Genomic DNA, 56538 nt, shown 5'->3' with positions numbered 1-56538 from the left:
CGGTGACACATCCAGCCCGGTATCACGGATTTTGTGATACGCCTCGTTAAGATTGTTGACGTAAAAGTTCATCGACAGCAGCGGATTACAGCGGTTGTAGATCACCTGCAGCACATATTCAAAATTGCCGTCGCGCTTGTTGAACATGTGAAACTTGTAATCGATCGGCGCGGTTTTGCCATCGCCGATGTACTTCTCCACCAGAATGCGCGGCTTAATATAGCGATAGTGAATCTCGCGCGCCTCGTTGGCGAAGTCGGTCTTCAGCCAGCGCTGGCAGTCGCTGATAATTTGCTGTTTTTTCAGCGCATCCGGTTCTTCCAGCAGGATCTCAACCATGTTGGAGCCGTGATTCGGCTTGATAACCGTGTTCTTCCAGCTCGGCAGCGTATGCAGTGAGTGCGGATCGCTGGTCTCATAAACCAGCGGAATCAGATACTCACTGCCCACCTTTTCGGCAATGTACTCACGCACCGAAAACTTGTCCGACAGGCGGCCATAGCACTGGTAGTCGCCGTAGACGAATTTGCGATACAGCACTTTCTCATTGAACACCTTCGGCTGACGCAGGTTCGGCAGCTTACGGAATTTGTGAAAGTAGTAGATGCGATCCTGGTAAGCCCAGGGCATCTTTTTGATGAAATACTGTACGCTTCTTCTGAGTTCGTCTTTCAACCTGATCATATCTGACCTCATTTGTAGGTTTTGTAGTTGAGTGAGGAAACCTGAATTTTTTGGATGACGCCGTTTTTGAAGAAGTAATTCATTACGGTCAGGGACAGTAACTCCGTGATGAAGACGCTCCAGGCGGCACCCATGATGCCGTAGCCCTGGATCAGCCACCACGACAGCGGCAGGCTGATGACCATCAGACAAATGATCTTCTTCAACAGATAGTTAAACCCGCCCTCTTTCACCATGTAGCGATAAGCGACGGTCCCCATTGCCGAAAAGCAGGTTGCTAACGACAGTAACGTAATGAGACTTCCGGACTGTGTGTACTCGTGACCATATAAAGCGATGATGATTTTTTCGCCGTACAAGGCGATCACCGCTAATAACAGCAATGAAACTCCCATGACATAGCCGTTCAGCCGCGCGGTGAGCTTGATCGCGGCTGCTCCACGCTCGCGGAAAATCTCCGAGAAGCAGGAAGTGATGATGGCAACCGGGATAAAAATCCAGGAAGCCGAAATGGTATTCGCAGCGGCGAACAGGCCAAGGTCGCGCGCTGAGGCGATGCCCGCGAGGAACATCTGTGCGGCCTTCACCTGCACCGAGATAAAGATGCTGGAGATGGCCAGCGGCAGGCCGGCATACATCAGGTAGCGCAGGTAGGTGGTGCGCTTATCCTGCGGCGGCGCCAGATCCTGATGTTCGCGATAGAAATTGACGCGCTTGATGGCATACGGCACCAGCGTGACGGCCACAATCGAGGCGGTGAGCCACAGTGGATTGAGGTGCAGCCAGGCGATGGTGAAGCTCATGGCAAAGCCCAGCAGCAAGCCGGCCGAGTTGGCAATGGTATTGAGCCGCGACGCCAGCCGCGCATTGTTATAAACGCTGAACGTGTCCTGGGTGACAAACACCGACGAGATAAACGAGGCCAGTGCAAACGCAAGGAAGTTTTCCTGCATGTTGTACCAGACCCAAATCAACACCGGGATTGATGTCAGCAACAGCAGCACCAGGCGCATGGTCCGCGCCACGGCCATTAACCGCAGGCCTTTCGGCGCACTTTTGCTGATGCGCTTGAACAGGATGGTTTCGGTACCAAAAATCGCCACGGTTTGCACCATGGAGAACAGCGAGGTCGAAAACGCCATTTGACCAAACACCGTTGGGCCAAAGGATTTTGCCACGTAGGAGGTCACAAATATGACGCCGAATACCGAGACGATCTTCTCAGACATCATCCAGGCGGCATTAGACATTACGCTCAATTTCATTGACTGGTCCTTAGTATTACGTACAGCAACTGCTTTTCGGTACAACGTCCTTGAAATGAATTAACAAGCGCTCAGTGGGCCTGACACAATTTAATAACTTCAAACCAGGCTGGTCCGAAAAATGAGACTCGCGTCAGAGTTTAGCGATTAAATTCAGGAAAATTCCGATTAAACCTGGTGCGAAGCCCGATGGATGTAAACGATTTCAACCCGAATTCAGGACAAAAGTTCACAGGCATATCCTGAGTTTTTTGCAAGCAGGCTATGCCGAATTTCCAATGATTGTCGTATTTTTCTGCATTTGGGATGGAATGAATCTATATCAAAAACCCAGCACCAGGAAGGCGTTCAATGGCATTCAGAATAAAATAAGATTTATCCCATGATGATATTTATTCTAAATAACTTAATTTAACCCTCGCAATTCTAATCGCGCACTTTAATACTGCATTAATACCGTTTTTGCAGTACCAGATATTAATACAGTAATTCTCATCCACTAATTGATAAGAAAGGTAAGAGCATTTATGAGAAAGTCACGATATAGCGAAGAGCAAATCACAAATGCCATTAAAGCTTCTGAAACGGGAGTGAAAGTCAGGGAGATTTGTGAGGAGCTGGGCATTTCCGAGGCCACCTTCTATAGCTGGAAGAAGAAGTTCTCCGGGCTTTCTTCAGAGGAGGGTCGAAAAATCAAGGAGTTGGAGGATAAACTGCAGAACCTTACGCGCGAGCTGCAGACCCTGAGCTCCGACAAGGAGATGCTGCAAAGCGTGCTGAAAAACTTCTTCACTACGAATGAAAAGCGTCAGGCGGTCAACTTCCTGCAAACCACTTTCGACATCGGTACCCGTCGCAGCTGTCGTTTACTGGATATTAGCCGTAGCGTTTATCATTACCCTTCCGGTTCCGATAATCGCTAATACCATTGAGGCCGATGTTATATGACTTAATGCTGAGATTTGTTCTTACCAGAAGAGATGAAGATCATTAAATTCGGCATTCGCTACATAACAATTCGAACCACTTTTTCCTGATGAATGCCATCACGGAATCACTTCCTTTTTTGCGGTAAAATTGATTCACACCAGCAAAAGCCTCGCGTTTCAAGCCATTTAGACTTAGCCCAATCTCATTTTGGTGAGATTGGTGCTTAGTCTATTACTTCACGATTACTAATAATCAGACCTGATCACAGACAATTCTGTTAAGCGTTAATGAACAACATGGTGTAACCGCTCACACATTGGCTCAGTTTTAAACTGGATCTGGCCGCTGCGTTTATGATCGCTTTGGCGATCAGCGCTAGTCGGCTAACTCTTAAACCACACCAGGAATACTCCGGTTCAAAAACGTTATGATGTTTAAACTATAAAGCCGAAAAACGGTTATCCACGGTAAATACTGCGCTTAAATCCATCGTCATCTTTAATCTTTTTTTCTGGCAGGTGTTGGGAATCATTCTTAACAATACCGGTCACGCTTAAGGCTAAGGTGGCTTCTTACGCTGGAATTTCAGTGCCACAGCCGGGTAAAAATCCGACTGGCGAAGCGTTTTTTACGCGCTAAACCGGCGAATTGTTGCCCGATATGCGCTTTTTTTATCCCTCCGGAACGCTAAAAGGCAGCGAAAGTCGGCCTTTTACCGTACTGACGGCAGGGAGTTTTATAGCGGAAGAGAATGAAAACCGGGCGGCCGTAGCGCTGGTCGGTTATATAGCGTGCGCGTGGCGGCCAGCATCAGGTCACTGAGGCGGGATTATCGGCTGGTCAAATTCCTAAAATATCAGGGGAAAGCGCTGCTGAGTGGATCACTCAGCAGCGAGGCAGGGTTAAGGAAGTGCGGTCAGCCGCTGCGGTTTAATGCGCATGGCATAGATCACGCCAACGATCAGACAGCCGATACCGATGCTGGTGAGCAGCGGTGGCCAGCTCTGGCGGTAAATAAAGGTCCACAGCAGGCCAGAGAGCGTTTCGAATACGATGAGCGGCCCCATCACCACCGTTGGCAAACGCTGACTGGCGGCATTCCAGCACAGCGCCGCCAGCCATGAGCAGAACAAACCAATCGCCAGCATCAGCCAGATAAAACGCGCCGGCTGCGGGCCGAACGGCAAAGCGAAATCGGGCTGCTGCCAGTGAATCTGCAGGCTCACCAGCCCATAGAACACCAGCGCCAGCGGCAATGTCACAAGCCCCTGCGCGGTGGCCCAGCTCGACGGTTTGTGCTGAGGATGTTCGCGCAGCCAGCGCGCATTGCGCAGCGGATACCAGGTCCAGCACACCACTGCCAGCACCGCCAGCAGCAGGCCACTCAAATAGCCCCAGAGATCAAATGCCGGCCCCTGCCCGTGCAGTTCCGCCGCGTTAACGCAGCCCAGACCGGCAGCAATGATGACCAGTGCGGGCATCAGCCGGCGCCATGGCAGGCGCCCTTCGAGATGGCCGTAACAGAGGTTAGCGGTGACGGTGATCACCACCGGCAGCGTGCCGATGATCATGGTTGATACCGGTGCGCCGGTGCGCTGAATCGCGCTGGCGAGGCAGGCGTAATAGAGCAGATTGCCCACCAGCGACAGCTTCACCGCCTCCGTCCAGTCCGGACGCGTCAGCTGTTTTAGCCGGCGCCGGCTAAGCCACGCCAGCGGCAGCACCACCAGACCAAAGGCAACATAGCGACCCGCCGATTGCAACGTGCCCGGATAATCGGGTATCAGCAGCGGCCCGACAAAAATCATGCCCCACATCAGCCCCGCCGCGAGGGCAAACACTATTCCTGCAAACATACACCTTTCCTTTATCTTTAGTCCGCCACAGTGTGGCGCAGGAAAAGGTGAAAGGCTTGTAGCAGATTGCGGTTAACGTCCGCTGAACACCTGCTTTTGGTAGCGTCCCGGCGTGATGCCGTAGCGATGGGCAAACGCCCGCGTCAGATGCGCCTGGTCGGTGAGGCCAACCGCCGCCGCCACACTGGCGGCGCTCTCGCCCTGCGCCAGCCGCTGTTTGGCCTCGAACAGGCGGAAGGCCATCAGCATTTGATGGGGAGTGACGTGAAAGTGTTGTTTGAAACTGCGCAGAAAATGCCACGGCGACAGCGATACCAGCGCCGCCAGCTCCTCCAGCCGCACCGGCTCTGCCAGGTTATCGCGCAGCCAGGCTTTTACCACATCAAAGCGGTGGGCGCCTTCGCGCGGCCGCGCGACGCCCTGCTGCGCCAGCGGACGCAGCCACTCCAGCAGATCCAGCAGCGCGCCCTGCCGCTCCAGCGCACTTTGCGCCTGCCACATCTGTGCCAGCGCGTGAGAGAAAGGTTGTGCCAGACGCGCATCGGTGCGCAGCGCATCGCTGAACCACCAGTTGCGATCGCCGGTCAGCCGATCCATCTCCGCCGGATCGATATAGATCATGCGATAACGCCAGCCTTCAGCGCAGGCCGATTCACCGGTATGCAGTTCATCGGGATTCATCATCACCAGCGAATGCACCGGCGCGACATAATTGGTGCCGCGGTAGCGAAAGCGCTGCGCGCCGGATTCAATGGTGCCAATCCCGAAGGCTTCGTGGGTATGGGGCTCAAAAGCATAGCGGGAGATGTGCGCCTGATAAAGCTCAATGCCCGGCAGCTCAGCAAAGTGCTGAAACTGCGCACGATCCTGCTCACAGGGAAAGACTTCGAGAACCACCGTCACCACACACCTCCATACGCTATCAGGCAGTAAGCATGCGCGGCGCGCACCAAAAAAGCAAAGCCCAATCGCTTTACGCGCCTCCCCCTTAGCGCGACACTGGGGCCTGACCTATAAAGGAGGCGACAATGGCACAACGGGTGGTAATGGTAGTGGATATGCAAAATGGCGTGCTGGCAACGCCGCGTTACGACCGCGCCGGACGCTGCGCGCGCATTAATCAGCTGATGGCCGCCGCCGATCAGGTCATTTTTATTCAGCATAGCGGGCCGGATTTAGCCGCTGACTCCGCAGACTGGCACATAGTCGCCGAACTGGAACAACCCGCCGGCGCGCTTTACATCACCAAAACCGCCTGCGACAGCTTCTGGCAAACCGGGCTCGCGGCGCAGCTTGAACAGCATCAGATTGAAAGCTTTGTCATTTGCGGCTGCGCCACCGATTATTGCGTCGATACCACCATCAAAGTCGGGGCCAGCCTTGGCTATCACATCACCGTGGCGGCCGACGCCCACACTACCGCCGATCGCACTTATGTGTCGGCGCAGCAACTTATTAATCAGCACAACGAAGTGTGGGCGGATTTGATCATGCCGGGCAATCCGGTGCGGGTTAAAACCACGGAAGAATTACTACGGGAGTGGCGCGCGCATTAAGGGTTGCGCTATTGAAATAATCTGACAAGTGTCAATAATAGAGCATGACACTTGTCTGTATGGAGTTTTTCACATGCGAGCTTATATTCCTCAGCCTGGAGCCAATGACAACGCGCTGTGGCGGGTTGCAGGCCTGCCTCCACGTGGTATTGAGTTAACGCGTATGCTGGAAGCCGGTTTGCCGGTGGCCGTCATTGATGATATCCGTCACTGGTCGGCCATGACGCGCGCCGAAATCATGAAGGTCACAGGGATTAATGAACGCAACATTGCCCGTCGTAAAAGCACGGGTAAAAGTCTGTCACCCGACGAGAGTGAACGTGTCGCCCGCTTCGTCCGCGTGATGGATGCCGCCGTTCAGCTTTTTGCTGGTAATAAAGAAGAGGCCACCCAGTGGCTGAGCCGACCGGTGAAAGGGTTAGGCAATGTAGCCCCCATCACCTTACTGACGACGGAGAGCGGTGCGCTGGATGTGCTCGATCTGATCGGCCGTCTGGAGCACGGTGTTTTCTCGTGATTTTTTATCGGCTGACGAAGAGCCAGTATGCGGCTGAAGCCTGGTCCGGTTATGGGGCAAAACAGTATGGTGGACGCTGGAATCATAAAGGCTATCCCACCGTTTATGTTGCCACGTCGGTGTCACTGGCGGCACTGGAAGTGCTGGTCCATATCGGAAGAGAGTCGGTACTGGATGAGTACACCTTATTCAGTATCGACATCCCCGATGCTGAAGTTGCCTATCTTGCTGAAGCATTTTTACCGCCGGACTGGCGTCATGATCCAGCGCCACTGTCGACAATGGATCTCGGCACCGGCTGGCTGCAATCCGCTGAAGGTGCCGCGCTGATGCTACCTTCCACGATTATCCCGATGGAAAACAACGCCATCCTGAACCCTCTCCATCCTGCCTTTAGTGACTATCTGACGGGCGTGAAAGCATTACCGTTTATGTTTGATCGCCGCCTTATCAGGACATAAAAAAACCCTCGCAGAAGCGAGGGCTGGATGACGCGTTGATCGGTACGCCAATCAGAACGGGATATCGTCGTCGAAATCCATTGGTGGTTCGTTGTTCGCCGGTGCGCTCTGCTGCTGTGGACGCTGCTGCGCGCCGCCGCTGAACTGGTTGCCCCCACCCTGTGGCTGCTGCGGCTGGCCCCAGCCGTTATTGTTGCCGCCGCCCTGGCCGCCCATCGGTGCGCCACCGCCGCTGCCGCCCTGCTGACGACCACCCAGCATCTGCATGGTGCCGCCCACGTTCACCACCACTTCGGTGGTGTATTTGTCCTGGCCGCTCTGGTCCTGCCATTTACGGGTGCGCAGCTGGCCTTCAATGTAGACCTGCGAACCTTTACGCAGATATTCGCCGGCGACTTCAGCCAGCTTGCCGAACAGCACGACGCGGTGCCACTCGGTGATCTCTTTGTTTTCACCGGTTTGCTTGTCGCGCCAGCTCTCTGACGTGGCCAGCGTAATGTTGGCTACCGCGCCACCATTCGGCATGTAGCGCACTTCCGGATCCTGACCCAGATTCCCGACAAGAATCACTTTGTTTACGCCACGACTGGCCATGTTGCTGTCTCCCGATGAGTTGATGCTAAAAGTCTAAGCGAAAAATTGTATCACGTCACAATGACGCTTCCCACTTTCGAGCGGGATTCCAGTTTTTCGACCGTGACAGGATAGCAAAAACACTGGATATTTATTCAGTTTATTTTTTGTGCCATAATGATGCGTTTCTGCTGGTCGTGCTGGCAAGGCATGGCGAGCGTTGCCTAATCCGGGAAAGGTGAATGGATAAGATTGAAGTCCGCGGTGCTCGCACCCATAATTTGAAGAATATCAACCTGATCATCCCACGCGACAAGCTCATTGTAGTGACCGGTCTGTCGGGTTCCGGTAAGTCTTCGCTGGCATTTGATACGCTGTATGCCGAAGGCCAGCGCCGCTATGTTGAATCGCTTTCTGCCTATGCGCGCCAGTTTCTTTCCTTAATGGAGAAACCGGACGTAGACCACATCGAGGGACTGTCGCCTGCCATTTCCATTGAGCAGAAATCGACGTCGCACAACCCGCGCTCGACCGTCGGCACCATCACTGAAATTCATGACTACCTGCGTCTGCTGTTTGCCCGCGTGGGTGAGCCGCGCTGTCCGGATCATAACGTCACGCTGGCGGCACAAACCGTCAGCCAGATGGTCGATCAGGTCCTGGCGCAGGAAGAGGGTCGGCGCCTGATGCTGCTGGCACCGGTGGTAAAAGATCGCAAAGGCGAGCACACCAAAACGCTGGAAAATCTGGCGGCGCAGGGCTACATCCGCGCACGTATCGATGGCGAAGTGTGCGATCTGTCGGATCCACCCAAGCTGGAGCTGCAGAAGAAACACACCATTGAGGTGGTGATCGATCGTTTCCTCGTGCGTGACGATCTGGCGACGCGTCTGGCCGAATCCTTTGAAACGACGCTGGAACTGAGTGGCGGCACGGCGATCGTCGCGGATATGGACGATCCCGATACCGAAGAGATGCTGTTCTCAGCTAACTTTGCCTGCCCGGTATGCGGTTACAGCATGCGTGAGCTGGAGCCGCGCCTGTTCTCGTTCAACAACCCGGCCGGTGCCTGCCCGACCTGTGACGGCCTCGGCGTCCAGCAATATTTCGATCCCGATCGCGTGGTTCAAAATCCGGAGCTGTCGCTGGCCGGTGGCGCCATTCGCGGCTGGGATCGCCGTAACTTCTACTATTTCCAGATGCTGCGCTCGCTGGCGGAACATCTGGATTTCGATGTCGAAGCGCCGTTCAATAGCCTGAGCGACAAAGCGCGCGAAGTGATTCTGTACGGCTCCGGCAAAGAGAACATTGAGTTCAAATATATCAACGATCGCGGCGATACCTCGGTGCGTCGTCATCCGTTCGAAGGCGTGCTGCATAACATGGAGCGCCGCTACAAAGAGACGGAATCCAACGCGGTGCGCGAAGAGCTGGCGAAGTTTATCAGCAACCGCGCCTGCGCCAGCTGCGAAGGGACGCGCCTGCGTCGTGAAGCGCGCCATGTGTTCGTGGAAGACACCAACCTGCCGACCATCTCGGATATGAGCATCGGCCACGCCATGGACTTCTTCCGCAATCTGAAGCTGAGCGGCCAGCGCGCCAAAATCGCCGAGAAAGTGCTGAAGGAAATTGGCGACCGCCTGAGCTTCCTGGTCAACGTCGGCCTGAATTATCTGTCGATGTCGCGTTCAGCGGAAACGCTGTCCGGCGGTGAAGCACAGCGTATTCGTCTGGCGAGCCAGATTGGTGCCGGTCTGGTTGGCGTCATGTACGTACTGGATGAACCGTCCATCGGTCTGCATCAGCGCGACAACGAGCGCCTGCTGTCGACGCTGATTCACCTGCGCGATCTCGGTAATACCGTGATCGTGGTTGAGCATGATGAAGACGCGATTCGCGCCGCTGACCATATTATTGATATCGGTCCGGGCGCTGGCGTGCACGGCGGCCAGGTGGTAGCCGAGGGCGATGTGCATGCCATCATGGCGCACGAAGATTCTCTCACCGGTCAGTTCCTCAGCGGCAAGCGTGAAATCGCGGTGCCGGCAGAGCGGGTGAAAGGCGATCCGTCCAAAGTACTGAAACTGAGCGGCGCGCGCGGTAATAACCTCAAGGATGTCACGCTGACGGTTCCGGTTGGGCTGTTTACCTGTATCACCGGCGTGTCCGGTTCCGGCAAATCAACGCTGATTAACGATACGCTGTTCCCGATTGCGCAGCGCCAGTTGAATGGTGCCACCAGCGGTGAAGCTGCACCGTATCGTGAGATCGCCGGGCTGGAGCACTTCGATAAAGTGATCGACATCGATCAAAGCCCGATCGGCCGGACGCCGCGCTCAAACCCGGCCACCTACACCGGGATTTTTACCCCGGTGCGTGAACTGTTTGCCGGCGTGCCGGAAGCGCGTTCGCGCGGCTACAATCCGGGCCGCTTCAGCTTTAACGTGCGCGGCGGCCGCTGTGAAGCCTGTCAGGGCGACGGCGTGATTAAGGTCGAAATGCACTTCCTGCCGGACATTTATGTGCCGTGCGATCAGTGCAAAGGCAAACGCTATAACCGCGAAACGCTGGAGATTAAATACAAAGGCAAGAGCATTCACGAAGTGCTGGAGATGACCATCGAAGAGGCGCGTGAGTTCTTTGATGCGGTACCTGCGCTGGCGCGTAAGCTGCAGACGCTGATTGATGTCGGCCTGTCGTATATTCGTCTTGGCCAGTCGGCAACCACGCTGTCCGGCGGTGAAGCGCAGCGCGTTAAACTGGCGCGTGAACTGTCGAAGCGCGGTACCGGTCAGACGCTGTACATTCTCGATGAACCGACCACCGGCCTGCATTTTGCCGACATCCAGCAGCTGCTGGAAGTGCTGCATCAGCTGCGCGATCAGGGCAATACTATCGTGGTGATTGAGCATAACCTCGACGTGATCAAAACCGCTGACTGGATTGTCGATCTCGGTCCGGAAGGCGGCAGCGGCGGTGGTGAAATCCTGGTGGCCGGTACGCCGGAAACCGTTGCACAGTGCGAAAAATCGCATACTGCACGCTTCCTCAAGCCGATGCTGAAAAAGTAGGTTTAACGCGCCGCACCCGCTGTTGCGGCGCGTTTTTTCTGATCTCGCCACGGCTCACCGCTCCGGTTACTCGCCAGCCGGTGCCATTGTCTGAATGCCTTAGCAAATGCAGAAACAGGCAAGAAACAGACAACTTCAGGCATATACGCATCGCGTCCCGCTGACTATTCTTACTGCGTTCCTTTTTGGCGCCGCTGACGCGCCTTTGTCCTTCAGTGTCATCACTGAACGGACCCCTCGCAAAAAATACTCACGACACATCTGACTGGAGACACCATGAATATTACGCATGCCTATGCCGCACAGGACGCGAAAGCCAAACTCGCCCCGTTCGATTATAAGCCGCGCGAACTGCGCGCTCATGATGTGCAGATTGAAGTGTTGTACTGTGGCGTCTGCCACTCGGACCTGCACCAGGCGCGCAACGAATGGCGCAACACCGTATTCCCGGTGGTGCCAGGCCATGAAATTGTTGGTCGCGTCACCGCCGTTGGCGCGCACACGCACAAATATAAAGTGGGCGATTTAGTCGGCGTCGGCTGTATGGTCGACTCCTGCCGCAGCTGCCCAAGCTGTCAGGAAGGACTCGAGCAGTACTGTGAAAACGGCTTTGTTGGCACTTACAACGGCCAGGATCGTGAAACCGGCGCCATCACCTACGGCGGCTACTCCACCAGCATGGTGGTTGATGAAAGCTTTGTGCTGCGCGTACCGGAAAACCTCGATCTGGCGGGCGTTGCGCCGCTGCTGTGCGCCGGTATCACCACCTATTCTCCGCTGCGTCACTGGAATGTCGGTCCCGGCAAAAAAGTCGGTATCGTCGGTCTGGGCGGCCTCGGCCATATGGGCGTGAAGATCGCGCATGCGATGGGCGCGCACGTGGTGCTGTTCACCACGTCACCGTCAAAAATTGAAGACGGCAAACGCCTCGGCGCTGACGAAGTGGTGATTTCGAAAGAGGCTGACCAGATGGCGCAGCACGCCAACAGCTTCGACTTCATCTTAAATACCGTCGCCGCGCAGCACGATCTCAACCCGTTTATCGCCCTGCTGAAGCGCGACGGCAACATGACGCTGGTCGGCGCGCCGGAGCACGATCACCCGGCACCGCAGGTGTTTAACCTGATCCTCAAGCGTCGCAGCATTGCCGGTTCACTGATTGGCGGTATCGCCGAAACCCAGGAGATGCTGGATTTCTGCGGCAAGCACGGTATCACTTCGGATATCGAGCTGATCGCCATGAACCAAATCAACGACGCCTACGAGCGCATGCTGAAAAGCGACGTGAAGTATCGCTTCGTGATTGATATCAACACCCTGCGTGAAGAGTCTGCGGCTTAATCAGCGCGTCTCATCATCATGGCTGACGCCCGCCGCGCGCGTGGCGTCAGCCTGTTGCCACGATGCATCAACCAGATAGTAAATCTGCGAATCCTTCAGCGATCCATCCAGCCACAGCGTGCTCCAGTGCGACTTATTGAGATGTTCACTGGGAAACACATCGTGGTGTTCATCGCGCAACAACTCCGCCAGCGCGGGCGAGGTCTTCAGCGACAACGCCGGTCGCCCTTCAACGTCATGCACCATGGCAAACAGCACGCCATCGCTCTTCACCTGGGTTGCGTCCCACTCATCTTTATAACTTTGTGAAGCGCCCGGTTTGCTCATGCAGTAGGTCAGTAAATCCGACGTGTTCATGTTTTATTCCCCTTGTAAGGTGGCGACGATGCGCCGCGCGCCGCCGTGTACCCGATGTTCGCCCAGCCAGATCCCCTGCCAGGTGCCGAGCAGCAGTTTGCCGCGGCTGACCGGGATCAGCAGCGATACGCCAAGCAGTGACGATTTGATGTGCGCCGGCATATCGTCAGCGCCTTCATAGTCGTGCTGATAGGGCGCATCCTCTGGAACGTGCCGCAGAAAGTGCTGCTCCATGTCGCTGCGCACCGTAGGATCGCAATTTTCATTGAGCGTCAGCGACGCTGAGGTGTGCTGCAACAGCAGATGCAGCTGGCCGATGCGCAGGTCCGTTAAGCCATTAAGCTGGCCGACAATCTCGTCGGTGATCAGATGAAAGCCGCGCGCCTTCGCGCTCAGCGTGAGAGTTTGTTGCTGCCACATGCCACATTCCTGGGTTAAACCGTTTACTTAAGTGTGCAGCATGTCGGCGAAAGGTAAACCCTTCAGCGGGAAAAAGCGGCAGAGCGCTTGCTCTGCCGCCGGCGCATCAGTCGCTCAGCTTGTCAGCCAGCGCTTTTACCGTGGTGATATCGTCCTGCGTTACCGCCGCCAGACGCGTGCCGTACTCGCTATCGGCCTTATAAAAGAACGAGAGCATCGCCAGCCGGCTTTGCGCGTCGGCGCTTTTCAGCGCGCCACCGAGAGAGGTGATCAGATCGCCCCGCTCTTTCGCGTTAAAGGAACGATACAGTTCCCCTGCCTGGCGGAAATTCTGCGGTTTGGCGATTATCGCCTGCTGCGTACTGCCGCTAAGCGGCGTATGGCTGTAACGCGCGCTTTGCAGCTCTTCACGCGGATAGATGCGGCTTGGCTGGTAATTAACGCCCTTGTCATCGGCGTTACCGCTATCCATCAGGCCATCCTGATTGCCGTTGCTGACCGGTACACGCGGCGCGTTGACCGGCAGGCTGAGGCCGTTAGTGCCCACGCGGTACAGTTGGGTGTCAGCATAAGAGAACAGGCGGCCCTGCAGCAGGCGATCTTCAGACGGCTCAATGCCCGGCACCAGATTGGACGGCGCCATCGCCACCTGCTCGGTTTGCTGGAAGAAGTTGTCGACGTTGCGATTCAGCACCATCTGCCCGATTTTCACCTCTGGCACGTTCGGCCAGATTTTGGTGGAGTCGAGCGGATTGAAATCGAACTTATCCAGTTCGCTGGCTTTAATGGTCTGAATGTAGAGATCCCACTTCGGAAACGCTTTGCGGTTAATCGCCGCCACCAGATCTTCTGTCATGTGGCTGTAGCTGCGGCCCTGGATCGCTGCCGATTCAGTAGGATCGAGGTTGCGTTCGCCCTGCAGCGTTTTCCAGTGAAACTTCACGTAGTGCACTTCGCCTTTGCTGTTCACAAACTTGTAGGCGTGCACGCTGTTACCGTCCATTTCGCGATAGGTCGCCGGCGTGCCCATGTTGGAGAACAGCATGGTGAGCGCGTGCGTGGCTTCCGGTACGTGGGAGAAGAAATCGAAGGTGCGCGCATCGTTATCGAGGTTAGTGCGCGGATCCGGTTTAAACGCGTGCACCATATCAGGGAACTTGATCGCATCTCGGATGAAGAATACCGGCAGGTTGTTGCCAACCAGATCCCAGTTGCCCTGGCTGGTATAGAATTTGGTGGCAAAACCACGCGGGTCGCGCAGCGTTTCCGGCGAATGCTTGCTGTGCACCACGCTGGAGAAGCGCACAAAGACCGGCGTCACCGTTCCCGGTTTAAACACCTCAGCGATAGTCAGATCGCTGATATCTTTGCTGGCGCGAAATTCACCGTGCGCGCCGGTGCCACGTGCGTGCACCACACGTTCCGGAATACGTTCACGATCAAAGCGCTGCAGCTTTTGAATCAGCTGCACGTCCTGTAACAGCACCGGGCCATTAGCGCCGGCAGTTTGTGAATTCTGGTTATCGCCGACCGGCGCGCCGTTATCACGCGTCAGCTCAACGGCCGCAGCAGGCAGTGCGAGCGCCAGCGTCATGGCAATGCAGAGGGGTTTCAGTGCGGAAGGGAAATAGCTCATGGGCGGTTCCTTATTGTGATTGGCGAGCGCTCTGGCAGTGCGCCAAAGCGCGCCGGCAAAAAATAGCGCCCTCACTAACAGGAACACACAAGACCCGTCCCGATTACCCGGAGTTAAGGTGTTATACCCATGCGGAATGCGGCCGCCAGCCAGCATAGCCGGCAAAGAAGAGCGTGGAAAAGCGGGGTGCGGCAGAAGGTACAGCGGGAACAGACAATGCGTGGATGGCTGAACGAGTGCCTGCCAGCCGCGCGGCTGACAGGCATCGCGTCAATTACATTACAGCAGCAAACGCCTCAGCCACCTGATTGACGTTGCGGCTGTTAAGGCCGGCGACACACATGCGGCCGCTGGCGATCAGGTACACGCCGAACTCTTCGCGCAGGCGATCCACCTGCTGCGCGCTCAGGCCGGTGTAGCTGAACATGCCGCGCTGCTTCAGCAGATAATCAAAGTTTTTGCCGGGCAGTTTACTGTTCAGCACATTGACCAGCACCTGGCGCATTTCGATGATGCGCAGGCGCATCGCTTCCACTTCCGCCAGCCAGTTGTTGAGCAGCGCTTCGTCGTTCAGCACGCAGGAAACCACCTGAGCACCGAAGTTCGGCGGGCTGGAGTAGTTGCGACGTACGGTCGCTTTCAGCTGACCCAGCACGCGTGCCGACTCTTCTGCGCTGTCGCAGACAATCGACAGGCCGCCAACGCGCTCACCGTACAGCGAGAAGATTTTCGAGAAGGAGTTGCTCACCAGCGCCGGCAGGCCCGCCGCGGCAATCACGCGAATCGCGTAAGCGTCCTCTTCCATACCGGCACCAAAGCCCTGGTAGGCGATATCGAGGAACGGAATCAGCTCCTGCGCTTTCAGGACCTCAACGGTTTGATCCCACTGCGCGTTGGTCAGATCCGCACCGGTCGGGTTGTGGCAGCACGGATGCAGCAACACGATGGATTGCTTCGGCAGCGTTTTCAGTTTGGCGATGAAGGCATCGAACTTCACGCCGTTGGTGGCGTCGTCGTACCATGGGTAGGTGTTAACGTTAAAACCGGCACCGTTAAAGATCGCCACATGGTTTTCCCATGTCGGATCGCTGACCCATACGCTGGCGTCCGGGAAGTAACGCTTCAGGAAATCTGCGCCCACTTTCAGCGCGCCGGATCCGCCCAGCGTCTGGATGGAAGCAATGCGCCCCGCCTGCAGCATCGGGTGCTCTTTACCAAACAGCAGCGGCGCAATGGCGTTGCGGTACGGACCCAGCCCTTCCATTGGCAGATAGAGCGAAGCCTGATGTGGCTGCGCCTGCAAACGCTCTTCCGCGGCGGCCACCGCCTGCAGCTGAGGAATGATGCCGGCTTCGTTGTAATAGAGGCCGATGCTCAGATTCACCTTGTGGTCACGCGGGTCCTGTTTGAAGGTTTCCATCAGCGACAGAATCGGATCGCCAGCATAGGCATCAACGTTTTGAAACACGGTGCAGATCTCCATGATTATTCATAAATGTGTGGGTCGACGTCATCAAACAAAATAGCGGCCGGGACGGTGATTCATGGCGATGATGAGATTGAGCATCACCGCGCCGGCGATGGAGGCCAGCAGCATCGGCAGCGATACCACAAAAAGCGAGGCCAGTACCACACAGGTATCCAGCGCCATTTGCAGTTTGCCGGCGCGCAGACCAGAGCGATCCTGCAGCCAGAGCGCCAGAATATTGATACCACCGAGGCTGGCTTTGTGACGAAACAACACTATAAACCCAATCCCCATCACCACGTTACCGAACAATGTCGCATAAAACGGATTTAGCGCAGAAAAATGGATAAACAGCGGGTGCAGATGGGTGAACAGCGATACCAGCCCCACCGCACAGAAGGTTTTCAGGGTAAATTCCCAGCCCATGCGACGAATGGCCAGCCAGTAAAACGGCAGGTTAATCAGAAAGAAGGCGCTGCCGAACGAGAGCGGCGACAGGTAGCTGATGAGAAAAGCCACGCCCGCCGTACCGCCGGTCAGCGCGCCCGCCTGTTTCAGCAAAATGACGCCAAACGACACCATCAGCGTGCCAAGCACGATAGCCAGCGCATCTTCTGTACGGGTGTGGGGAATGCGGGAAGGTTGTACAGCGTTATCCATGGCGCGATCTCTTTGCAAATGATGGCGTTCATTTGCAAAAAACGCACCACATCGGCGGCTTCCTGTCGCCGCCGATGGGTGCCAGCGATTATCCAATTGATAACTAAGGCGCTTTATTGCAGGTTTATGTGCATCAATCTGCCGTAAAATAATCGATTCATGCACAAATTCGGTTTCTGGTGCGCGCTTTACGCGAAAAATGGCAGAAATCTGCACCACACTGGCACATCATGCACTCTTTTGGCGCACTTTGTGCTCGGGAATCATCATCAAACCGTTCTCTTTTAAACGGTTGAGTACCACCGAGGTTTTCACGTGCGCCACGCTTTGATGGCCAGCGACGAGCTGACTGATCAGCGCGCTCAGCGCCGCTAAATCGGCCACCGCGACTTTTAACAGATAGTCGGCGTCGCCGGTGGTTTTGAACGCGTCGACAATCGCCGCTTCCTGCTCCACCATGCGGTGAAAACTCTCTTCGTAATCGGGCGTGTGATTTTTTAGTCGCACCTCGATCAAGCCGACCATGCCCAGCCCTACCGCGTCCGGCGAGAGCCGCGCGTGATAGCCGAGAATAAGATTTGCCTGTTCGAGATTAATGCGCCGGCGTGAACATTGCGACGCCGAAAGTCCGACTAAATCACTGAGTTCCTGGTTGGTAAGGCGGCCGTTAGATTGTAGTAGTGTCAGTATCTTAAGGTCGTAATCGTCTACCTGAGTCATTCTGTGTCCACAGCGTTATAGGATTCGCTTTGCTACAGATAACCTGATAATTGACGAGGTTGTCCAACACTATTTTCTGATGACGTGAAATGCATGCACAAATCGTGCATGCAACTGCGGAAGCGCGATTATTCGTCGTCGTATTGCGGTCCGGCGTAGTTATCAAAGCGTGACCACTGGCCGTTGAACGTCAGACGTACGGTGCCGATCGGGCCGTTACGCTGTTTACCGATGATGATCTCGGCGATGCCTTTCAGATCGCTGTTTTCGTGATACACCTCGTCACGATAGATGAACATGATCAGGTCCGCATCCTGCTCGATCGACCCCGATTCACGCAGATCCGAGTTAACCGGACGCTTATCGGCGCGCTGCTCCAGCGAGCGGTTAAGCTGCGACAGCGCCACCACCGGTACATTGAGCTCTTTCGCCAGCGCTTTAAGCGAGCGTGAGATCTCGGCGATCTCCAGCGTACGGTTGTCGGAGAGCGCCGGTACGCGCATCAGCTGCAGGTAGTCGATCATGATCATGCTCAGGCCGCCGTTTTCACGGAACACGCGGCGCGCGCGTGAACGCACTTCGGTTGGCGTCAGACCGGACGAGTCATCGATGAACATGTTCTTCTTTTCTAACAGGATGCCCATGGTGGCCGAGATGCGCGCCCAGTCTTCATCCTCCAGCTGACCGGTACGGATACGCGTCTGATCAACGCGCGACAGCGAGGCCAGCATACGCATCATCAGCTGTTCGCTGGGCATCTCGAGACTGAAAATCAGCACCGGTTTGTCTGTCAGCATGGCGGCGTTTTCGCACAGGTTCATGGCGAAAGTGGTTTTACCCATCGACGGACGCGCCGCGACAATGATCAGATCTGAACCCTGCAGACCGGCGGTTTTCTTGTTGAGATCCTGATAGCCGGTATCGACGCCGGTCACGCCATCGTGCGGCGTTGACACCAGCGCTTCAATGCGCGATACCGTCGCTTCGAGGATCTGCTCGATATTTTGCGGGCCTTCATCCTTATTGGCGCGCTGTTCGGCAATTTTAAAGACGTTGGATTCAGCGAAATCCAGCAGCTCTTCGCTGCTGCGGCCCTGCGGATCGTAACCGGCATCAGCGATCTGGTTAGCCACCGAAATCATCTCACGCACCACCGCACGTTCACGCACGATGTCGGCATAAGCACCGAGGTTTGCCGCACTTGGGGTATTTTTTGCCAGCTCGGCCAGATAGGCAAAGCCGCCCGCCATCTCCAGCTCACCGCGCGTTTCCAGCGACTCTGACAGGGTGATCAGATCAATGGGCTGACCGGCTTCCAGCAGGCGCTGCATTTCAGAGAAAATCATGCGGTGCGAACGGTTGAAGAAGTCTTCCGCGACCACGCGCTCGGAGACGTTATCCCAGCGTTCGTTATCCAGCATCAACCCACCGAGCACCGACTGCTCCGCTTCGAGAGAGTGCGGCGGCATTTTCACGCCTTCGAGCTGCCGATCGCGGGGTTCGTTCGATTTGTTGGTGGGTTTATTTCCTGCCATAGTGAATGCATTACCGATCGTGAAAGGGACGCGCAAGTATACCGTCCCAGGATGAACAATCACAGGAGTCAGAATGGCAAAGCGAATTCAGTTCAACCAGCACGGCGGCCCGGAAGTATTGCAATGGGTCGATTTCACACCAGCCGATCCCGCCGACCATGAAGTTCAGGTGGAGAACAAGGCGATTGGTATTAACTACATCGATACCTACGTGCGCAGCGGATTGTATCTGGTCTCCTCGCTGCCATCCGGCCTCGGCACTGAAGCGGCAGGCATCGTGAAAAAAGTGGGCAGCGCGGTTTCGCGTTTCAAGCCGGGCGATCGCGTGGTGTATTGCCAGGCCGCGCTGGGTGCCTACAGCGAGCTGCACAATGTGGCAGAAGATCGGCTGGTGATTCTGCCGGACAGCATCAGCTTTGAGCAGGCTGCGGCCTCTTTCCTCAAGGGCCTGACGGTGCAGTATCTGCTGCGTCAGACGTACAAAGTAAAAGCCGATGAAATTTTCCTGTTTCATGCCGCCGCAGGCGGCGTGGGCCTGATTGCCTGTCAGTGGGCGAAAGCGCTGGGCGCGCATTTGATTGGCACCGTCGGGTCTGCGGAGAAAGCGCAGATCGCCAAAGATGCCGGCGCCTGGGCCACCATCAATTATCGCGAAGAGGATATCGCCCAGCGCGTCAGCGAACTGACCAACGGTGAAAAAGTGGCGGTAGTGTACGACTCAGTGGGCAAAGATACCTGGGAACCCTCCCTCGACAGCCTGCGCCGCCACGGCCTGATGGTGAGCTTTGGTAATGCCTCCGGCCCGGTAACCGGCGTTGACCTCGGCATTCTCAACAAGAAAGGCTCGCTGTTTGTCACCCGCCCTTCCCTGTTTGGCTATATCACCAACCGTGAAGAGCTCGATCGCGCCAGCGGGGAACTGTTTTCGCTTATCGCCAGCCGCGCTATTCAGCTTAACGTGCCGGAGCAGCAGAAATTTGCCCTGAGCGATGCGGTACGTGCGCATCAGGTGCTGGAGAGTCGTGCCACTCAGGGTTCCAGCCTGTTAATTCCCTGATAGCAGAAATGATGAAGGGCTTCCCGAAGGAAGCCCTTTTCTTTCTTTTTTATAGTTCGCGCTGGTGTAGGGACAGCGGCGATGAATTCGTCTGAATTTCTTTACCTATCCTGACAGAAAACATAAGTAAAAAATATGTTTAATTGCGAATTCGTACTAAGCAATCACCAACTCTGTGATCGTAACCGCATTTAGCGCCAGCTTCTCTTCTCTAAGTCGCTGATTTTCCTTTTCAGCCGGTTAAGTTTCACCTCTCCCTGCGGCGTGGTAAATGCGCGATACAGCCACACGGCGACCACCGCCAGCACCAGCCACGGCAACAATTTTATAACAAGCGCAAACAGCCCGCCGAGAAACATCACCACGGTGGCCACCAGCAGCGCGGCGATCACGCCCAGCAGCGATACGCCAGTCAGTAGCAGCATCATAAAAAAGCCGATAACGAATAATATTTCCACGAGCGCTCTCCTGTATCAGTAATGCAGAAGGTATTACAAGATACGTGCCAGGTCGTAACGATCGCTAAGCCATTGAATTATCGCTTTGATGCAGGACAGAGGGGAAGTTGATTTGGTGAAATTGACTAACTGGTGGTGAATTAAAAACCGCACGATGAAACCGTGCGGTTTAAACCGTCCTGCCAGCCTGACCAGGCCGGCTCGCGGGATCAGGCTTCCTGCACGATGCGGTCGGCCACCAGCGCCAGCGCCGCTTCCAGCACGCGGACGTCGGCGCCCGGTTTGTGGGCATTTTCGCTCAGATGACGGCGCCACTGGCGCGCGCCGGGAATGCCCTGGAACAGGCCCAGCATGTGGCGCGTAATGTGTCCCAGATAAGTGCCCTGGGCCAGTTCGGCTTCGATGTAAGGGTACATGGAACGCACCACGGCGACCGGATCGGCCACCGGTGTCTCGCGGCCAAACAGCTGGCGATCAACCTGCGCCAGAATGCCGGGATTTTGATAGGCCTCGCGCCCCATCATCACGCCGTCCAGGTGCTGCAGATGCGCTTTGGCCTCTTCAAGCGTCTTAACGCCGCCGTTGATCGCTATGGTCAGCGCCGGGAAATCCCGCTTCAGCTGGTAAACACGCGGATAATCGAGCGGTGGAATTTCACGGTTCTCTTTCGGGCTGAGACCCGACAGCCACGCTTTACGCGCATGAATAATGAACGTATCACAACCGCCCTGCTGCGCCACGGTGCCGACAAAATCGCACAGGAAGGCGTAGCTATCCTGGTCGTCAATACCGATGCGGGTTTTCACCGTGACCGGAATGCTGACCACATCGCGCATCGCTTTGATACAGTCCGCGACCAGCGCCGCCTCACCCATCAGGCACGCGCCAAAACGGCCGTTCTGTACCCGATCGGACGGACAACCGACGTTCAGGTTGATCTCATCGTAGCCGCGCGCTTCTGCCAGCTTTGCACAGGTTGCCAGCGCGGCCGGATCGCTACCGCCCAGCTGCAGCGCCAGCGGATGCTCCGCCTCGCTATAGGCCAGATAGTCGCCTTTGCCGTGGATGATGGCGCCGGTGGTCACCATTTCGGTGTACAGCAGCGTGTCGCCGCTCAGCTGACGGTGAAAATAGCGACAGTGACGGTCGGTCCAGTCCAGCATCGGGGCGATGGAGAAACGTTGCGAAGAGAATGTATCGGTCATGAAACGCAGTAAATCCGCAGTTAAGTGATGAGAAACTGCGCAATGATATCACAGCTGTGACGGGCGACACAGCCGCCCGTCACCGTGTGGTCAGAAGTTAAACCCGAGCTGCACCATGGCGCCCCAGGTATTGTCTTTCCCGACCGAACCGGCCAGGTCCAGATGCACCGCGTTGTTGAACGGTGACACGCCGAGACCGGCCGTAAACACATCGGTGTCATTCGACTTCATATCCGCGCGATAGCCGGCACGCAGCGCCAGCCAGTCCAGCACGCGATATTCACCACCCACGCCAGCGTACTGACTGCTCTCCTGCGATTTAAAACGTTTGGTTTCCGTCAGATCAACATCGCCGGTCAGGGTAAAGGGTCCGCGATTCCACGCCAGTCCGGTAGTTACCAGTGGGCGAATCTGATACGTATCGCGATAGCCGTTAACCTCTTTGGTGTCGATATCGCGCGAGACCAGGTTCTGCCCGGTCACGCCGAACGTCCAGTTCTCCGCGAAGTCGGTAGCGATACCGGCATCGACGTTGAAACCGGTATCGGTGCTGCGATAGCGGCTATCGTTAATATCATTCTTGTCGTAGTTATAAACGCTGGCGGTGTAGTTATACAGCCAGGTTTTCTGCAGCTTTGGCGTGACGCCAACGGAGACCGGGTGACCGGCGATGGTGAACTCATGTGCCATTGCGACGCCGTAATCGGTGATCAGGGCAGCCAGGCCGTTGGCACTGGAGCGCAGATTATTTTGGTCGCCCGGCAAGGGAATGCGGCCATTTGCGACCTGATCCAGATAATCAATATCGCTCTGTACCACGTTAGCGCGGATGTGTGCCGTGCCGTAGGCTTTGGTGATGAAGGCGAAAGGAAGGGTCTCGTTGGGAATGCTGACGGCTAACGCCACGCCTGCGGTGCCATTCGCTTTATCACCGCGCAGATCGCGCAGCTGATTGGCCATATCACCTGCCGCGGCTCTGACCTGAGGCGCGCCATTGATGATCTCCGGCAGCGTGATGTTGTTGATCACGTCACGATAGCGGTCCACCGTATCAGTAATTTCGTCTACGCGATCCACTAATTTGTCTTTGTCAGTAATCTGCACACCGGCTGAAGGAAAAATGATGCTGACGTTATCTTCAGGCTGCGCTTTGGTCATCAATGCCGGGTTAGCCAGCACTGCCGAGCTCCAGGTTGAGGAAGCGACACCGGTTCCCCCCATGGCATCGTTACGCGCGTCGTACCAGGTGCCAGCAGCAAATGCTGATGTGGTAACAAATACCGCATTAAAACCAACAACATAAGCAATTTTCTTGCGTCTGAATAATGTCTTCACCATGAGTCTGCCATCACCTTTTAATTGTCGTGGACTGTCTCTACGACGGAATAGTTTATTAGCCCTATTCTGAACGCTGGCTAACGCTTTATTGCTGTGAATTGAAAGGAATTAGCATTGCTATTCGCAGAATTGGTCACGCCCGCACCATTCTGCTGTTATTTTATGCAGAAATATGAACGTCAGCTAAATTGATGCCAGAAATTACTTAAAACCTTTTGAACCATAGCCACTAAGTCAGTGAGTTGCAAAGCAAAAAGATGGGTTAACCTGTGAGAAAAAACTCAGGAAGGAAAAGCATGGCTTAACAGAAGGAGGGACCAGGGCGTAACGCGGCAGATAAGTGGCTGAAAGCCGGACATTTCCTGGATGATATAAGGTAAAAAAGCAATGGCAGCAGCGTAAAAGTTTGTGTGATAAAATAACATCACCCATCACCTGGAGAATGCTTATGCCAAACCTCACGCCCGAACAACTGCTCACGCAGGCTGAATCTCTGTGCCTTGACCGTGGCGTGCGCCTCACTACGCAGCGCGCAGAAGTGTTGCGCCTGATGGCGGAGCAGAACGGTTCCATTAGCGCTTACGATTTGCTGGACCAGCTGCGCATCAGTGAACCCCAGGCGAAACCACCGACTATTTATCGCGCGCTGGATTTCCTGCTGGAGCAGGGATTTATTCATCGGGTAGAGTCAAATAATAGTTATGTGGTGTGCCACCATTTCGACGAGCCGGCGCACACCTCGGTGATGCTGGTGTGCGACAACTGTGCCGCCGTCAGTGAGAAGCACGCGCACGGCGTGGAAAAGATCATTGCAGGGTTGGCCGATCAGGCAGGTTTTACCTTACGTCATAGCGTTATTGAGGCGCACGGCCTGTGTGAAAACTGTGCCGAAGTGGCAGCCTGCACGCAGCCGGGTAGCTGCCAGCACGATCATGAAGTGGAAAGTAAGAAGAAGGTGCGTAAAGGGTAACTGGCACGTCCGTGTGCCAGGCCGATCGTAACGATCAGCGGGTAGGAGCATCATCCTTAAAGCGGGAGACTTACCAGCGGTAATCTTTGTTTTGACTTTCCCAGTCTTTCAATTCACGTTCAGCTTCATCTTTGGCGTAACCGTAACGTTCCTGGATTTTACCCACCAGCTGATCGCGTTTCCCTTCGATCACGGTCAAATCGTCATCGGTTAACTTGCCCCATTTCTCTTTAAACTTCCCTTTAAACTGCTTCCAGTTTCCGCTCGCTTCGTCTTTGTTCATAACAATCCTCCACGTCTTCCTGAGTGAGATGGTGTATTTCTCATGTAATGCCGGAAATAACCATATAACGCGCTGCTTATCTGCGCCGTTTGAGATAATTATAGTAGCCGCTTCGGATTGTGCACGGAATTACAGATTATTCTGGTGCCTGCGCTGCGCTTATGGCTGACTGAACCAGCTGTCACGCTGCCAGTGGCGGCGCCACATCCATCCCAGCGTCAGGCCGCGCAGCGCCAGAAACACCGTGATCGCCAGCCATAAACCGTGATTCCCTAACCACGGCAGCGTTAGCAAAGTGATGCCAAAACCGGCTGCGGCCATGATCATGCTGTTACGCATTTCGCGACCACGCGTCGCGCCGATGAACATGCCGTCCAGCAGATAACACCAGACGCCGACCAGCGGTAAAATCACCTGCCACAGCAGAAAGCGATCGGCCATCTCACGCAGTGGCTGCAGCGAGGTAAGCAGCGCAACAATATGCGGGCCGCTAAGCGCATAAATAAGCGCAAACAGCATCGCAACGATACCCGCCTGGCGACAGGCGGCATGCCAGATCAGCAGCAGCCGGCTGCGATCTTTTGCCCCTACCGCTTCACCCGAGCAGGCTTCCACCGCGTAAGCAAAGCCGTCCAGCGCATAGGCAGTAAACGTCAGGAACATCAACAGCACCGCATTGACCGCAACCACATCCGGTCCGATGCGTGCACCCAGCAGGGTCAGCGAGGCGAAGCAGATCTGCAGCATGAGCGAGCGCAGCATGATGTCGCGATTAAGGCGAAATAACCGCGCCGCGTCACCGCGCCAGCTGTTTTTCAGCAGTTTGAAATCGATGCCGCGCAGTTTCAGTACGCGCGCCACCATCCATAATCCCACCGCCAGCGTCACGTATTCGGCCAGCGCCGTGGCGGCGGCGGCACCGGCAACGCCCCAGTGCAGTTTCAGCACCAGCAGCAGATCGAGCAGGATGTTAACCAGGTTTCCGACAATCAGCAGAACCATCGGCGCACGCGCATACTGCACGCCCAGCAGCCAGCCGAGAATCACCAGGTTAGCCAGCGTAGCCGGTGCGCTCAGCCAGCGGATTTCAATGAAGATCTGCGCCTGCTGCTGGACTTCCGCGCTGCCGCCCATCAGCGTTGCCGCCAGGCTACTGGCAGGAGAACGCAGCAGCGCCAGCAGCAACCCGGCGGCCAGAGCGATCAGCAGCGGCTGCATCAGTGCGCGCGCCAGTGCCTGTTTATCGCCGGCCCCGAACGCCTGTGCGGTTAAACCGGTGGTGCTCATACGCAGAAACAGCAGCAGCATAAAGATGAAGCTGGTTGCCGTGGTGCCTACCGCCACGCCGCCAAGGTAGATCGGGCTATCTAGATGGCCAATCACGGCGGTATCGACCACGCCGAGCAGCGGCACGGTGATATTGGAGAGGATCATTGGCAACGCCAGTCGCCACAGCGCTTTATCAGAAGAGGAAAATAGCTGCATCAGCCCCATCCCGAGGGTTACGGTAGTCGGCCTGAGCGAGCGCCTTACGGGCCGGGAACAAAAGTATGATTAGAGCAGACTGCGGCCAGCGCGCGAGCGCCGCCGCAGCGGGGGAGATCAACCGGGTTTCAGAGCCACTCGCCGTTGCGCACGATGCCTACGGCCAGCCCTTCCACGGTCAGCGACTGTTCACGGGTATCCACGACAATCGGCTGGAAATCATTGTTTTCCGGCAGCAGCTGGACAATCGCGCCCTGCTTCTTCCAGCGTTTCACCGTGACTTCATCATCGATACGCGCAACCACCACCTGGCCATTGCGCACTTCCTGCGTTTTATGCACCGCGAGCAGATCGCCGTCCATAATGCCGATATCTTTCATTGACATACCGCTGACGCGCAGCAGGAAATCGGCAGAGGGTTTGAACAGGTTGGCGTCGACCTGATAGTGGGCTTCGATATGTTCCTGCGCCAGCAGCGGTTCACCGGCGGCGACGCGACCGATCAGTGGCAGCCCTTCACTCGCCTCTTCTTCCATCAGCAGGCGGATACCGCGCGATGCACCGGAGACGATTTCAATGACACCTTTACGCGCCAGCGCTTTCAGGTGCTCTTCAGCAGCGTTAGGCGAGCGGAAGCCCAGTTGCGAAGCAATTTCAGCACGCGTTGGCGGCATGCCGGTCTGATTAATATGGTCGCGAATCAGGTCATAGACCTGTTGCTGCCTGCTGGTTAACGCTTTCATCCCGCCCCCTGGTTGTTTATACAGTCGCTGTGAGTATATACAGGTATTGGCGAAATGAAAACCGAAACAGAGGGAAAAATCAGCGGCTTGATGAATGTGGAATGTTTATCGCAAATGCGACCAAAGCAGCGCGATCCAGACAAACAGAGCCAGTAAGATAGCCAGCAGTACCGCCGCCGAGCCCATGTCTTTGGCGCGTCCCGCCAGCGGATGGCGCTCCTGACCAATACGGTCCACCACGGCTTCGATGGCACTATTAAGGATCTCAACAATGACCACCAGCACCACCGAGCCAATCAGCAACACACGCGTGATGACATCGACATCCAGCCAGCAGGCAATGGCAACCGCGACCAGTGCGGCAATCGCCTCCTGGCGAAAAGCGGCTTCATGCTGCCAGGCGGCGCGCAGCCCCTGCCAGGAATAACCGGCGGCTTTAATGATTCTCAGGAAACCGGTGACGTTATTTGCCATGTTGTGGAACCCTTAACTGTTTTTGACGTCAATGTCTGGGCGCGCGGGGTGGCACAGCCACAGATCTTCGCCGCACTTTCTGGTATGCTTGCCGCGCTTTGCTAACAAGAGGCTTCAAGTTGTCTATGTCAGGTTGGCGTAAACTCTATTACAAATTGTTGAATTTACCACTCTCTATTTTGGTAAAAAGTAAGGTCATTCCGACCGATCCGATCTCGGAACACGGTATCGATCCGACCCGTCCGGTGATGTATGTTTTGCCTTATGATTCAAAGGCGGACCTGCTCACGCTACGCGCACAGTGCCTGAAGCACGATCTGCCGGATCCGCTGGCGCCGCTGGAGATTGACGGCACCCTGCTGCCGCGCCACGTATTTATTCACGATGGGCCGCGCGTCTTCCCCTATTTCGTGGCGAACCCGGAGTCGGTCAAGCTGTTCCATGACTACCTCGATCTGCACCGCAACAATGCGGCGCTGGACGTACAGATGCTGCCGGTTTCCGTGATGTTTGGCCGTGCGCCAGGCCGTGAAATTCAGGGCGAACCGACGCCACATCTGCGTATTCTTAACGGTATACAGAAGTTCTTTGCCATCCTGTGGCACGGTCGCGACAGCTTTGTCCGCTTCTCGCCCACGGTTTCGCTGCGTCAGATGGCCACCGAACACGGTACCGATCAGTCGATCGCGCAGAAGCTGGCACGTGTCGCACGCATTCATTTTGCCCGCCAGCGGCTGGCAGCCGTCGGCCCGCGTCTGCCGGCACGCCAGGATCTGTTCAACAAGCTGCTGCAATCCAAAGCGATTGAGAAAGCGGTTGAAGACGAAGCGCGCAGCAAGAAGATTTCGCATGAAAAAGCGCAGCAGAATGCCATCGAAATGATGGAAGAAGTGGCGGCGGATTTCTCGTACGAAGCGATCCGCGTGACTGACCGTGTGATGGGCTGGCTGTGGAGTCGGCTCTATCAGGGCATTAACGTGCACGGCGGCGAACGCGTGCGCCAGCTGGCGCAGGATGGTCACGAAATTGTTTACGTGCCCTGCCACCGCAGCCACATGGATTATCTGCTGCTGTCCTACGTGCTCTATCATCAGGGCCTGGTGCCGCCGCACATTGCTGCCGGTATCAATCTCAACTTCTGGCCAGCCGGACCGATTTTCCGTCGCCTCGGAGCCTTCTTTATTCGTCGTACCTTTAAAGGCAACAAGCTCTACTCCACGGTGTTCCGCGAGTATCTGGGCGAGCTGTTCAGCCGTGGCTATTCGGTTGAGTATTTTGTTGAAGGCGGGCGCTCGCGTACTGGCCGTCTGCTCGACCCGAAAACCGGCACGCTGTCGATGACGTTACAGGCGCTGCTGCGCGGCGGCAGCCGTCCTATCACCTTTGTGCCGATCTACATCGGTTATGAGCACGTGATGGAAGTCGGCACTTATGCCAAAGAGCTGCGCGGTGCCGCGAAAGAGAAAGAGGGCTTCATGCAGATGGTGCGCGGCCTGCGCAAGCTGCGTAACCTCGGCCAGGGCTATGTGAACTTCGGTGAGCCGCTGTCGCTGGTTAACTATCTCAACAAGCAGGTTCCGGAGTGGCGCGACGCGATTGACCCTATCGATCCTCAGCGTCCGGCGTGGATGACGCCGGTGGTGAACGATATCGCGGCACGTCTGATGGTTCGCATCAACGAAGCCGGCGCGGCCAACGCCATGAACCTGTGCGTGACCGCGCTGCTGGCATCGCGCCAGCGTTCGCTGACGCGTGAACAGCTGACGGAACAGCTGGAGTGCTACACCCAGCTGCTGCGCAATGTGCCGTACTCACCCGAGTCGACCGTGCCGGATCTCAGCGCTGAAGCGCTGCTCGATCACGCCATGGGCATGAACAAGTTCGAGACCGAGCAGGACAGTATTGGCGAGATCATTATTCTGCCGCGCGAGCAGGCGGTGCTGATGACCTACTATCGCAACAACATCCACCATATGCTGGTGATGCCGTCGCTGATTGCCGCTATCGTGCAGCAGCATCGGGAGATCAGCGAGGCGGAACTGCTGCGTCAGGTCAGCCTGGTCTATCCGATGCTGAAGAGCGAACTGTTCCTGCGCTGGGACAGTGCCGAACTGCCGGCCCTGCTGAATGCGCTCTGCGCCGAAATGGCGCGGCAGGGGCTGATCACCGTACAGGAAGGCCAGCTGAAAATGAGTGCGGCACGTTATCGTACGCTGCAGCTGCTGGCGGCCGGGATTCGTGAAACGCTGCAGCGTTTCGCCATTACCTTCGCCATTCTCAGCGCCAAGCCGACCATTAACCGTGGCACGCTGGAGAAAGAGAGCCGCACGCTGGCTCAGCGTCTGTCAGTGCTGCACGGTATCAATGCGCCGGAGTTCTTCGACAAGGCAGTCTTTACCGCGCTGGTGCTGTCGCTGCGTGATGAAGGCTATATCAGTGATTCCGGTGATGCGGATGCTGAACGTACCAATATGATGTGGCAGATGCTGGCCGAACTGGTCACCAGCGATGTCCGTCTGACCATTGAGAGTGCCGTGGCGCACGACTAATGGGCGACTGAAAACCACGGCGCATCTGTCACACGCCAGATTGCGCCGCGGTTTCATTTTCAGAATTCAGGCGCGAAAAGAACGCGCTTCCCACTGCGGCGACCGGCACGCCGCCGGGGTTAATCACCCCACCATCAGAACAGCGCAACAAACGGCTGGGTATTAAGCAGCACGCCAATAAACAGCACCAGGCCAACGTAGTTGTTGTTGAGGAATGCCTGGAAGCACAGCTCACGTTCACGCCCGGCAATCAGTTTCTGCTGATGCACAAACAGCCCGCCCGCCAGCAGCAGCGACCAGTAAAACGCACCGTTCAGATGCAGTAAAATGCCCACCAGCGCCATCAGGCCCAGCGCGGCCAGCTGTAACAGCCCGATAATCAGCTTGTCGTAACGCCCAAACAGAATCGCCGTCGATTTCACGCCAATCTTCAGATCGTCGTCGCGGTCAACCATGGCGTACTGGGTGTCATAAGCCACCGTCCAGCAAATATTGGCGAGAAACACCAGCCAGCAGACAAAGGGTAAGGACTCACTAACCGCCGCCCAGCCCATCGGAATCGCCCAGCCAAAAGCTGCGCCCAGCACAACCTGCGGCAGATGGGTATAGCGCTTCATAAAGGGATAAACCCACGCCAGCGCCAGCCCGCCAAATGACAGCAGAATGGTCATGCGGTTCATAGTCAGCACCAGCAGGAACGCCAGCAGACCGAGGCCGGCGAACAGCAGCTTCGCCTCTTTCTCCGTTACCGCGCCGCTGGCTAACGGTCGCGCGGCGGTGCGTTTCACGTGGCCGTCGACGTTACGGTCGGCATAATCGTTGATCACGCAGCCCGCCGCACGCATCACAAACACGCCGAGGACGAACACCACCAGCACCGACAGCGGCGGAATCGCCATGCCGGATAGCCACAGCGCCCACAGTGTCGGCCACAGCAGCAGCAGCGTGCCAATCGGTTTATCAATACGCATCAGGCGACTATAGGCCTGCCATTTGCTCATGGTTAAAGTCTTTTGCACGGGGCGTTATCCTTGCTTCAGCGCGCGGTACAGCGGCGACGCCGGTAAAAACAGTTCAGTTAACAGCAGCGGTTTGCCGGACAGGCGCAGCCGCGAGCGGCGTCCCCACAGGTCATCAATCTGGCCCGGATCGATAAAATCGCGGCTCAGCGTCGAGGAGGAAAACAGGTAGCGTCCCAGCGGTCGCGTGCCGAGATTTTGCAGCATCTGTTCCGGGCCGTTCAGCGTGCTCTCCGGCACCACGGTTCGGCCAATCAGCCAGGGTTCATTGTCACCGCACAGCACGATTTCACGCAGCCAGAAGCGCGTGTCGGCAGGCAGAAACGCCGCTTCCTGCGGCATCTCATCGGCGGTAATGAACGCTTCCCGCAGCAGTTGTACGGTAACCTGCTGGCAGTGCTGCTCAAAGCGGCGCGTCATTGAGTCTTCTTCCAGCAGCCAGTCAAGCAGCGGCGGTGAAAGTAACGGGGAAGAGGCTGGCAGCCAGTGCAGTGCGCGTAACTGGCGCAGCGCGTCATGCGACATCAGGACATCTCCGGTAAAAAAGTTGCCCTAGTGTAGCGCACCGCGCTCAGCGTGACACATCTGCTTGTGCCACGCTGGCGTCGCGGGAGGAATTACTCGCGTTTCAGGCGGTTACTGTTGGCCAGCCACAGCGTCACCACCAGAATCAAAATGGCCGCCGAGTAGCACAACGTATCGAAAGGATTTTTATGGTCGACAATGATCAGACGAATAATCGCCGTGATCCCGATATAGACGAAGTAGCGCAGCGGAAAGTGATAGCCGGACTGAAAGTACTTCACAATCAGCGCGATAAACTCGAAATAGAGAAAGTAGATCACAATGCCTTCGATCAGCAGATACGAGGACGCCTGCTCACCGGTGCTGAACAGCACATTCGCCAGGTGAATGGTCTCTTTACCAAGAAACACCACCAGAATAACGGCCAGAATCACCAGGCCAATGTTCAGTACCCACTGTAATACCGAAGCAATAAGCTGCCCCGCCGCTGGTTTTGTTGTCATTATTTTGCGCCTCAGATGACGAGATTCTTCTGGCGCTATCATGCTGTAATGTGATCTAAATCACAATACATCACACCTCAACATCAACGCACAGCGCGTCATAACGCCAGTACTCGCAGTCGCAGTCAATCACCCGCTTATGCTGGTCACGGTTGATACGCGTAATCAGCAGGCCGGGCGTACCGCTCGCTACGTTCAGTGCGGGCGCCGCCCGCGCCGGAAGCGGACCGGGCACAATGGTAAACCGTGCGCCGCCGTAGTGAATGCCGTAGCGCTGGTCATACAGATCGGTCAGCGAGCGGGTGAGATCTTCACGCAGCAGACCGGGAAAGAAGGCCGGATTGAGGTAATGCTCGACGTACAGCACCGCGCGGCCATCAATGCGGCGCAGGCGGCGAATGCGGTACACCTGATCGCCTTCCAGCAGTTGCAGATGACGCGCAATTGCCAGCTGCGCCGGCACCTCGCGCGCCTCCATCACCTCAGTGCTGGCAATGCGCCCCTGCTGCAGCGCCATGGCGTGAAAGTGGCTGTGATGTGCCGGGTTATAGATGAGGCGCGGCGGCGCAATAAACCAGCCGCGCCGCAGTTCGCGGTAGATGACGCCCTGCGCTTCCAGCAGGCCAAGCGCTTCACGCAGCGTGATGCGCGTGGTCGAATACTGTTCGCTTAACGCGCGCTCGGCCGGCAATCGTCTGGTGACAAACTCTCCGTTTTCAATCCGTTCGCATAGTGCGGCGGCGATCACATCTGCGGTTTTCGACGACATTTTTTTCAGCCTCATTTTGGGGCAAATCTGCACTATGACAGTTCGATGACTACAATGTGACAAGGCACATCCCACGCTTTAGCGCGCTGTAACCGCATGTGGAACGACGCGCCACATCCCATTTCAACACCCCGGTCATAAAACCTTCATCTATCCGGGCTACATTGGCTCGGTTCTTGCTGGACTAGACCACGACGACCCACAACTTACACCCGGAGCAATCGAGATGAAAGCGTTTATCTCTTCTGTAGTAGCCAGTGCCGTTCTGCTTGCGCTGCCCGCCGCGCAGGCCGCCGATAACGATGTTGCCGCGCTGGAAAAAGCCGCGCGCGCCGAAGGCCAGGTTAACAGCGTCGGTATGCCTGACACCTGGGCCAACTGGAAAGATACCTGGAACGATCTCAGCACCAAATACGGTCTGAAGCACAGCGATACCGATATGTCTTCGGCGCAGGAGCTGGCGAAGTTTGCCGCCGAGCAGGATAACGCCAGCGCCGATATCGGCGACGTGGGTGCCGCCTTCGGCCCGATTGCCGTCGCCAAAGGCGTGGCGCAACCCTACAAACCGACGCACTGGGATCAGATTCCGGCATGGGCGAAAGACGCCGATGGCAACTGGATGCTGGCCTACACCGGCACCATCGCTTTCCTGATCGACAAGCAGCAGGTGAAAGACGCACCGCACAGCTGGGCCGATCTGAAAAAAGGTAAGTATGTGGTCACTATCGGCGACGTCGGCACGGCTGCTCAGGCGGCAAACGGCGTCCTCGCCGCCAGCTATGCGCTGGGCGGTGACGAGAAGAACATCAAGCCGGCGCTGGCGTTCTTTGGTGAGCTGGCGAAACAGGGCCGCCTTGGCGTGACCGACCCGGTGATCGCCAACATCGAAAAAGGTGAGATTCAGGTCGCCGTGGTGTGGGACTTCAACGGTCTGAACTACCGCGACCAGATTGATAAAAATCGCTACGAAGTGGTGATTCCGTCGGACGGGTCGGTGACTTCTGGCTATACCACCATTATCAACAAATACGCCCGCCACCCGAACGCGGCGAAGCTGGCGCGTGAATACATTCTGTCGGATGAGGGCCAGATCAACCTGGCGAAAGGCTATGCGCGCCCGATTCGCGCCGAGCATTTAACGCTGCCGGCGGACGTGCAGGCCAAGCTGCTGCCGCAGTCGGAATATAAAAATGCCCGTCCGATCAAAGATCAGGCTGCCTGGGATAAGACCTCAAAACTGCTGCCGCGCCTGTGGCAGGAGAATGTGGTTATTAACATGAAGCAGTAACGCAGACGTTTTGCCAGTCGCACATACCGTAGCGGCGCGATGTATCGCGCATCCGTTTTCCGGCAATGCGCAATACATTGCGCCGGTACCTATCACCAATTTTTACAGGGTGCGCATTCATGCGCACCTGAGGGAGCGGGGATGAAAACAATCCTGGTGGTACTCGATGGGCTGAGTAATCAGGTGGCGCAGCACGCCATGGGCTATCTGTTTGCCGAATGCAAACAGGGCAACGGCCACTATTACACGCTGACCTGCGAACTGCCGTCGCTGTCACGTCCGCTGTACGAATGCATTCTGACCGGCATTCCGCCGGTGCGCAGCGGCATCATTCACAACGGCGTCAATCGCCTGAGCAATCAGCGCAGCATCTTCCACTATGCGCGCGACGCCGGACTCACTACCGCCGCTGCCGCTTATCACTGGGTGAGCGAACTGTATAACCGCTCGCCGTTCAACGCCGCGCGCGATCGCCACACTAACGCGCCCGACCTGCCGATCCAGTACGGCCATTTCTACTGGGACGACGGTTATCCCGATTCGCACCTGTTCGAGGATGCCGAAAGCCTGCGCCTGCAGCACGATCCCGATTTCCTGCTGATTCACCCAATGAACATCGACGATGCCGGGCACAAGCACAGCCTGTCATCACCGCAGTACCGTAACCGGGCACGAATGGCGGATGGCTATCTGTCGCAGTGGATGCCCGGCTGGCTGGCCGCCGGTTATCAGGTGATTGTCACCGCCGATCACGGCATGAACGACGATCGCTCGCACGGCGGTATTCTGCCGGAAGAGACGCAGGTGCCGCTGTTTGTTTTTGGCCGCGGCTTCTCGCTGCAGCCCGACCTTGAGCCGCAGCAAACCGACCTGTGCGGCACCGTCTGCACCCTGCTCGGCGTCCCGCACGACAAACCGCTGTGTCGCGGTCTGCTGGCGGAGCCGCGCTGATGAAGGGCAAAACCCTGGCCTCGCTGCTGCTGCTGCCGTTCGTACTGTTCTGGATCGCCTTCCAGCTCGCGCCGCTGCTGTGGATTGCCATCAACAGCTTCTGGAGCGATATCAACGAGCGCTGGGGCATCGATAACTACAGCGATATCCTCACTTCACCGTTCTACCTGCAGGCCTTTCGCCTGTCGCTGGATATTTCGCTGTGGTCGAGCGTTTACGGCCTGCTGATCGCGCTGCTTGCCGGTTATTCGCTGCACAAGCTCGGCACCGGGCGTTTTCAGCGCTTTTTGCTGTCGTTCACCAATATGACCAGCAACTTCGCCGGCGTGCCGCTGGCCTTCGCCTTTGTCATCCTGCTCGGACTCAACGGCTGCCTGACGCTGCTGCTGCGCCACTACGGCTGGCTGGACAGCTTTAAGCTGTTTTCGCGCGACGGCATGGTGCTGGTTTACACCTGGTTCCAGATTCCGCTCGGTATTCTGCTGCTCTACCCGGCGTTTGACGGGCTGCGGAAAGACTGGGAAGAGTCGGCGGCACTGCTCGGTGCCAGCCGCTGGCGCTACTGGTGGCACATCGGCCTGCCGATTCTGTTTCCGGCACTGCTCGGCACCTTTGTAATTTTGCTGGCCAACGCGCTGGGCGCCTACGCCACCATTTATGCGCTGACCACCGGCAACTTCAACGTGGTGCCGGTGCGCATCGCCGCGCTGGTGTCAGGCGATATCTCGCTCGATCCCAATACCGGCGGCGCGCTGGCGATGCTGCTGGTGCTGATTATGGCGCTGATTACCGTGGTGCAGCAGTATCTGGTGCGTCGCAGCTATCTGCATGCCCGCGTACAGGAGTCCTGACATGTCTCGCGTCGAAAAACTCTACCATCGCCTGATTGTCTGGCTGCTGCTGATTGTGCTCGCCGCACCGCTGCTGGCGACGCTGCTGTACGGCATCTCCAGCGAGTGGAGCGATACCATTCTGCCGCAGGGCTTTACCCTGAAGTGGCTGACGCAGCTGTGGAGCGATCCGCGCTTCCTCACCGCGCTCGGTCATTCACTGCTGATCTGCGTGGGTGCGCTGCTGTTCTCCCTGCTGCTGGTGCTGCCTGCGATGTTTGTAATCGCTTACTACTATCCAAAACTGGACGCGGTGATGAACGTGCTGATTCTGATGCCGTTTGCCGTGCCGCCGGTGGTCTCGTCGGTCGGGCTGCTGCAGCTCTACTCCTCGGGCCCGCTGATGCTGACCGGCACGCCGTGGATTCTCATCGGCTGTTACTTCACCATTGCGTTGCCGTTTATCTACCGCGCCATTGCCAACAACATGCAGGCCATCAACCTGAAAGAGCTGATTGACGCGGCTCATCTGCTGGGCGCCAGCACCTGGCAGGCAGCCCTGTTTGTGGTGCTGCCAAATCTGCGCAAAGGGGTGTTCATTGCCGTGCTGCTCTCCTTCTCGTTTCTGATTGGTGAGTTTGTCTTTGCTAACCTGCTGGTCGGCACCCGCTATGAAACGCTGCAGGTTTATCTCTACAACATGCGCAACGGCAGCGGGCATTTCACCAGCGCGCTGGTGATCTCTTATTTTGCGGTTGTCCTGCTGGTCACCTGGCTGGCCAATGCCCTCAATCCTGAACGAGGCTGACCATGAGTTACCTGAACGTTACCCAACTGAATAAAAGTTATGGCCCCACCACCATTTTTGAAAACATCGATTTCAGCGCCGACGAAGGTGAGTTTGTCACCCTGCTCGGCCCGAGCGGCTGCGGCAAGTCAACGCTGCTGCGCTGCATCGCCGGCCTGACCGATGTCGACAGCGGCACCATTCTGCTGCAGGGCCAGGATCTGGTGCCGCTGCCGCCGCAGAAACGTACCATTGGCATGGTGTTCCAGAGCTATGCGCTGTTTCCCAATATGACGGTAGAGAAGAATGTCGCCTTTGGCCTGAAGATGCAGAAACTGCCCGCCGGTGAGATTCAGCAACGCGTGATGGAAGCGCTGGCGCTGGTGGAACTGACCGACTTCGCGCGCCGCTATCCGCACCAGCTGTCGGGTGGTCAGTGTCAGCGTGTGGCGCTGGCGCGTTCGCTGGTGACGCGGCCACGCCTGCTGCTGCTGGATGAACCGCTGTCGGCGCTGGACGCCCGCATTCGCCGCCATCTGCGCGAGCAGATTCGCCACATTCAGCAGGAGCTGAAGCTGACCACCATTTTTGTCACCCACGATCAGGAAGAGGCGCTGACGCTGTCGGACCGTATTGTGCTGATGAATCGCGGTCGCATTGTGCAAAACGGCAACGCGGAAACGCTCTATACCCAGCCGGTGGATCTGTTCGCCGCGGGCTTTATTGGTAACTACAACCTGCTAAGTGCCGAACAGGCAATGCAGCTGACCGGCCAGCCGTTCAGCAGCCAGGTGGCGATTCGTCCGGAATCCATCCAGCTGTGCGCACCGCAGGCAGGCATCGCGGCCACTATTCTGAGCCATAGCCTGCTCGGGAACGTGATCCGCTATCGCGTGCTGGCGAATCAGGTCGAGTTGTCGGTAGATGTGCTCAACCGCAGCGTGGCAGATTTACACCCCGCCGGCATGCAGATTGGACTACAGTTAGAGATGTCGACGTTGCGCCAGGTCGCTTAAATTAAACGAAAAATTGGCAACGCAGCGCGACGCAGGTATTTATCGGCTGTGCTTATCGCCAGGCAGGCAGCCGCCTGTTTTCTGCCTGGCGCATAGGAGCCTTTATTCGTGCTAACCCTGCTTAACCTTCTCTCCGCCGTCGCCCTGCTGGTATGGGGCACCCATATTGTCCGCACCGGCGTGATGCGCGTGTACGGTGCCGATCTGCGTCGCGTGTTAAGCCGCAGCGTGGAAAAAAAGCCGATGGCGTTTCTTGCCGGGATTGGCGTTACCGCGCTGGTGCAGAGCAGTAACGCCACCACGTTATTAGTCACCTCGTTTGTGGCGCAGAATCTGGTCAGCCTGACGCCCGCGCTGGTGGTGGTGCTGGGAGCCGACGTCGGTACTGCCATCATGGCGCGCATCCTGACCTTCGATCTCTCCTGGCTGTCGCCGCTGTTTATCTTTTTTGGCGTGGTATTTTTCCTCAGCCGCAAACAGACGCGCGCTGGCCAGATCGGACGTGCGGCCATCGGCCTCGGGCTGATTCTGCTGGCGCTGCAGCTGATTGTCGCCGCCGCCAAACCCATCACGCAGGCCGCTGGCGTACAGGTGCTGTTCTCCACGCTGACCGGCGATATCATGCTGGATGCGCTGATTGGCGCGGTTTTCGCCATCATCAGCTACTCCAGCCTGGCCGCAGTGCTGATTACCGCCACGCTGACCGCCACCGGCGTTATCTCGTTCAAAGTGGCGCTGTGTCTGGTGATTGGCGCTAACCTCGGCAGCGGCTTGCTGGCGATGATCAACGCCAGCGGATCCAATGCTGCCGGCAAGCGGGTGGCGCTTGGTAGCCTGTTGTTCAAGCTGATTGGCAGCATCGTTATTTTGCCGTTTGTCGATTACATCGCCGACCTGCTGGATAAGCTGCCGGTTAACGATGAAGAGATGGTGATCTTCTTCCACGTGTTCTACAACCTGGTGCGCTGTCTGGTGATGGTGCCGTTTGCCGAACCGATGGCGCGCCTGTGCCGCCGCATGATCGCCGACGATGCGGAAAACCAGACCCATCTCAAACCTAAGCACCTCGACAGCAGCGCGCTGGATACCCCGGCGCTGGCGCTGGCCAACGCGGCGCGGGAGACGCTGCGCATTGGCGATGTGGTGGAGCAGATGCTGGAGAGCTTCAACAAGGTGGTGATGGGCGAACTGCGCGAGGAGCGCGCAGCGCGGCGGCTGGATGATGATGTGGACGTGCTGTACACCGCCATTAAGCTCTATCTGGCGCGCATGCCGAAGGAGGACCTGGCGGAAGAGGATTCACGCCGCTGGGCCGAGGTGATTGAGATGGCGCTGAATCTGGAGCAGGCAGGCGACATTATCGAACGCATGAGCGCCGACGTAGCGGACAAGTCGCTGCAGGCGCGCCGGGCGTTTTCGCCGGAAGGGCTGGAAGAGCTGAATTCGCTGCAGGAGCAGGTGTTAAGCAACCTGCGCCTGAGCCTGTCGGTGTTTCTGTCGCACGACGTCACCAGCGCGAAGCGCCTGCGCCGTGCCAAGCACCGTTTCCGCATCCTGATTCGCCGTTATTCCCACGCCCACGTCGAGCGCCTGCACCGGCAGAATGTGCAAAGCATCGAAACCAGTTCGCTGCATTTAGGTTTGCTGGGAGATATGAAGCGCCTGAATTCGCTGTTCTGTGCGGTGGCGTACACCGTGCTGGATCAGCCGGACGATGAGCGCGAGGTGGATTAATCATTTTTACAACGCGCGATAAATCGCGCCGCTACAGGCTGTGCATTAATCTGTAACGGCGCAATTTATTGCGCATTGCCATTACGACAACAAACTAAACGCGATCATCCCGACGATAGCGCCGGTGGTGCCGAGAATCGTCTCCATCAGCGTCCAGGTCTTCAGCGTCTCGCCTTCGGTGGCACCGGTGAAGCGGCCGAACAGCCAGAAACCGGCATCGTTGACGTGGCTGATAATAATCGAGCCGCCGCCAATGCAGATCGACAGCGCCGCCAGCTGCGCGCCGCTGTAATGCAAGGGTTCAATCACCGGCATCACCAGCCCGACGGTGGTTAAACAGGCCACCGTGGCCGAGCCCTGAATCACCCGAATCGCGCCGGAGAGAATAAAACAGGCCAGCGCAATCGGCATGCCGGCACCGGTCAGCGCGTGGCCCAGCACCGGGCCAACGCCGGAATCCACCAGCACCTGTTTGAACACGCCGCCCGCACCAATCACCAGCAGAATAATCCCCGCCGGCTGCAGCGCACTGCCGCATACCTGCATCACCTTCTCTTTATCCATGCCCTGACGGTAAGCCAGGCCGTAAATCGCTACCAGCAGCGCCAGCAGGATGGCGGTAAACGGATGGCCGATAAACTCCAGCCACGCATACAGACGTGAATCCGGTGTGGTAAAGCGCGCGCCGATGGTTTTCAGCCCGACCAGCAGCAGCGGGAACAAAATCAGCGACAGGCTAAAGCCAAACGACGGCAGTTGGCCCTCGCTGACGTCCGGCTGATGATCTTCCGGCGGCGCACTGAACGTCACATGGCGCGCAATCAGGTTGCCGAACAGCGGACCGGCAATCAGCATGCCGGGAATCGCCGCGCACAGCCCCAGCAGGATCATCCAGCCAAAGTCAGCGTGCATCTGCGCCGCCAGCAGCATCGGTGCCGGTCCGGGCAGCAAAAAGGCAGCCGCGGCGGCGACGCCGGCAAACAGCGGGATCACCAGTTTGACCAGATTATCGTGGGTGCGGCGTGCCACAGCGAAGGCGATGCTGATCAACAACACTACGGCCACTTCAAAGAACAGCGGCAGCGCACAGATCAGCCCGGCAATGCCCATCGCATAGTGCGCGCGCCGTTCGCCAAAGGTTTTCAGCATGCGAATGGCGATCTGATCGACCGCACCGGTTTCGTGCAGAATTTTGCCGAACATGGCGCCCAGCGCCACCACAATGGCGAGAAAGCCGAGCGTGCCGCCCATGCCTTTTTGCATGGTCTCGGCAATTTTATCCAGCGGCATACCGGAGAACAGACCGGCACCCATCGACACTAACATCAGGGCGACAAAGGCGTGCATCCGCGCTTTCATCACCAAAAACAGCAGCAGCAGGACAGAGCCTGCTGCGGTTAACACCAGCGTTGCGGTACTCATGACTAGCCCTTGTTGATTGCGCCCTCGATGGTCGCAACCGTGGCCGCAACTACCTCATCCAGTGAGTGATTGATATCGACAACCAGCACATCCGGCTCGTCGGCACCCGGTTCCTGCAGGGTTTCAAACTGTGTCACCAGCATCTGCGGTTTGAAGAAGTGGCCTTTGCGCGCCTTGAGACGAGACTCAATGGTGGCAAAATCGCCCTTCAGATAGATGAATTTCAGGTTGTGATTGCCCTGACGCAGGATGTCGCGATAGGACTTTTTGAGCGCTGAACAGACGATAATCGAGATCGCCTGGGTGCGCTGCATCGCGAACGCCGCATCATTCAGCGCCTGCAGCCACGGCTGGCGATCGTCGTCGTTCAGCGGATGGCCTTCCGCCATTTTGGTGATGTTGCTGCGCGGATGCAGGAAATCACCATCCAGAAACGCGGTGCTGAGCTGATGAGACACCTGATTGGCGACGGCAGACTTTCCGCTGCCGGAAACACCCATCAGGATAAAGACGTGGTGCGATGGAGATGGCGTGGTCATGGTTTTGCGCTCCGGCAGGTTAAGCTGCCAATGTTACCGATAACAATTTTGATTGCCATTGTCCGAGCGCGCTCAGACGCTGGCAACCCTTGTCAGGCGGAAAAGCACGAAAGTGTGAACTGACTCAAAAAATCGCCAAAATCAGATGCTGCCACCTTCGGCAATCTCAAAACCGACATCCAGCGGTGCGGTCACGCTGCGATCGCCGCCAATCCGCGCCAGCAGCATGGCGGCTGATTCACGCCCCATGCGTTCGCGTGGCGTCAGCACCGTAGCCAGCCGCGGATTGACCACCTGCGTGATGTCGTGGCCGTGAAAGCCGGCGATCGCCATCTGCTCCGGCACGCGCAGCCCCTGGCGCTGGCACTCAAACATCGCGCCTACCGCCAGGTCATCATTGGTACAGAACAGGCTGTCAGTGTGCGGATAGCGCTTCTGCGCCTCGCGCAGCAGCTGGGCACCGGCGCTGAAGGAGGAGGCATCTTCCATCATGACGCTGTGTGGCGTCAGCCCGGCTTCGCGCATCGCCTGTTCGTAGCCCTGCTGCTTTTGCAGCGTACGCTCATCGAGGCGCGCGCCCAGATAGACGGTGTGACGATGGCCTTTCCTGAGGATAGCATGCGTCATCTGCCGCGCCGCCTCGACGTTGTCGAAGCCCACGGCCATATCAAGACACGGCGTGACGCAATCCATCATTTCGATCACCGGAATGCCCGCCACTTCCAGCATGCGCAGCGTGCCCGGCGTATGGGAACGTTCGGTGAGGATCACGCCATCAATGTTCCAGCCCAGCAGCGAACGCAGCTGCAGCTCCTCTTTGTGCGGGTTGTAGCCGAAGTGCGCCACCAGCGTCTGATAGCCCGCTTCATCGGTCACGGTTTCAATGCCGCGCAGCACGTCGGCAAATACCTGGTTGGTGAGCGAGGGTAGCAGCACGCCAATCGCGCGGCTGGTGGCGTTAGAGAGCATGTCGGGCGCACGGTTGGGGATATAGCCGAGTTCATCCAGCGCCACGGCGATTTTGTCGCGCAGCGCCGCAGAGACCTGATCGGGGTTCCGCAGGTAGCGGCTGACGGTCATTTTTGTGATGCCGACGCGATCGGCAACATCCTGTAATACCGGTCTTTTCTTCTTCATCGTGTGCGCCTGAGGTCAGAGATACGCTGAGTTTATCATTTTTTTGTCATGTTATGCCGTTGCGGCCACGGAAGGAGAAGAGGGATTAAGTGCCGAGGACGGCGTTCGCCTGAGGCGCAGGCAAAAAAAAAGCCAGCACCCGAGCTGGCTAAGAAACACTGGAAGCAATGTGAGCAATGTCGTGCTTACCCGGTTTGTCAGGAGACGCTGCCGGATTCGCGCTGACAATAATAATCATTATCATTCGCGTCTGTAAAGCCCTTTCCCGATTTTTTTACCGTTGACGTTGCGCGCGAATTCCCTGATGTTAAAGGGGATTTCATTCACTGAGTGCAAGGAGCTGCTTTATGAGTCAGGTTACTGTTCGTCACGCAACGCCCGAAGATGCCGCCGTTCTGACGCGTATCTATAGCCAGCCGGAAACTCAGGCGGGCACGCTGCATCTGCCGTATCAGTCACCGTCACTCTGGCAGGAGCGGCTCGCGAATCCCCGTCCCCATGTCACCATGCTGGTGGCCTGTATTGACGGGCAGGTTGTCGGTCAGCTGACGCTGGAAGTTATGGCGGTGGCACGCCGCCGTCACTGCGCCACTATCGGCATGGGCGTTGATCCGGCATTCCATCGGCGCGGCGTGGGTAAAGCGCTGATGGCGGCGATGGTGGATCTGTGCGACAACTGGCTGCAGGTCACGCGAATTGAACTGACGGTATTTGCGGATAACCACCAGGCCATGGGTTTGTATCAGCAGTTTGGTTTTGAGATTGAAGGTACCGCCAGAGGTTTCGCGGTCCGCGACGGCCAGATGATCAATACGCATTACATGGCGCGTCTGAAAGGGAATGCGCGATGAATCGCGCCGCTACCGGCCAATGCACGGTGAGGTAGCGGCGCAATTTATTGCGCGACGTTAATACCCGGCACTCAAATCATCCACCGAGCGCGGGTCGGACGCGCCGTAGCGCATGCCGTCCGGGCCAATCATGATGCTCTGCGTGCTGCCCATCGCCGGCAGCACTTTGACATGCTGACCTTTAGCTTCCAGCAGACGCAGCGTATCCGGGCTGAAGCCCTTCTCGACGCGCAGCTGATCCGGCAGCCACTGGTGATGGAAGCGCGGCGCATTGGTGGCTTCCGCCACGTTCATACCGAAATCGATACTGTTCACCACCATTTGCAGCACGGTGGTGATAATCCGACTGCCGCCCGGGCTGCCGGTCACCAGCCAGGTTTTACCGTCTTTCGCCACAATGGTTGGCGACATCGATGACAGCGGACGTTTGGCCGGCTGGATCGCGTTCGCCTCACCGCCCACCAGGCCATAAACGTTTGGCGTGCCCGGCTTGGCAGAGAAATCATCCATTTCATTGTTCATCAGAATGCCGCTGTTACCGGCCACCACGCCGCTGCCAAAGTAGGTGTTCAGCGTGTAGGTCACCGCCACCGCGTTGCCGTCTTTATCCACCACCGAGAAGTGGGTGGTTTGATTGCTCTCGTACGGTGCCAGCTTGCCGGGCTTGATGTCGGCTGAGGGGCGCGCCTTGTTAACGTCAATCTGCTGGGCCAGCGTTTTGGCGTAGGCTTTGCTGGTCAGCGCCTGCTGTGGCACCTTAACGAAGTCGGGATCGCCGAGATACTCGGAGCGGTCGGCGTAGGCATATTTTTCCGCTTCGGCCATAACCTGCATCGCGTCCGCGCTACCGAAGCCCCATTTCGCCAGATCGAAGTTTTCCAGGATATTGAGGATCTGCACGATATGAATGCCACCGGACGACGGTGGCGGCATGGAGAACACCTCGTAGCCACGGTAGCTGCCGCTTACCGGCTTGCGTTCCACTGCGCGGTAGGCCGCCAGATCCGCCTTGCCAATCAGTCCGCCGTGCTGCGCCATTTCGGCAGCGATCTCATCGGCAATTTTGCCTTTGTAGAAAGCATCCGGCCCCTGTTGGGCAATCAGCTGCAGGCTGTGCGCGAGGTTTTTCTGCACCAGGCGATCGCCCTTCTGGTAAGGCTGACCGTCGGCTTTGTAGAAAATGGCGCGACTGTTGTCGTGGTTGATCAGGTTCTCTTTACCGTAGGTAGCGAGATCGTCAGCCAGCGCATCGTTAACGATGATGCCGTCGCGCGCCAGCTTGATCGCCGGCGCCAGCAGCGTGCTAAGCGGCAGCGTGCCGTACTTTTGCGCTGCCAGGGCAAAACCGGCTACGGTTCCCGGCGTGCCGGAAGCCAGATGAGAAGTGAGTGATAACTTACTATCCGCATTGCCCTGCTTATCCAGGAACATATCGCGCGAGGCACGCGCCGGCGCCATCTCGCGGAAATCGATGGCGGTGGTGCGGCCGGCAGCGGTGCGCAGCAGCATAAAGCCGCCGCCGCCCAGGTTGCCCGCCTGCGGGTGAGTGACCGCCAGCGCAAAGCCCACCGCAATCGCTGCATCTACCGCGTTACCCCCTTGTTTGAGGATATCGACGCCCACCCGGGTTGCCATGGCGTCCACTGACGCAACCATTCCGTGCTGCGCTTTCACCGGGTGAAAGGTGTCGCTGTCGACGCCATATGACACCGGCGGTGCGCTGGCTGGCGCCGCCTGCGCCCCCTGCACCACGGTAAAACTCATTAACAGCGCCCAGCCGAACTGGCGCACACCGTTATGTATCCTCATCCCGCCACCATCCTTTCAGTTGTTTACATTTGTTATTGATTGCTGCAAGTGTTTGCAAATACTGTAAAAAAGATAGCAGTTAAGCCAAATTAGGTGCACTCCTGGTTTTGGGGTTTGTGATATCGCATAAACTTATGGTTGCGGCGGTTGCTGCCGGGTGGCGAGCAACCTCACACAGCAGGCCGCACTGATGGAGGAACACCATGAAAAAATGGCTGATTGTTATCGCGGCACTGATGCCGCTGAGCGGCATGGCGAACATGCTGAACAACACTAACCAACCGAATCAACCCGGCTATAACCCAAGCCAGCAGCGGATGCAGACGCGCATGCAGATCCAGCAGCAGCAACAGCAGCAGCAGTTGCGTCAGGATCAGCAGCAGCAAAATCAGGAGATGCAGCGTAAGCTGCAGGAGCGGCGCGATAGCGCCCGGCAGCGCGTGATTCAGTCGCAGCCGGGCCAGCAGAACAGCAATGCGCAGACGCAGTACGGCAATTAACGGAAGTCCGGGCCGATAGCATCAATGCGATCGGTACAGATGGCATCCACGCCCCAGCTCAGCAGCTCGCGCGCCCGCGCGGGCTGATTCACGGTATACACCAGAATACGCAGACCGGCGGCTTTAAGCGCGGCGGTGCGTCCGGCGTCCAGCAAGCGATGATTTAAATGGATGGAGACGCAGTCGAGCGCGGCGGTCAGCGCCTGCCAGTCGTCGTGCCACTCATCCAGCAGCAGGCCGCGCGGCAGCTCCGGCGCGGCCTGCATCGCCGCTTCCAGCGCCGCGTACGAGAACGAGGACAGCAGCGGTGCCGTTTGTCCCTGCCACAGCGTTCGTGCGGCCAGCGCTACATCACGTCCGGTTTCCACCTCGGTACCGCTGCTGGGTTTGATCTCAATGTTGGCCATCATCCGATGCTGGCGGCAGCGCGCGGCCACCTCGCTCAGCAATGCCAGCGGCTCACCGTCAAATTCACGGCTAAACCAGCTGCCGGCATCCAGCTGCGCCAGCTGCTGCCACGGCAGATCGCCCGCCACGCCCCAGCCATTGCTGGTGCGGTCCAGCGTGTCATCGTGCAGCAGGAAAATCTGCTTATCCTGTGACAGTTTGGCGTCGAATTCGATCATGGTATGACCGTAGTGCGCGCCGACATCAATCGCCGCCAGGGTATTTTCCGGGGCCAGCTTGCCGCCGCCGCGATGCGCAACAATGTGCGGATAGGGCCAGTTTTTTACACTCATTCCAGACGCTTTCCATGGGTAGAATCGAAGAAGTGTAACGCATCTGGCGGCAGTTGTAGCCACAGGCTGCTGCCAGCCTGCGGCCGCTCGCTGTGCGGCAAACGCACCACCAGCCGCGTGTTGCCAATGTGACCATGCGCAAGATTGTCCGCGCCGAGGATCTCCAGCGTATCCACCACCAGCGGCACACCGCCGGCCTCACGGTTGCTGAGCTGAATATGCTCGGGACGAATGCCGAGCGTCAGCGGACGGTTGGCCCATCGCGCTTTGCCTGCGCCGAGCGGCAGGCTGTTGAGCGCGTCGAGCGTAAAGCGCGAGCCATCGCTGTTGATCTGACCGGGTAGCAGGTTCATCGCCGGCGCGCCGATGAACGACGCAACAAACTGACTGGCCGGACGCTCATACACCTCCACCGGCGTGCCCACCTGCTCCACCACGCCTTTATTCATCACCATCACGCGCTGCGCCAGCGTCATGGCTTCAACCTGATCGTGCGTGACGTACAGGCTGGTGGTTTTCAGCCGGCGGTGCAGTTGCTGCAGCTCCAGACGCATCTGCACGCGCAGGCGCGCATCCAGGTTCGACAGCGGCTCATCAAACAGAAACACCGCCGGTTCCCGCACGATGGCGCGGCCCATGGCCACGCGCTGACGCTGGCCGCCGGAGAGCTCGCGCGGACGGCGCTGCAACAGGTGATCAAGCTCCAGACTGCGCGCCGCATCCATCACCCGCTGGGTAATCTGTTCCTTGCCCATGCCGCGGATCTTCAGGCCGTAAGCCATGTTCTCTCCCACCGTCATGTGCGGGTAGAGCGCGTAATTCTGGAATACCATGGCGATGCCGCGATCTTTCGGCTCCATGTCGGTGACGCGCCGATCATCGATGTAGATATCGCCCGACGTGACGCGCTCCAGCCCGGCCACCATGCGCAGCAGCGTCGATTTTCCGCAGCCGGACGGGCCGACCATCACCATAAACTCACCGTCATTGATGGTGATGTTCAGCGGCTGAATGATTTGGTTTTTGCCGTCATACGATTTCGTAACGGTCTGAAGGGTTACCGCTGCCATCTATTTCTCACTCTCCACCAGGCCACGCACAAAAGCGCGCTGCATCACAAGCACCACCACCACCGGTGGGATCAGGGTTAATAACATCGCCGCCATCACTTCGTTCCACTGCGTCGGACCGCCGCTGGTGTTGATCATACTTTTCACCCCCGCCACGGCAGTGCTCAGGCCGGCATCGTTGATGATCAGCAGCGGCCACAGATACTGGTTCCAGCCGTAAATAAAGGTGATGACAAACAGCGCGGCGAGATTGGTTTTTGACAGCGGCAGCACGATATCCCAGAAAAAACGCATCGGGCTGGCGCCGTCAATGCGCGCCGCTTCAATCAGCTCATCCGGCAGCGACATAAAAAACTGGCGGAACAGGAACGTGGCGGTCGCGGAGGCCATCAGCGGCAATGTCAGACCGCTGTAACTGTCCAGCATGTGCAGCGTGGAGATCACCTCCACCGTCGGGAAAATACGCACTTCTACCGGCAGCATCAGGGTGATGAAGATCAGCCAGAAAAACAGCGTGCGCAGCGGAAAACGAAACCATACCAGCGCAAAAGCTGAGAGCATCGACACCGTGATTTTGCCCACGGTGATGCCCAGCGCCATGATCAGGCTGTTCAGCATCATCAGGCCAAACGCCGCGCTGCCGTTGACGCCATCGCGCCAGATGTGGGTGATGTTGTCGATGAGATGCGGGCCCGGCACCAGCGTCATCGGTACCTGATACACCGCGTTGTTATCCAGCGTCGCGGCGACAAACGCCACGTACAGCGGGAACAGAATGGTCAGCACCCCCAGCGCCAGCAGCGTGTGGGCGAAGATATCCAGCCCGCGTCGATTTTCAATCATTGGTATTGCACCTTACGCTCGACAAAGCGGAATTGCAGAATGGTCAGGCCGATAACCAGCAGCATCAGCACCATCGACTGCGCGGCGGACGACGAGAGATCGAGTCCGGTGAAGCCTTCGCGGTAGATTTTGTAGATCAGCGTGGTGGTGGCCTGTACCGGCCCGCCACCGGTGGCGGCATCAATCACCGGGAAGGTGTCGAAAAAGGCGTAAACCAGATTCACCACCAGCAGGAAAAAGCTGACCGGCGTAATCAGCGGCAGCGACAGATTAAAGAAACGGCGCACCGGTCCGGCACCGTCAATCGCCGCGGCTTCCACCAGCGATTTAGGAATGGACTGCAGCGCGGCAAAGAAAAACAGGAAGTTGTAGCTCATTTGCTGCCAGATCGACGCTAATACAATCAGGAACATCGCCTGACCGCTGTTCTGCGCATAGTTCCAGTTGTAGCCAAGCTGGTTCAGCAGATGGCTGAACAGCCCCAGCCCCGGATTGAACAGGAACATCCACAGCACCGCCGCAACTACCGGCGCCACCGCATAGGGCAGCAACAGTAGCGTCTGATAGAGCTTTTTCAGCCGGATAACGTAATCCACCAGCGCCGCCAGCAGCAGCGAGAACGTCATACCGCATACTGTCACCAGCGCGCTAAACACGAGGGTGGTCCAGAACGAATCAAGGTAGTAGTCGTCACTGAACAGCCGGCGGAAGTTATCAAGGCCAACAAAGGTGCTGGAGATGCCAAACGGATCGATGCTTTGCAGCGAGTACCACAGCGCCTCTCCGGCGGGCCAGAGAAAAAAGATCGCGGTGATCGCCAGCTGCGGGGCCACCAGCAGATACGGCAACAAACGGGCGCGGAAAACCGGACGTGATGATGAAGACATAGCAGGCTCGTCAGAAAGAGACAGCGGGACGGACTTACCCGTCCATCCCGCCATTACGGAGTTACTTCACTTGCTGTTCAAAGCGACGCAGCAGTTCGTTGCCGCGTTTCACCGCGTTGTCCAGCGCTGCCTGTGGCGACTGTTTGCCAGTCCACACGCCTTCCAGCTCTTCGTCGACGATGGTACGAATCTGCGGCATGTTGCCCAGACGCATCCCTTTGGTGAACGGCAGCGGATCTTTATTCAGCATCTGCCGCGTGGCGATGTCCGCGCCCGGGTTTTTGTCATAGAAGCCCTGCTGTTTGGTCAGCTCATAAGCCGCGGTGGTGATCGGCAGATAACCGGTTTTCTGGTGCCATTCTGCCGCGATATCCGGCTGGGCGAGGAACTTCATGAACTCCGCCGCGCCTTTGTACGTCGCTGCATCTTTGCCTTTCATCACCCACAGGCTGGCGCCACCGATAATGGCGTTCTGTGGTGCGTTCGGCACGGTGTCATCGTACGGCATCATGCCCACGCCAAAGTTGAATTTGGCGTAATGCTTAATGTCGGCCAGCGAACCGGATGAGGCGGTGGTGATACCGCAGTCGCCGTTGTAGAACTTGGACGTTGACTCGTCTTTACGGCCAAAGTAGGTGAAATCACCTTTCTTATTCATCTCTTCCAGCAGCTGGATGTGGCGCACCTGCACGGGTTTGTTGAACTCCAGCACCGCGTCGGTACCGTCAAAGCCGTTGTTTTTGGTGGCAACCGGCAGGCCATGCCAGGCGCTGAAGTTTTCGATCTGAATCCAGCCCTGCCAGCCGCTGGCATAGCCGCAGCTCATGCCGGCTTTACGCAGCGCGGCGGCATCCTGCGCCAGCGCCTGCCAGGTTTTCGGTGGCTGATCCGGGTTAAGACCGGCTTTTTTGAACGCGTCTTTGTTGTAGTACAGCACCGGCGTGGAACTGTTGAACGGCTGCGAGATCAGCTGGCCGTTGCTGTCGCTGTAGTAACCGGCAACGGCAGGAACAAACTGTTTCGGGTCCATCGGCACGCCGGCGTTTTTAAACACTTCATGCACCGGCACGATGGCTTTAGAGGCCATCATGGTGGCGGTGCCCACTTCGTAAACCTGCAGAATGGCCGGTGCCTTACCGCTGCGCACCGCAGCGATACCCGCGGCCAGGCTCTGCTCGTAGTTGCCTTTGTAGGTCGGAACGATTTTGTAATCCGGGTGAGCCTGGTTAAAACGCTGTGCCAGAGAATCGACTTCTTTGCCTAACTCGCCTTCCATGGAGTGCCAGAAAGGGATTTCAGTAGCAGCCAGCGCATTACCGCTGATCGCCAGACCGAGCAGCAGACTCATCAGGCGGGGACGAAGCGTAAAAGCGGACATAAGGGTTTCCTGTGCTTGTGGCGCGCGCGATATCACGCATTTTTTGTTCGCGAAGTAACATGACACGAGGAAATGACGGAAAAATAACAGGATTATGACGGGAATGTGACGGGGTTAGTGCGCGCTGATGCCCTCACCCCGGCCCTCTCCCACGGGGAGAGGGAGATGAAAGGCCGTGCGCGCTGATGCCCTCACCCCGGCCCTCTCCCACAGGGAGAGGGAGATGGAAGGCCGTGCGCGCTGATGCCTTCTTGTGCAGGGCGAGAGAAGTCCGGGAGGATGTCAGGATAGCAACCTGGCCTGAAAAACGCTGCTGTACGGTTCCCTCTCCCGCGTGCGGGAGAGGGTTAGGGTGAGGGCAAATCACCGCACCCACGTCATGACCACAGCCAGGTCAGGCGCCTAAATACGCGCTTCTCACCGCTTCATTGGACAACAACGCTTCACCGCTATCCTCCAGCACCACGTGACCGTTCTCCAGCACGTAGCCGCGATCGGCCAGCTTCAGTGCCTGGTTGGCGTTCTGCTCGACGAGGAAGATGGTCATGCCCTCTTTACGCAGCTGTTCGATGGTGTCGAAAATCTGCTGGATAATGATCGGCGCCAGACCCAGCGACGGCTCGTCCAGCAGCAGCAGGCGCGGCTGGCTCATGAGCGCGCGGCCAATCGCCAGCATCTGCTGCTCACCGCCGGACATGGTGCCGGCGCGCTGCACTTTGCGCTCCGCCAGCCGGGGGAACAGCTGATAAACGCGCTCAATGCGCTCCTGATACTGCTGACGCGTCGCGAAAAAGCCGCCCATCGCCAGGTTCTCTTCCACCGTCATGCGCGAAAATACGCGCCGGCCTTCCGGTACGATGGCAATCGCTTCACGCATGATTTTTGCCGTCTGCCAGTCGGTAATGGTTTTGCCATCAAAGGTGATGGTGCCGCTGGTGGCGCGCGGCTCGCCACACAGCGTACCGAGCAGCGTGGTTTTACCCGCGCCGTTAGCGCCAATCAGCGTCACGATTTCGCCCTGACTGATATGCAGATTAATGTTATGCAGTGCCTGGATCGGGCCGTAGTGCGCACTGACACCCTGTAAAGTTAAAATCGGGTTCGCCATGTTACGCCTCACCTAAATAAGCACGGATCACATCCGGGTTGTTACGCACTTCTTCCGGCGTACCGTTGGCCAGCGGCGTTCCCTGGTTCACCACATAAATGCGGTCAGAAATGCCCATCACCAGTTTCATATCGTGTTCAATCAGCAACACCGTCACCTTGTGTTCGCCGCGCAGTTCAGCGATCAGCTCATCCAGCTCGTGCGTTTCGCGCGGGTTGAGGCCGGCCGCCGGTTCGTCGAGCATCAGGATTTCCGGGCGCGTCACCATGCAGCGGGCGATCTCCAGCCGGCGCTGCTGGCCGTAAGCCAGATTGCCGGCCTGGCGGTTAGCCAGCTCCAGCAGGCCAATGCGCTCCAGCCAGCTGGCCGCGCGGTCCAGCGCTTCGCTCTCGCCGCGCCGGAACGCCGGGGTTTTAAACAGCCCGGAGAACACGCCGCTTTTCAGATGCTGATGCTGCGCCACCAGCAGGTTTTCAATCACCGTCATCTCACGGAACAGGCGCACGTGCTGGAAAGTTCGCACCACGCCCATGCGCGCAATCTTCTGCCCCGGCAGGCCCTGCAATGGCTGATCGCGCAGTTTGATGGTGCCGCCCGTTGGCTTATAGAAACCGGTCAGGCAGTTGAATACCGTGGTTTTCCCCGCCCCGTTCGGGCCAATCAGCGAGACGATCTCCTGCGGATGCAGTTCCAGCGCCACGTTGTTGACGGCCAGCAGGCCGCCGAAGCGCATCATCAGGCCTTCAACGGCTAATAAAGGCTGACTCATGCCTGCTCTCCTTGTTTTGCCTGTTTCAGCTTCAGGTGCGGACGCTTCATCGGCAGCAGCCCCTGCGGACGCCAGATCATCATCAGCACCATCAACCCACCGAGCACCAGCATGCTGTACTCGTTCAAATCACGCATCAGCTCGCGCGACACCACCAGCAGAATCGCGGCCAGGATCACCGCCAGCTGCGAACCCATGCCGCCCAGCACCACAATCGCCAGCACAAACGCGGACTCGACAAAGGTGAAAGATTCCGGGCTGACAAAGCCCTGACGCGCGGCAAACAGCGTACCGGCGAAACCGGCGAACACCGCGCTGATGGTAAAGGCCGTCAGCTTGATGCGCGTTGGGCTGAGACCGAGCGAACGGCAGGCGATCTCATCTTCACGCAGCGCTTCCCACGCGCGCCCCAGCGGCATGCGCAGCAGACGATTGATGACGAAGAGCGTCAGCACCACCAGCAGCAGCGCCACCAGATAAAGGAAAATCACGCGGTGATTGGGATCGTACGCCAGACCCGTCAGATCGTGGAAGGTGGTCCAGCCGCCTTCACTGACGCGCCGGCCAAATTCAATACCAAACAGGCTCGGCTTGGGGATCTGCGCGATTCCATTGGGACCGCCAGTGATTGATGTGCTGTTCAGCAGCAGAATACGCACGATCTCACCAAAGCCGAGCGTCACAATCGCCAGATAGTCACCGCGCAGCCGCAGCACCGGGAAGCCCAGCAGGAGGCCAAAGGCACCGGCAACAATGCCGGCCAGCGGCAGACTTTCCCAGAAGCCAAAACCGTAATAGTGATTCAGCAGCGCAAAGGTGTAAGCACCGATGGCGTAAAAGCCGCCGTAACCCAGCACCAGCAGGCCGGACAGGCCCACTACCACATTCAGGCCGAGGCCGAGCATCACGTAGATCAGCGTCAGGGTGGCGATATCCACGCTGCCGCGCGACACGAAGAAGGGCCAGGCGACGGCGGCAATAATCACCAGCAGCATCAGCAGCTTTTGTTTTGGTGTCGAACCGTCAAAACCCGGCAGCACCAGCCCTTTGCCACTGCGTTTGAGCTTGCCCTGCAACAGCGGACGCAGCAGCTGGAACACAAACACCACTGCGCAGCCGAGGAAGATCCAGTTCCAGCGCACGGCGCCCGCATTCGCCACCACCAGTTTGGTGCCGTCGAGATCGAGGCGCATACCCATAAAGAAGCTGGCGAGCACCAGCAGCATCACCGTGGAGACCACGGCGTTAACCAGACCGAGGCGTTTCATACTTTCTCCACCTCCGGACGGCCCAGGATACCGGTTGGCATCACCAGCAGCACCACGATCAGCAGCGCGAACGACACCACGTCTTTATATTCGGTCGACAGATAGGCTGACGTCAGCGCTTCCGCAATGCCCAGCACCAGGCCGCCAATCATCGCGCCCGGAATGCTGCCGATGCCGCCCAGTACCGCCGCGGTAAAGGCTTTCATGCCGGCCATAAAGCCGATGAACGGGTTGATGGAGCCGTAAAACTGCCCCAGCAGCACGCCAGCCACGGCCGCCATCGCTGCGCCGATCACAAAGGTCAGCGAGATCACGCGGTCAGTGTTAATGCCCAGCAGGCTGGCCATTTTCAGATCTTCAGCGCAGGCGCGGCAGGCGCGGCCCATGCGCGAATAACGAATGAACAGCGTCAGCGCCAGCATCGCGAGGAAGGTGACGACCCAGATAACCAGCTGCATGGTGGTGAGCGTGGCGGCAAAGCCGTTGCTCTCACCCAGCGTCCACTGGCCGGTGATCAGGCTGGGCAGCGCCAGATCGCGCGAGCCCTGCGTCAGGCTGACGTAGTTCTGCAGAAAGATCGACATACCAATCGCCGAGATCAGCGCGATCAGGCGTTTGGAGGAGCGCACCGGCTTATACGCCACGCGCTCGATGCTCCAGCCGTAGGCGCTGGAGATAATCACCGCCATCACGAACCCGGCGGCAATCATCAGCCACGAGGTGTCGATACCCATCATCATCAGGGCGGCAATCACGATAAAGGAGACATAGCTGCCGATCATGTATACCTCGCCGTGGGCGAAGTTGATCATGCCGATGATGCCGTAAACCATGGTGTAACCGATGGCGATCAGCGCGTAGGTGCTCCCGAGGGTGACCCCGTTGAACATCTGCTGAATGAAATAGAGAAACTGCTCGGACATAGTGAGGACCTGCATGTAAACGGGAAATCCCCGGTGCGTTCGGCACCGGGTTAGGGTGTGGCACCGCGTCGCAGCGCCTCATTCAGCGCGTGCGCGCGGTGCCACACCCTGCCCTCGCCCATCGGGAGAGGGACAATTCAGGAGCGTGCTTACTTAACTGCGGTAGAAGAACCGTCTTTGTGCCATTTGAAGACGCCAAATTCGAAGCCCTTCAGATCGCCCTTCTGGTCCCAGCTCAGGTTACCCATCACGGTGGGCACCGGCGCACCCTCTTTCAGGTTTTTAGCAATCGCATCAGGCTCATCGCTTTTGCTGCGCTCAATGCCCGCCACCAGTGACTGAATAGCCGCATAGGTGGTCCAGACGAACGGGCCGGTTGGATCTTTGCGGTTTGATGCGCTGTTGGCTTTGATCGCGTCCACAATCGCTTTGTTGTCTGGCAACTGGTCGTAGCGCTTCGGCAGCGTCACGTACAGGCCTTCAGAGGCGTCACCCGCGATGTTAGACAGGGAAGCGTTGCCGACCCCTTCTGGTCCCATAAAGCCGGCTTTCAGACCGGCGGTTTTGGCCTGACGCAGAATCTGGCCCAGTTCCGGGTAGTAACCGCCGTAGTAAACGAAGTCGACGTTCTCTTTCTTCAGGCGCGCAATCAGCGTGGAGAAGTCTTTATCGCCAGCGGTGATCCCTTCGAACAGCACCACGTTGCCGCCTTTCGCCTTCAGGGTTTTCTGCACGGATTCCGCCAGGCCCTGACCGTACTGCTGCTTGTCATGCACCACGGCAATACGTTTTGGTTTGATCTGATCGAGGATGTAGTTGGCAGCGGTCGGGCCCTGATCGGAATCCAGACCGGTGGTACGCATCACGTCGGCATAGCCGCGCGCGGTCAGTTCAGGCGCAGTAGCCGCCGGGGTGATCATCAGAATGCCTTCATCGTTATAAATGTCTGATGCCGGCTGAGTGGAGGAGGAGCACAGGTGGCCGATAACGTATTTGATGCCGTCATTGACCACTTTGTTGGCCACCGCAACCGCCTGTTTCGGGTCACAGGCGTCGTCATATTCTACGCCGACCAGCTTGTCGCCGTTTACGCCGCCTTTGGCGTTGATGTCCTTGATCGCCTGGGCCGCACCGGTGAACTGCATGTCACCGTACTGCGCCACCGGGCCGGTTGCCGCACCGACAATCGCAATTTTGATGTCTTTCGCCAGTACCGCATGGCTCATCGCCAGCGCTACGCAACCCGCCAGTAATGCGCGTCCTTTACTCATTTTCATGCGAACTTCCCCATCTGTTGTGTCGTGTCTGTTGTGATTGGTTATTTATCTGCCAGTCAAAGAGCAAAACTGATTTGAGAATAATGAGTTAGCGCTCTTTTCTGGCATTTTTTGTTAAGAAGGCTTTATTTTTCAGGTTATTAAACAGGAACTTTCTTCTGTAAATCAACTGACATATTCAGTAAAAGCTGACGAGAACAGCAGATTACTCTGGTTTTTATGGCCGGTTTTTCACCACCAGGCCAGCGCGTTATGCTGGCTTTTTCAGCGATCGATGCTGGCTTACTCCACAATCCTGGCAAAGTGGCTGGCATTTGACCTCTTTTCATCGCAAAAAAGTGACAGCGCTCTGACTGTCTAAATTCGCTACACTAAGGCCTTTCTGCCAGTACAGGTAAGGGTTATGAAGCTCACTATTCAGCGCATCAGCACGCTGACGCCGCAGGATCGACTGGATTTAGCCAAAGTCTGGCCGCAGCAGGATATCGCGCAGCTGGAAGCCAGCCTCAGTGAAGCGCAGCGGCTGTATGCAGCGCGCTTTAACGATCGCCTGCTTGGGGCGCTGCGGCTGGAGATTCGCGGCACGCTGGGCAAGATTACGCAGCTGGAAGTGCGTGAAGTTACGCGGCGGCGCGGCGTAGGGCAGTATCTGCTGGAGGAGACGATAGCGCAGAACAGCGCGCTGGATCACTGGTGGGTTGCCGATGACGGGGAAGACGATCAGCGCGTACGCGCGGCGTTTATGCAGGCGTGTGGTTTCCGCGCGCAGAGCGACGGGTGGGTGCGTTAAGCGGCGATTTTACGCCGTGCAGAGCGGTGCGCATGAATACATATGTGGCGCAGGAGCGTGATTAACGGTGCGCATGAAGGTACGACCGGGCACATGGGTAACAGATCAGACCGGGCACACAGGTAACACTTTTTGTGGTCAGTCGATCCGGATAATACGCTTTTCTGCCCGGTCATAATACGCAAGGATGAGC

General features: G+C 57.4%; 56 protein-coding genes (1 of these 56 only partly in view). 18 read left to right on the top strand and 38 right to left on the bottom strand.

Annotated elements, in window-relative coordinates:
• Positions 1-684: the 5' portion of an ATP-grasp fold amidoligase family protein gene (locus F3J36_RS11800; RefSeq protein WP_031279756.1), read on the bottom strand. It extends 267 nt beyond the left edge of the window; 684 of the gene's 951 nt are visible here — the first part of the coding sequence; its start codon is at positions 682-684; the stop codon falls past the left edge of the window.
• An 8-nt stretch (positions 685-692) separates the two neighbouring features.
• The gene (locus F3J36_RS11795; RefSeq protein ID WP_058757552.1) at positions 693-1949 is read right to left on the bottom strand and encodes a polysaccharide biosynthesis C-terminal domain-containing protein; all 1257 of its coding nucleotides are present in this window, start codon (positions 1947-1949) and stop codon (positions 693-695) included.
• Positions 1950-2476: 527 nt separating this feature from the next.
• Between F3J36_RS11795 and F3J36_RS11790 the strand changes: the two genes are divergently transcribed.
• Complete coding sequence (locus tag F3J36_RS11790; RefSeq protein WP_031279757.1) at positions 2477-2872, top strand: transposase; 396 nt, start codon at positions 2477-2479, stop codon at positions 2870-2872.
• A gap of 909 nt (positions 2873-3781) precedes the next feature.
• Here the strand turns inward: F3J36_RS11790 and F3J36_RS11785 are convergent.
• Both F3J36_RS11785 and F3J36_RS11780 read right to left on the bottom strand, forming a co-directional pair.
• Positions 3782-4735 (bottom strand): DMT family transporter, encoded by a 954-nt coding sequence (locus tag F3J36_RS11785; RefSeq protein WP_104093916.1) that lies wholly within the window; start codon positions 4733-4735, stop codon positions 3782-3784.
• A 72-nt stretch (positions 4736-4807) separates the two neighbouring features.
• Positions 4808-5638 (bottom strand): AraC family transcriptional regulator, encoded by an 831-nt coding sequence (locus F3J36_RS11780; RefSeq protein ID WP_166719761.1) that lies wholly within the window; start codon positions 5636-5638, stop codon positions 4808-4810.
• A 125-nt stretch (positions 5639-5763) separates the two neighbouring features.
• Here F3J36_RS11780 and F3J36_RS11775 point away from each other — a divergent pair, with 125 nt between their 5' ends.
• The 3 genes from F3J36_RS11775 (at position 5764) to F3J36_RS11765 (ending at position 7269) form a co-directional block, all read left to right on the top strand.
• Complete coding sequence (locus F3J36_RS11775) at positions 5764-6291, top strand: isochorismatase family protein (RefSeq protein ID WP_166719760.1); 528 nt, start codon at positions 5764-5766, stop codon at positions 6289-6291.
• Between the two features lie 73 nt (positions 6292-6364).
• Positions 6365-6808, top strand: coding sequence for an antitoxin Xre/MbcA/ParS toxin-binding domain-containing protein (locus F3J36_RS11770; RefSeq protein WP_058757556.1), 444 nt, complete (start codon positions 6365-6367; stop codon positions 6806-6808).
• Positions 6805-7269 carry an RES domain-containing protein gene (locus F3J36_RS11765; RefSeq protein ID WP_132465737.1) on the top strand — a complete coding sequence of 155 codons (465 nt, stop codon included), beginning with the start codon at positions 6805-6807 and terminating at the stop codon, positions 7267-7269. The genes F3J36_RS11770 and F3J36_RS11765 overlap by 4 nt, the downstream gene beginning before the upstream one ends.
• A gap of 51 nt (positions 7270-7320) precedes the next feature.
• Here F3J36_RS11765 and ssb1 read toward each other — a convergent pair whose 3' ends face one another.
• Complete coding sequence (ssb1, locus tag F3J36_RS11760) at positions 7321-7863, bottom strand: single-stranded DNA-binding protein SSB1 (protein ID WP_166719759.1); 543 nt, start codon at positions 7861-7863, stop codon at positions 7321-7323.
• Positions 7864-8084: 221 nt separating this feature from the next.
• Between ssb1 and uvrA the strand changes: the two genes are divergently transcribed.
• On the top strand, positions 8085-10913 hold the full coding sequence (gene uvrA, locus F3J36_RS11755) for an excinuclease ABC subunit UvrA (protein ID WP_166719758.1): 2829 nt from the start codon (positions 8085-8087) through the stop codon (positions 10911-10913).
• 276 nt (positions 10914-11189) lie between these two features.
• Positions 11190-12254, top strand: coding sequence for an NAD(P)-dependent alcohol dehydrogenase (locus F3J36_RS11750; protein WP_058757558.1), 1065 nt, complete (start codon positions 11190-11192; stop codon positions 12252-12254).
• Here F3J36_RS11750 and F3J36_RS11745 read toward each other — a convergent pair whose 3' ends face one another.
• The 7 genes from F3J36_RS11745 to dnaB form a co-directional block, all read right to left on the bottom strand.
• Positions 12255-12611: an MmcQ/YjbR family DNA-binding protein gene (locus tag F3J36_RS11745; protein ID WP_021507845.1), complete on the bottom strand. Its 357-nt coding sequence runs from the start codon at positions 12609-12611 to the stop codon at positions 12255-12257.
• Positions 12612-12614: 3 nt separating this feature from the next.
• Positions 12615-13031 carry a secondary thiamine-phosphate synthase enzyme YjbQ gene (locus tag F3J36_RS11740; RefSeq protein ID WP_021507846.1) on the bottom strand — a complete coding sequence of 139 codons (417 nt, stop codon included), beginning with the start codon at positions 13029-13031 and terminating at the stop codon, positions 12615-12617.
• Positions 13032-13137: 106 nt separating this feature from the next.
• On the bottom strand, positions 13138-14625 hold the full coding sequence (locus F3J36_RS11735) for a catalase (protein WP_371742020.1): 1488 nt from the start codon (positions 14623-14625) through the stop codon (positions 13138-13140).
• Between the two features lie 316 nt (positions 14626-14941).
• Entirely contained in the window at positions 14942-16135 is a 1194-nt protein-coding gene (locus tag F3J36_RS11730) for an amino acid aminotransferase (protein ID WP_031279758.1), read from the bottom strand.
• 45 nt (positions 16136-16180) lie between these two features.
• Complete coding sequence (locus tag F3J36_RS11725; RefSeq protein WP_021507849.1) at positions 16181-16795, bottom strand: YitT family protein; 615 nt, start codon at positions 16793-16795, stop codon at positions 16181-16183.
• Between the two features lie 228 nt (positions 16796-17023).
• Positions 17024-17515, bottom strand: coding sequence for an Lrp/AsnC family transcriptional regulator (locus F3J36_RS11720; RefSeq protein WP_058757562.1), 492 nt, complete (start codon positions 17513-17515; stop codon positions 17024-17026).
• 128 nt (positions 17516-17643) lie between these two features.
• Complete coding sequence (gene dnaB / locus F3J36_RS11715) at positions 17644-19050, bottom strand: replicative DNA helicase (protein ID WP_021507851.1); 1407 nt, start codon at positions 19048-19050, stop codon at positions 17644-17646.
• Between the two features lie 73 nt (positions 19051-19123).
• On the opposite strand from dnaB, the gene F3J36_RS11710 reads away from it, so the two are divergent.
• Positions 19124-20107: a quinone oxidoreductase gene (locus F3J36_RS11710; RefSeq protein ID WP_166719756.1), complete on the top strand. Its 984-nt coding sequence runs from the start codon at positions 19124-19126 to the stop codon at positions 20105-20107.
• Between the two features lie 191 nt (positions 20108-20298).
• Here F3J36_RS11710 and pspG read toward each other — a convergent pair whose 3' ends face one another.
• The 3 genes from pspG to traF all read right to left on the bottom strand — a co-directional run bounded on the left by pspG (position 20299) and on the right by traF (position 23108).
• Positions 20299-20565 carry an envelope stress response protein PspG gene (gene pspG / locus F3J36_RS11705; protein ID WP_058770016.1) on the bottom strand — a complete coding sequence of 89 codons (267 nt, stop codon included), beginning with the start codon at positions 20563-20565 and terminating at the stop codon, positions 20299-20301.
• 209 nt (positions 20566-20774) lie between these two features.
• Positions 20775-21770, bottom strand: a complete 996-nt coding sequence (gene dusA / locus F3J36_RS11700; protein WP_088515723.1) for a tRNA dihydrouridine(20/20a) synthase DusA — start codon at positions 21768-21770, stop codon at positions 20775-20777.
• 90 nt (positions 21771-21860) lie between these two features.
• Positions 21861-23108 carry a conjugal transfer protein TraF gene (traF, locus tag F3J36_RS11695; protein WP_088515724.1) on the bottom strand — a complete coding sequence of 416 codons (1248 nt, stop codon included), beginning with the start codon at positions 23106-23108 and terminating at the stop codon, positions 21861-21863.
• Between the two features lie 448 nt (positions 23109-23556).
• On the opposite strand from traF, the gene zur reads away from it, so the two are divergent.
• Positions 23557-24078, top strand: a complete 522-nt coding sequence (gene zur / locus F3J36_RS11690) for a zinc uptake transcriptional repressor Zur (protein ID WP_088515725.1) — start codon at positions 23557-23559, stop codon at positions 24076-24078.
• A gap of 70 nt (positions 24079-24148) precedes the next feature.
• On the opposite strand, the gene F3J36_RS11685 is transcribed toward zur, so the two are convergent.
• The 4 genes from F3J36_RS11685 to F3J36_RS11670 all read right to left on the bottom strand — a co-directional run bounded on the left by F3J36_RS11685 (position 24149) and on the right by F3J36_RS11670 (position 27063).
• The gene (locus tag F3J36_RS11685; RefSeq protein WP_021507857.1) at positions 24149-24361 is read right to left on the bottom strand and encodes a CsbD family protein; all 213 of its coding nucleotides are present in this window, start codon (positions 24359-24361) and stop codon (positions 24149-24151) included.
• Between the two features lie 159 nt (positions 24362-24520).
• The gene (dinF, locus tag F3J36_RS11680; protein WP_166719755.1) at positions 24521-25846 is read right to left on the bottom strand and encodes an MATE family efflux transporter DinF; all 1326 of its coding nucleotides are present in this window, start codon (positions 25844-25846) and stop codon (positions 24521-24523) included.
• Between the two features lie 128 nt (positions 25847-25974).
• Positions 25975-26589, bottom strand: a complete 615-nt coding sequence (lexA, locus tag F3J36_RS11675) for a transcriptional repressor LexA (protein ID WP_031279762.1) — start codon at positions 26587-26589, stop codon at positions 25975-25977.
• Positions 26590-26694: 105 nt separating this feature from the next.
• On the bottom strand, positions 26695-27063 hold the full coding sequence (locus F3J36_RS11670; RefSeq protein WP_166719754.1) for a diacylglycerol kinase: 369 nt from the start codon (positions 27061-27063) through the stop codon (positions 26695-26697).
• A 125-nt stretch (positions 27064-27188) separates the two neighbouring features.
• Between F3J36_RS11670 and plsB the strand changes: the two genes are divergently transcribed.
• Positions 27189-29612 (top strand): glycerol-3-phosphate 1-O-acyltransferase PlsB, encoded by a 2424-nt coding sequence (gene plsB / locus F3J36_RS11665; RefSeq protein WP_031279763.1) that lies wholly within the window; start codon positions 27189-27191, stop codon positions 29610-29612.
• 134 nt (positions 29613-29746) lie between these two features.
• On the opposite strand, the gene ubiA is transcribed toward plsB, so the two are convergent.
• The 4 genes from ubiA to F3J36_RS11645 all read right to left on the bottom strand — a co-directional run bounded on the left by ubiA (position 29747) and on the right by F3J36_RS11645 (position 32428).
• Positions 29747-30613: a 4-hydroxybenzoate octaprenyltransferase gene (gene ubiA / locus F3J36_RS11660; protein ID WP_176428066.1), complete on the bottom strand. Its 867-nt coding sequence runs from the start codon at positions 30611-30613 to the stop codon at positions 29747-29749.
• A gap of 24 nt (positions 30614-30637) precedes the next feature.
• Complete coding sequence (gene ubiC / locus F3J36_RS11655) at positions 30638-31156, bottom strand: chorismate lyase (RefSeq protein ID WP_010616617.1); 519 nt, start codon at positions 31154-31156, stop codon at positions 30638-30640.
• Between the two features lie 92 nt (positions 31157-31248).
• A complete protein-coding gene (gene psiE, locus F3J36_RS11650; RefSeq protein ID WP_010616618.1) occupies positions 31249-31659 on the bottom strand; it encodes a phosphate-starvation-inducible protein PsiE in 411 nt (136 codons plus the stop codon).
• A gap of 70 nt (positions 31660-31729) precedes the next feature.
• On the bottom strand, positions 31730-32428 hold the full coding sequence (locus F3J36_RS11645; RefSeq protein WP_021507862.1) for a UTRA domain-containing protein: 699 nt from the start codon (positions 32426-32428) through the stop codon (positions 31730-31732).
• Between the two features lie 226 nt (positions 32429-32654).
• On the opposite strand from F3J36_RS11645, the gene F3J36_RS11640 reads away from it, so the two are divergent.
• The 6 genes from F3J36_RS11640 to F3J36_RS11615 all read left to right on the top strand — a co-directional run bounded on the left by F3J36_RS11640 (position 32655) and on the right by F3J36_RS11615 (position 39034).
• A complete protein-coding gene (locus F3J36_RS11640; protein ID WP_141496157.1) occupies positions 32655-33716 on the top strand; it encodes an ABC transporter substrate-binding protein in 1062 nt (353 codons plus the stop codon).
• A gap of 141 nt (positions 33717-33857) precedes the next feature.
• On the top strand, positions 33858-34667 hold the full coding sequence (locus F3J36_RS11635) for an alkaline phosphatase family protein (protein WP_058770008.1): 810 nt from the start codon (positions 33858-33860) through the stop codon (positions 34665-34667).
• The gene (locus tag F3J36_RS11630) at positions 34667-35518 is read left to right on the top strand and encodes an ABC transporter permease subunit (protein WP_021507865.1); all 852 of its coding nucleotides are present in this window, start codon (positions 34667-34669) and stop codon (positions 35516-35518) included. Before F3J36_RS11635 ends, F3J36_RS11630 begins: the two co-directional genes overlap by 1 nt.
• Position 35519: 1 nt before the next feature.
• Positions 35520-36305, top strand: a complete 786-nt coding sequence (locus tag F3J36_RS11625) for an ABC transporter permease (protein WP_058757571.1) — start codon at positions 35520-35522, stop codon at positions 36303-36305.
• A 2-nt stretch (positions 36306-36307) separates the two neighbouring features.
• A complete protein-coding gene (locus tag F3J36_RS11620) occupies positions 36308-37300 on the top strand; it encodes an ABC transporter ATP-binding protein (protein WP_166719753.1) in 993 nt (330 codons plus the stop codon).
• Between the two features lie 108 nt (positions 37301-37408).
• Positions 37409-39034, top strand: a complete 1626-nt coding sequence (locus F3J36_RS11615; RefSeq protein ID WP_166719752.1) for a Na/Pi cotransporter family protein — start codon at positions 37409-37411, stop codon at positions 39032-39034.
• Between the two features lie 81 nt (positions 39035-39115).
• On the opposite strand, the gene gntU is transcribed toward F3J36_RS11615, so the two are convergent.
• From gntU to gntR, 3 genes are all read right to left on the bottom strand, one after another.
• Positions 39116-40456: a gluconate transporter gene (gene gntU / locus F3J36_RS11610; RefSeq protein ID WP_021507994.1), complete on the bottom strand. Its 1341-nt coding sequence runs from the start codon at positions 40454-40456 to the stop codon at positions 39116-39118.
• 2 nt (positions 40457-40458) lie between these two features.
• Positions 40459-40995, bottom strand: a complete 537-nt coding sequence (gene gntK / locus F3J36_RS11605) for a gluconokinase (RefSeq protein WP_010615889.1) — start codon at positions 40993-40995, stop codon at positions 40459-40461.
• A 141-nt stretch (positions 40996-41136) separates the two neighbouring features.
• A complete protein-coding gene (gene gntR, locus F3J36_RS11600; RefSeq protein ID WP_021507996.1) occupies positions 41137-42132 on the bottom strand; it encodes a gluconate operon transcriptional repressor GntR in 996 nt (331 codons plus the stop codon).
• A gap of 347 nt (positions 42133-42479) precedes the next feature.
• Between gntR and F3J36_RS11595 the strand changes: the two genes are divergently transcribed.
• On the top strand, positions 42480-42983 hold the full coding sequence (locus tag F3J36_RS11595; protein ID WP_166719751.1) for a GNAT family N-acetyltransferase: 504 nt from the start codon (positions 42480-42482) through the stop codon (positions 42981-42983).
• 57 nt (positions 42984-43040) lie between these two features.
• Here F3J36_RS11595 and ggt read toward each other — a convergent pair whose 3' ends face one another.
• Positions 43041-44792 carry a gamma-glutamyltransferase gene (ggt, locus tag F3J36_RS11590; RefSeq protein ID WP_021507998.1) on the bottom strand — a complete coding sequence of 584 codons (1752 nt, stop codon included), beginning with the start codon at positions 44790-44792 and terminating at the stop codon, positions 43041-43043.
• A 203-nt stretch (positions 44793-44995) separates the two neighbouring features.
• Between ggt and F3J36_RS11585 the strand changes: the two genes are divergently transcribed.
• On the top strand, positions 44996-45292 hold the full coding sequence (locus tag F3J36_RS11585) for a DUF2756 domain-containing protein (protein ID WP_058780901.1): 297 nt from the start codon (positions 44996-44998) through the stop codon (positions 45290-45292).
• Here F3J36_RS11585 and ugpQ read toward each other — a convergent pair.
• The 11 genes from ugpQ to F3J36_RS11530 all read right to left on the bottom strand — a co-directional run bounded on the left by ugpQ (position 45289) and on the right by F3J36_RS11530 (position 55869).
• Positions 45289-46032: a glycerophosphodiester phosphodiesterase gene (gene ugpQ, locus F3J36_RS11580; protein WP_132465703.1), complete on the bottom strand. Its 744-nt coding sequence runs from the start codon at positions 46030-46032 to the stop codon at positions 45289-45291. The two genes, F3J36_RS11585 and ugpQ, sit on opposite strands and share 4 nt — an antisense overlap.
• Complete coding sequence (locus tag F3J36_RS11575; RefSeq protein ID WP_166719750.1) at positions 46029-47102, bottom strand: sn-glycerol-3-phosphate import ATP-binding protein UgpC; 1074 nt, start codon at positions 47100-47102, stop codon at positions 46029-46031. Before F3J36_RS11575 ends, ugpQ begins: the two co-directional genes overlap by 4 nt.
• Entirely contained in the window at positions 47103-47945 is an 843-nt protein-coding gene (gene ugpE, locus F3J36_RS11570) for a sn-glycerol-3-phosphate ABC transporter permease UgpE (RefSeq protein WP_021508002.1), read from the bottom strand. It lies immediately after the preceding gene.
• Positions 47942-48832: a sn-glycerol-3-phosphate ABC transporter permease UgpA gene (gene ugpA, locus F3J36_RS11565; protein WP_166719749.1), complete on the bottom strand. Its 891-nt coding sequence runs from the start codon at positions 48830-48832 to the stop codon at positions 47942-47944. Before ugpA ends, ugpE begins: the two co-directional genes overlap by 4 nt.
• A 61-nt stretch (positions 48833-48893) precedes the next feature.
• Positions 48894-50210, bottom strand: coding sequence for a sn-glycerol-3-phosphate ABC transporter substrate-binding protein UgpB (gene ugpB / locus F3J36_RS11560; RefSeq protein WP_021508004.1), 1317 nt, complete (start codon positions 50208-50210; stop codon positions 48894-48896).
• A gap of 394 nt (positions 50211-50604) precedes the next feature.
• Complete coding sequence (livF, locus tag F3J36_RS11555) at positions 50605-51318, bottom strand: high-affinity branched-chain amino acid ABC transporter ATP-binding protein LivF (RefSeq protein ID WP_010615896.1); 714 nt, start codon at positions 51316-51318, stop codon at positions 50605-50607.
• Between the two features lies 1 nt (position 51319).
• Positions 51320-52087, bottom strand: a complete 768-nt coding sequence (livG, locus tag F3J36_RS11550) for a high-affinity branched-chain amino acid ABC transporter ATP-binding protein LivG (protein ID WP_021508005.1) — start codon at positions 52085-52087, stop codon at positions 51320-51322.
• Positions 52084-53355, bottom strand: a complete 1272-nt coding sequence (locus F3J36_RS11545) for a high-affinity branched-chain amino acid ABC transporter permease LivM (protein ID WP_166719748.1) — start codon at positions 53353-53355, stop codon at positions 52084-52086. Before F3J36_RS11545 ends, livG begins: the two co-directional genes overlap by 4 nt.
• Positions 53352-54278, bottom strand: coding sequence for a high-affinity branched-chain amino acid ABC transporter permease LivH (livH, locus tag F3J36_RS11540; RefSeq protein ID WP_010615899.1), 927 nt, complete (start codon positions 54276-54278; stop codon positions 53352-53354). The genes F3J36_RS11545 and livH overlap by 4 nt, the downstream gene beginning before the upstream one ends.
• Before the next feature lie 149 nt (positions 54279-54427).
• Positions 54428-55555 carry a branched-chain amino acid ABC transporter substrate-binding protein gene (locus F3J36_RS11535; RefSeq protein WP_021508007.1) on the bottom strand — a complete coding sequence of 376 codons (1128 nt, stop codon included), beginning with the start codon at positions 55553-55555 and terminating at the stop codon, positions 54428-54430.
• Positions 55556-55695: 140 nt separating this feature from the next.
• A complete protein-coding gene (locus F3J36_RS11530; protein WP_158252660.1) occupies positions 55696-55869 on the bottom strand; it encodes a hypothetical protein in 174 nt (57 codons plus the stop codon).
• 89 nt (positions 55870-55958) lie between these two features.
• Between F3J36_RS11530 and panM the strand changes: the two genes are divergently transcribed.
• Complete coding sequence (gene panM, locus F3J36_RS11525) at positions 55959-56345, top strand: aspartate 1-decarboxylase autocleavage activator PanM (protein WP_021508008.1); 387 nt, start codon at positions 55959-55961, stop codon at positions 56343-56345.
• Positions 56346-56538 lie beyond the last annotated feature (193 nt).

The organism is Pantoea sp. Cy-640 (assembly GCF_011752635.1).
GTDB classification, from domain to species: Bacteria; Pseudomonadota; Gammaproteobacteria; order Enterobacterales; family Enterobacteriaceae; genus Pantoea; species Pantoea dispersa.
The sequence above is the reverse complement of the archived record's forward strand: the minus strand, read 5'-3'. Positions and strand labels throughout refer to the sequence as shown.

Coding starts and splice junctions, on each gene's coding strand:
- F3J36_RS11795 (WP_058757552.1), bottom strand. CDS start 1,949: ATGAAATTGAGCGTAATGTCTAATGCCGCCTGGATGATGTCTGAGAAG.
- F3J36_RS11790 (WP_031279757.1), top strand. CDS start 2,477: ATGAGAAAGTCACGATATAGCGAAGAGCAAATCACAAATGCCATTAAA.
- F3J36_RS11785 (WP_104093916.1), bottom strand. CDS start 4,735: ATGTTTGCAGGAATAGTGTTTGCCCTCGCGGCGGGGCTGATGTGGGGC.
- F3J36_RS11775 (WP_166719760.1), top strand. CDS start 5,764: ATGGCACAACGGGTGGTAATGGTAGTGGATATGCAAAATGGCGTGCTG.
- F3J36_RS11770 (WP_058757556.1), top strand. CDS start 6,365: ATGCGAGCTTATATTCCTCAGCCTGGAGCCAATGACAACGCGCTGTGG.
- ssb1 (WP_166719759.1), bottom strand. CDS start 7,863: ATGGCCAGTCGTGGCGTAAACAAAGTGATTCTTGTCGGGAATCTGGGT.
- uvrA (WP_166719758.1), top strand. CDS start 8,085: ATGGATAAGATTGAAGTCCGCGGTGCTCGCACCCATAATTTGAAGAAT.
- F3J36_RS11750 (WP_058757558.1), top strand. CDS start 11,190: ATGAATATTACGCATGCCTATGCCGCACAGGACGCGAAAGCCAAACTC.
- F3J36_RS11745 (WP_021507845.1), bottom strand. CDS start 12,611: ATGAACACGTCGGATTTACTGACCTACTGCATGAGCAAACCGGGCGCT.
- F3J36_RS11740 (WP_021507846.1), bottom strand. CDS start 13,031: ATGTGGCAGCAACAAACTCTCACGCTGAGCGCGAAGGCGCGCGGCTTT.
- F3J36_RS11735 (WP_371742020.1), bottom strand. CDS start 14,625: ATGACGCTGGCGCTCGCACTGCCTGCTGCGGCCGTTGAGCTGACGCGT.
- F3J36_RS11725 (WP_021507849.1), bottom strand. CDS start 16,795: ATGGATAACGCTGTACAACCTTCCCGCATTCCCCACACCCGTACAGAA.
- F3J36_RS11720 (WP_058757562.1), bottom strand. CDS start 17,515: ATGACTCAGGTAGACGATTACGACCTTAAGATACTGACACTACTACAA.
- dnaB (WP_021507851.1), bottom strand. CDS start 19,050: ATGGCAGGAAATAAACCCACCAACAAATCGAACGAACCCCGCGATCGG.
- F3J36_RS11710 (WP_166719756.1), top strand. CDS start 19,124: ATGGCAAAGCGAATTCAGTTCAACCAGCACGGCGGCCCGGAAGTATTG.
- dusA (WP_088515723.1), bottom strand. CDS start 21,770: ATGACCGATACATTCTCTTCGCAACGTTTCTCCATCGCCCCGATGCTG.
- traF (WP_088515724.1), bottom strand. CDS start 23,108: ATGGTGAAGACATTATTCAGACGCAAGAAAATTGCTTATGTTGTTGGT.
- zur (WP_088515725.1), top strand. CDS start 23,557: ATGCCAAACCTCACGCCCGAACAACTGCTCACGCAGGCTGAATCTCTG.
- F3J36_RS11685 (WP_021507857.1), bottom strand. CDS start 24,361: ATGAACAAAGACGAAGCGAGCGGAAACTGGAAGCAGTTTAAAGGGAAG.
- dinF (WP_166719755.1), bottom strand. CDS start 25,846: ATGCAGCTATTTTCCTCTTCTGATAAAGCGCTGTGGCGACTGGCGTTG.
- lexA (WP_031279762.1), bottom strand. CDS start 26,589: ATGAAAGCGTTAACCAGCAGGCAGCAACAGGTCTATGACCTGATTCGC.
- F3J36_RS11670 (WP_166719754.1), bottom strand. CDS start 27,063: ATGGCAAATAACGTCACCGGTTTCCTGAGAATCATTAAAGCCGCCGGT.
- plsB (WP_031279763.1), top strand. CDS start 27,189: ATGTCAGGTTGGCGTAAACTCTATTACAAATTGTTGAATTTACCACTC.
- ubiA (WP_176428066.1), bottom strand. CDS start 30,613: ATGAGCAAATGGCAGGCCTATAGTCGCCTGATGCGTATTGATAAACCG.
- ubiC (WP_010616617.1), bottom strand. CDS start 31,156: ATGTCGCATGACGCGCTGCGCCAGTTACGCGCACTGCACTGGCTGCCA.
- psiE (WP_010616618.1), bottom strand. CDS start 31,659: ATGACAACAAAACCAGCGGCGGGGCAGCTTATTGCTTCGGTATTACAG.
- F3J36_RS11645 (WP_021507862.1), bottom strand. CDS start 32,428: ATGTCGTCGAAAACCGCAGATGTGATCGCCGCCGCACTATGCGAACGG.
- F3J36_RS11640 (WP_141496157.1), top strand. CDS start 32,655: ATGAAAGCGTTTATCTCTTCTGTAGTAGCCAGTGCCGTTCTGCTTGCG.
- F3J36_RS11635 (WP_058770008.1), top strand. CDS start 33,858: ATGAAAACAATCCTGGTGGTACTCGATGGGCTGAGTAATCAGGTGGCG.
- F3J36_RS11630 (WP_021507865.1), top strand. CDS start 34,667: ATGAAGGGCAAAACCCTGGCCTCGCTGCTGCTGCTGCCGTTCGTACTG.
- F3J36_RS11625 (WP_058757571.1), top strand. CDS start 35,520: ATGTCTCGCGTCGAAAAACTCTACCATCGCCTGATTGTCTGGCTGCTG.
- F3J36_RS11620 (WP_166719753.1), top strand. CDS start 36,308: ATGAGTTACCTGAACGTTACCCAACTGAATAAAAGTTATGGCCCCACC.
- gntU (WP_021507994.1), bottom strand. CDS start 40,456: ATGAGTACCGCAACGCTGGTGTTAACCGCAGCAGGCTCTGTCCTGCTG.
- gntK (WP_010615889.1), bottom strand. CDS start 40,995: ATGACCACGCCATCTCCATCGCACCACGTCTTTATCCTGATGGGTGTT.
- gntR (WP_021507996.1), bottom strand. CDS start 42,132: ATGAAGAAGAAAAGACCGGTATTACAGGATGTTGCCGATCGCGTCGGC.
- F3J36_RS11595 (WP_166719751.1), top strand. CDS start 42,480: ATGAGTCAGGTTACTGTTCGTCACGCAACGCCCGAAGATGCCGCCGTT.
- ggt (WP_021507998.1), bottom strand. CDS start 44,792: ATGAGGATACATAACGGTGTGCGCCAGTTCGGCTGGGCGCTGTTAATG.
- F3J36_RS11585 (WP_058780901.1), top strand. CDS start 44,996: ATGAAAAAATGGCTGATTGTTATCGCGGCACTGATGCCGCTGAGCGGC.
- ugpQ (WP_132465703.1), bottom strand. CDS start 46,032: ATGAGTGTAAAAAACTGGCCCTATCCGCACATTGTTGCGCATCGCGGC.
- F3J36_RS11575 (WP_166719750.1), bottom strand. CDS start 47,102: ATGGCAGCGGTAACCCTTCAGACCGTTACGAAATCGTATGACGGCAAA.
- ugpE (WP_021508002.1), bottom strand. CDS start 47,945: ATGATTGAAAATCGACGCGGGCTGGATATCTTCGCCCACACGCTGCTG.
- ugpA (WP_166719749.1), bottom strand. CDS start 48,832: ATGTCTTCATCATCACGTCCGGTTTTCCGCGCCCGTTTGTTGCCGTAT.
- ugpB (WP_021508004.1), bottom strand. CDS start 50,210: ATGTCCGCTTTTACGCTTCGTCCCCGCCTGATGAGTCTGCTGCTCGGT.
- livF (WP_010615896.1), bottom strand. CDS start 51,318: ATGGCGAACCCGATTTTAACTTTACAGGGTGTCAGTGCGCACTACGGC.
- livG (WP_021508005.1), bottom strand. CDS start 52,087: ATGAGTCAGCCTTTATTAGCCGTTGAAGGCCTGATGATGCGCTTCGGC.
- F3J36_RS11545 (WP_166719748.1), bottom strand. CDS start 53,355: ATGAAACGCCTCGGTCTGGTTAACGCCGTGGTCTCCACGGTGATGCTG.
- livH (WP_010615899.1), bottom strand. CDS start 54,278: ATGTCCGAGCAGTTTCTCTATTTCATTCAGCAGATGTTCAACGGGGTC.
- F3J36_RS11535 (WP_021508007.1), bottom strand. CDS start 55,555: ATGAAAATGAGTAAAGGACGCGCATTACTGGCGGGTTGCGTAGCGCTG.
- F3J36_RS11530 (WP_158252660.1), bottom strand. CDS start 55,869: ATGCCAGCCACTTTGCCAGGATTGTGGAGTAAGCCAGCATCGATCGCT.
- panM (WP_021508008.1), top strand. CDS start 55,959: ATGAAGCTCACTATTCAGCGCATCAGCACGCTGACGCCGCAGGATCGA.